The sequence below is a fragment of the Mycobacterium sp. E796 genome (assembly GCF_001672815.1).
Classification (GTDB): Bacteria; Actinomycetota; Actinomycetes; order Mycobacteriales; family Mycobacteriaceae; genus Mycobacterium.
The window spans coordinates 1-41537 of sequence record NZ_LZKK01000168.1; the positions used below are offsets into that span (position 1 = coordinate 1).

Genomic DNA, 41537 nt, shown 5'->3' on the forward strand with positions numbered 1-41537 from the left:
GAGGCGCGCACCGAGGTTCGCGCACCGCTGGACGCCTCAGAGCCCGACACCGTGCCGGGCGAGTTGCGGGACGTGGTGCTGGCCATCGTCCGGGAGCGCCCGCTCGTACCCGTCGCCCGGATCAGCACCGAACGCGAGACCCAGGTCCTCTACGGCGCGGACGGGGCGGCGCTGGCCGAGTTCAGCAACGACCACGTCCCGCAACTCGCCCGGCACGGTGTCGGGCTCTGAGGCGTCCAGCGGTGCGCGAACCTCGGTGCGCGCCTCCGGGCCGGACGGCAACTTGAGGTGCCAGCCCGCGTCGTGACCGCCGGTGCGGCGGCGCAGGGTGATCTTGTTGCGCGCCAGGTCCTGCCCCGGCGTGTCGAAGTACGTCGCGTCCAGCGATTCGACCGGCGACTTGTCGACGTGAGCGATCGCGGCGATGCCTTCGAACGACGGCGACACCGTGGACTCCACGACGTCGAATTTGCGCTCCACCTCCAGATGACGCGAGGTTTTCGGCGCTTTTACAGGCATTCTCGGCTCCATTGAGGCGGCGTGGTGGGCAACCCATAGGGTGCCATATCGCGGTGCTACTGGTTGAGATGCATCGCCCCGCCGGTCAGCTGACGAAACGTTTGGATTTCGCTTTCCTGAAACGGCCGCCCGTCGGGTTGCAACAGGTCGTGGAACCACACGTCGGGAATCGAGGCGTACGGGTGATCCCACGAGTCCCACGGGAAGTACGTCTGGGTCTTGCCCGCGACGAGCCCCCAATTGATCGCACCGACCTTGCGGCGCTTGGCAATTGGCAGGATGTCCGCGACGGTGCTGCCCAACGGCCGGGCCAGGTACTCGGTGCAGACGATCGGCCGGTCCTGCGAGGCGAGCTCGTCGATGCGGTTCTCGAAGCCGGCCGGCTCGCCGTAGGAGTGGAACGTCAGGAAGTCGGAGTTGCCCAGCTGAATGGCGGCGATCGCGCTGGTGCTTCCGGCGTCGGGCCATTCGCCCTGCCACACCGCGCTCGTCAGCGGCTGGACGGGATCGACCGATCGGGCCCACGCGAACACCTGCGGCAGCAGGTCCGCGACGAGCTGCTCCTTGTCCGGCCGCTCGACCGACGCGTAGTGGTGCGAGGGATTGTCGGGCTCGTTCCACAGGTCCCAACCCAAAATCCGGTCGTCGTTGCGGAATTGGGTCAGCACCCCTGTCACATAGGCGCGCATGGTGTCGAGGTAGCCGCGGTCGCCGAGGCGTTCGGCGCCCGGGCCCTGCACCCAGCCCGAGTTGTGGACGCCGGGCGTCGGGGGCCGCTGCGGCCCGAGCCTGGGGAAGGGGTCCCAGCAGGAGTCGAACAAGACGAACAGCGGCTTGATGCCGCGGTCGGCGGCGATAGCGACGAACTGGGCGAGGCGAGCCTGGAAGCCGCGCTGATCCTGGGTCCACAGCTGGTCGTGCAGGAACACCCGCACGGCGTTGAATCCGGCGGAGCGGGCCCAGCCCAGCTCGACGTGGATGCGCAGCGGGTCGAAGGTGTCGGGCTGGAACATCTCCAGCTGGTTGATCGCGTTCGACGTGACGTAGTTGGCGCCGACCAGCCACCCCTGCGCCCGGTACCAGCGGTCGGCGCGCTCGGTCGACCACCGGCTCGCTTCCGGTGGGACGGGGGGCGGTTGCGCCGCGGCGCGGGGCACCCGCGTCAGGGCGGCGCCTCCTGCCAGTAGCAGCGGCAACTTCAAGACCGTTCGGCGGTTCACGAAGCCACCACAAGTGCCGATGTGTTCAACCCCCCGCCAAGGAGTCGCGATCATTTACAGAAGAAATCGTACTCTCTGTCACGCAACGGATTTCAGCAAAAACTTGTCTGGACAGGGTCGACTCTTCAACCGGGGGAAAGGGCGGGTTGCGTGCCCTTCGGCTAAGCGGCCGTCAGAAGCAGTGCTCCTCGGCGGGGAAGGAGCCCGCGGCCACCTCTTGCGCGTATTGCGTTGCAGCCTTTCGCAATTCGGCCCCGACATCGGCGAACCGCTTGACGAACCGCGGCGGCTTGCCGCCGCTCAGGCCGGCCATGTCCTGCCAGACCAGGACCTGGGCGTCGCAGTTGGGACCGGCCCCGATCCCGATGGTCGGGATGGTGAGCTTGCCGGTGATCTGGGTGGCCAGCTCGGCGGGCACCATCTCCATCACGACGGAGAACGCGCCGGCCTCGGCGACGGCGATCGCGTCGTGCACGGTCTGCTCCGCGGCGTCGCCGCGGCCCTGCACCTTGAAGCCGCCCAGGCTGTTCACGCTTTGCGGCGTGAAGCCGATGTGGGCCATCACCGGGATGCCCGCCGCGGTCAGGCAGGCGATCTGGTCGGCCACCCGCTCGCCGCCCTCGAGCTTGACGGCGTGCGCGCCGCCCTCCTTCATGAACCGGGTCGCGGCGGCCAGCGCCGCGGCCGGGCCGGCCTCGTAGCTGCCGAACGGCAGGTCGGCGACGACCATCGCCTGCTGGGCGCCGCGCGCAACGCCGCGCACCAGCGGGATGAGTTCGTCGATCGAGACCGGAACCGTGGTGTCGTAGCCGTACACCACGTTGGCGGCCGAGTCACCGACCAGCAGCACCGGGATGCCGGCGTCGTCGAAGATCCGGGCGGTCGAATAGTCGTAGGCCGTGAGCATCGCCCACTTGTGGCCTTCGGCCTTCATTTTCTGCAGGTGGTGGGTGCGAATCCGCGTCGGCGGCTTGGGTTGCGCAGCCGGATTGGCACCATAAGGATTTTGCTCAGACATCATTGTCCCTGGTAGTGGTCGGATCGACCCTCGTGGCCATTGCGGTCCCCGGGTTCGCTGACTCCCGCCATTCTGCCATCTCGGGTGCGCGGTTGCACCGCCCGTGTGGTGTGAGTCATACCATTCTCCGCATGCAGCGGCTCAGCGGACTCGACGCCAGTTTCCTTTACCTCGAGACCGCCGCGCAGCCCATGCATGTTTGCTCGATCATCGAAGTGGACACGTCGACGATGCCGGGCGGCTACACCTTCGACCGGCTGCGCGACGCGCTGACGCTGCGCCTGAAGGCGATGCCGCAGTTCCGCGAGAAGCTCGCCGACAGCGCGCTGAACCTCGATCACCCGGTGTGGGTGGAGGACGAGAGCTTCGACGTGGACCGCCACCTGCACCGCATCGGGTTGCCGCCGCCGGGCGGCCGCAGCGAGTTGTCGGAAATCTGCGGGCACATCGCGTCGCTGCCGCTGGACCGGAGCCGTCCGCTGTGGGAGATGTGGGTCATCGAAGGCGTGGCGGGCGCCGATTCGGATCGGCTGGCAGTGATGACCAAGGTGCACCACTGCGGGGTGGACGGGGTGACGGGCGCGAATCTGATGTCGCAGCTGTGCGCCACCGAGGCCGACGCGCCCGCACCCGATCCGGTGGACGGCGTCGGCGGCGGCAGCGGATGGCAGATCGCCGCGGGCGGGTTGGTCCGGTTCGCCAGCCGGCCGCTGCGGCTGGCCAACGTGGTGCCCCAGACCGTGTCCTCGGTGGTCGCGACTGTGCGCAAGGCCGTCGAGGGCCAGGCGATGGCGCGTCCGTTCGCCGCGCCGCGGACGGCGTTCAACGCCTCCATCACCGGCCGCCGCAACATCGCGTACGCCCAGCTGGACCTCGAGGACGTCAAGACTGTCAAGAACCACTTCGGCGTCAAGGTCAACGACGTGGTGATGGCCCTGGTGTCCGGGGTGCTGCGCCAGTACCTGGCCGAGCGCGACGCGTTGCCCGACGCGTCGCTGGTGGCCTCCGTTCCGGTGTCGGTGCACGGAAAGTCGGATCGTCCGGGCCGCAACCAGGTTTCGGCCATGTTCTCCAGCCTGCACACCGAGATCGCCGATCCGGTCGAGCGGCTGGCGGCCATCGCCGAGGCGAATTCGCTTGCCAAGGAACACAGTTCGGCCATCGGCGCCTCACTGCTGCAGGACTGGACACAGTTCGCCGCGCCGGCCGTCTTTGGCGTCGCGATGCGGCTGTACGCCCGGACCCGGCTGACCGAGACCATGCCGGTGCACAACCTGGTGGTGTCCAACGTCCCGGGTCCGCAGGAGCCGCTGTACTTCCTGGGCTGCGAGGTCAAGGCGATGTATCCGCTGGGCCCGATCTTCCACGGCTCGGGGCTCAACATCACCGTGATGTCGCTGAACGGGACGTTGGACGTCGGGCTGATCTCATGCCCGGAGTTGCTGCCGGACCTGTGGGAGATGGCCGACGACTTCGCGGTGGCGATGGAAGAACTGCTCGCGGCCGTCGGCTAGTTCGCCGCCGGAGGCGCTCATCAGAATCTCAGGTTGGCTCTGGCAGCATATGTGGGCATGGGGTTGTCTCGCCGCGACAAGGTCGCGCGCACGCTGCTGATCTGGATGGCGCTCGCCGCCGTGGCGATGCTGCTCGGCGGCTGTCTCCGCGTCGTCGGCGGGCGCGCCGTCATGGCGGGGCCCAAGCTGGGCCAGCCGATCGAATGGACGCCGTGCCGCTCGTCCAACCCCAAGGCCAAGATCCCCAGCGGCGCGATGTGCGGCCGGCTGGCGGTGCCCGTCGACTACGACCACCTCGACGGCGACGTGGCGACGCTGGCGATGGTTCGGTTTCCGGCGACGGGGGACAAGATCGGCTCGCTGGTGATCAATCCCGGCGGCCCCGGCGAGTCGGGCATCGACGCCGCGTTGAGCGTCGTGCAGACGTTGCCCAAGCGCATCCGCGAACGCTTCGACCTGGTCGGCTTCGACCCGCGCGGGGTGGGCAACTCGCGGCCGGCGATCTGGTGCAATTCCGATGCCGACAACGACCGGCTGCGCACCGAGCCGAACGTCGACTACAGCCCGGCCGGCGTGGCCCACATGGAGGACGAGACCAAGGAGTTCGTCGGCCGCTGCGTCGACAAGATGGGCAAGGACTTCCTCGCGAACGTGGGGACGGTCAACGTCGCCCGCGACCTGGACGCCATCCGCGCGGCGCTGGGCGACGACAAGCTGACCTATCTCGGCTACTCCTACGGCACCCGGATCGGCTCGGCCTACGCGGAGGCCTATCCCACCAAGGTGCGCGCGATGATCCTCGACGGCGCGGTCGACCCCAACGCCGACCAGATCGAGGCGGATCTGCGCCAGGCCAAGGGATTTCAGGACGCTTTCAACGACTTCGCCACCGATTGCGCCAAGCAGCCGACCTGCCCGCTGGGCACCGACCCGGCCAAGGCGGTCACCGTCTATCACAGCCTGGTCGACCCGATGGTGGACCCGAACAACGAGATGGTCGGCCGGCCGATACCCACCAAGGACCCGCGCGGGTTGAGTTATGCCGACGCCATCGTGGGGACCATCATGGCGCTGTATTCGCCGTCGCTGTGGCACCACCTGACCGACGGCCTGTCCGAGCTGGCCGACCACCGCGGCGACACGATGCTGGCGTTGGCCGACATGTACATGCGCCGCGACCCGCACGGCCACTACACCAATGCCACCGACGCCCGGGTCGCGATCAATTGCGTTGACCAGCCGGCGATTACGGACCGCGCCAAGGTGATCGACGAAGATCGCCGGTCCCGCGAGATCGCCCCGTTCATGAGCTACGGGCAGTTCACCGGCGACGCGCCGCTGGGCACCTGCGCGTTCTGGCCGGTGCCGCCGACGAGCAAGCCGCACGCCATCACGGCGCCCGGCCTGGCGCCGACGGTGGTGGTGTCGACCACGCACGACCCGGCGACCCCCTACAAGGCCGGCGTCGACTTGGCGCAGGAGCTGCGCGGCTCGTTGCTGACCTTCGATGGCACCCAGCACACGGTGGTCTTCCAGGGCGACAGCTGCATTGACGACTACGTGACGCAGTACCTGATCGGCGGCGACACGCCGCCGAGCGGCGCCAAGTGCTAGGGGTATTGCGGCGATTAGGTGGTGACGCGCCGCACTGGACCTTGAATGTGAGCTGGCGGTTTTCGTTGTGCGCCTAGGGCGGGGTTTCGGCGATTTTCCCGCCCCGGGCTCACATGGAACGCCCACGATTCACACCCAACGCCCGAAGACGCGACCAGGTGGCGACGCGCCGAGGCGAGATCAAGCCGTGACCATTTCGCGTTCGGACGGGTACTCGGTGCTGCAAATATTGACAGCCATGTCGCGCCTGAGACCGCTGAGCTCGGCGCTGCTGTCGTTCGGGATTCTGGTTGCGGGACAGCCGGTGCTGCCGATGCCGGTGGCCGGTGCGACCCCGGAACCGGGTGCGGGCCAGACCCCTACCCCGGCTCCGCCGGCCGCCGCGGCGCGCCCGCAGAACTGGGGCAGCTGCAGCCAATTCCTGACCGACACCAGCGACGTCCCCACCGCCCAGTGCACCACCGTGTCGGTCCCCGTCGACTACGCGAATCCCGGCGGCGCGCAGGCCAAGCTGGCGGTGATCCGGGTGCCCGCGACGGGCCGACGGATGGGATCGCTGTTGATCAACCCGGGCGGGCCGGGCGCGTCCGCGGTCGACATGGTCGCCGGCATGGCATCGGACCTGGAGAACAGCGATATCACCCGCAACTTCGACCTGGTCGGGTTCGACCCTCGAGGGGTGGGCCACTCGACCCCGCCGTTGCGCTGCCGCAGCGATGCCGACTTCGATGCGTTCCGCCGCGAACCGATGGTCGATTACAGCCCGGCCGGCGTGGCGCACATCGAGCAGATCAACCAGCACCTGGCCCAGCAATGCGCCAGCCGGATGGGCAACGCGTTCCTGGCCAACGCCGGCACCGCATCCGTCGCGCGCGACATGGACACGGTGCGCCAGGCGCTGGGCGACGAACAGATCAACTACCTCGGCTACAGCTACGGCACCGAGCTGGGCACCGCATACCTCGAGGCGTTCGGCGACCACGTTCGGGCGATGGTGCTCGACGGCGCCATCGACCCGACCGTTGACCCGGTCACCGAGAACATCAACCAAATGGCCGGATTCCAAACGGCTTTCAACGACTACGCCACCGACTGCGCCCGCTCGGCCGGATGCCCGCTGGGCACCGATCCGGCTCAATTCGTCAACCGCTACCACGCCCTGGTCGACCCGCTGGTCGCCAAGCCGGGCCGGACGTCGGACCCGCGCGGGCTGAGCTACGCCGACGCGACCACCGGCACCATCAATGCGCTTTACACCCCGGCGCACTGGAAGTACCTGACCAGTGGCCTGCTCGGGCTGCAGCGCGGCACCGACGCCGGCGACCTGTTGATGCTGGCCGACGATTACGAAGGCCGCGACAAGGCCGGGCACTACAGCAACGACCAGGACGCGTTCAACGCCGTGCGCTGCGTCGACGCCCCGACGCCGACGGACTCGGCGACCTGGGTCGCCGCGGATCAGAAGATGCGCCAGGTCGCCCCGTTCCTGAGCTTCGGGCAGTTCACCGGAAACGCGCCGCGCGACCTGTGCGCGCTGTGGCCGGTGCCCGCCACCTCGAGGCCGCATGCCGCGGCGCCGGTCGCGCGCGGCAAGGCCGTCGTCGTCTCCACGACGCACGACCCGGCGACGCCGTACCAGGCCGGCGTCAACCTGGCCCGGCAGCTCGGCGCGCCGCTGATCAGCTACGACGGCACCCAGCACACCGCCGTGTTCAACGGCGACCAGTGCGTGGACACCGCGGTGGTGCGTTACTTCGTCGCGGGCGCACTGCCGCCGGCTTCACTTCGGTGCCGGCCCTGAGCCAGTGGCAGCGTCGCGGTCATAAGTGCCGGCAACGGCACCGCCATCGGCGGCCGCGGTGGCACGGGCCTCCAGCGCACCCGAATCAAGGGCGGAGCCCCGCAACGGTTCTGAGCGGGCGTCGGTAACACAAAATTAACAGCGGTTGCCTACTGTTCGAGTTATGGATCGACAGAAGGAATTCGTCCTCCGCACGTTGGAGGAGCGAGACATCCGCTTCGTTCGGCTCTGGTTCACCGATGTGCTCGGCTACCTGAAGTCCGTAGCCATCGCGCCGGCCGAACTCGAAGGCGCCTTCGAGGAGGGCATCGGCTTCGACGGATCCTCGATCGAGGGCTTCGCACGCGTCTCCGAATCCGACACCGTCGCCAACCCCGACCCGTCGACCTTCCAGGTGCTGCCCTGGGCGACCCCGTCCGGCCACCACCACTCCGCGCGGATGTTCTGCGACATCACCATGCCCGACGGCTCGCCGTCGTGGGCGGACCCCCGGCATGTGCTGCGCCGCCAACTGCAGAAGGCCAACGACCTCGGCTTTTCCTGCTACGTGCACCCCGAAATCGAATTCTTCCTGCTGGAGTCCGGCCCCAACGACGGGTCGAGGCCCATCCCCGTCGACAGCGCGGGCTACTTCGACCAGGCGGTGCACGACTCCGCCTCCAACTTCCGCCGGGACGCCATCGAGGCCCTCGAGTTCATGGGCATCTCGGTCGAGTTCAGCCATCACGAGGGCGCGCCCGGTCAGCAGGAGATCGACCTGCGCTTCGCCGACGCGCTGTCAATGGCCGACAACGTCATGACGTTCCGCTACGTCATCAAGGAAGTCGCGATCGAAAACGGCGCGCGGGCGTCGTTCATGCCCAAGCCCTTCGCCGAACACCCCGGCTCGGCCATGCACACCCACATGAGCCTGTTCGAGGGCGACGTCAACGCCTTCCACAGCACCGACGACCCGCTGCAACTCTCGGACGTGGGCAAGTCGTTCATCGCCGGGATCCTCGAGCACGCCTCGGAGATCAGCGCCGTCACCAACCAATGGGTCAACTCCTACAAGCGGCTGGTGCAGGGCGGCGAGGCGCCCACCAACGCCTCGTGGGGGGCGGCCAACCGGTCGGCCCTGGTGCGCGTCCCGATGTACACGCCGCACAAGACGTCGTCGCGGCGGATCGAGGTGCGCAGCCCCGACTCGGCGTGCAACCCGTACCTGGCGTTCGCCGTGCTGCTGGCCGCCGGATTGCGCGGCGTGGAGAAGGGCTACGTGCTGGGGCCGCAGGCCGAGGACAACGTGTGGGACCTGACGCCCGAGGAACGCCTCACGATGGGATATCGCGAGCTGCCCACCAGCCTCGACGCCGCCCTTCGATCGATGGAGGCCTCCGAGCTCGTCGCGGAAACCTTGGGGGAGCACGTGTTTGACTTCTTCCTGCGCAACAAGCGCACGGAATGGGCGAACTACCGCAGCCACGTCACGCCCTACGAGCTGCGCACCTACCTGTCGCTCTAGCTCACACCGTGCGCCGATCCGTCTGAGAGACCGGCGGCTTGCGCTACGGTCGTGGTCGTGACCAAACCCGCGACCGAACGACCCCGGCTGCCCAGCGTGGGCCGCCTCGGGTTGATCGACCCGCCCGCGGGTGATCGCCTGGCAGAGCTGGGTTGGTACGAGCGCGACGACCAGAATTACGTCGACCGGTTGTGGGCGTTGTCCCGCGCGCCCGATCCCGACGCCGCGCTGCGGGTGCTGGTGCGGCTGTGGGAGAACCCGGACAGCGATTGGGACGAACTGAGCGCCGCGCTGCTCACCGAACGCGGGCTGCGCGGGCGGCTGTTCGGGGTGCTCGGCTCGTCGCTGGCCCTCGGGGATCACCTCGCCGCCAACCCGCAGTCCTGGAAGTTGTTGCGGGGCAAGGCCAACCTGCCCTCGCGCGACGAATTGTGCGCGACGTTCCTCGAGTGCGTCGACGAGGCACTGAGCGCCCCCAGGTCGGCGTTGGAACGCCTGCGCATCCTGTACCGCGACCAGCTGCTGGTGTTGGCGGCCCTCGACCTGGCCGCCACGGTCGAGGACGAGCCGGTGCTCCCGTTCACCGTGGTGGGCGCCCAGCTGTCGGACCTCGCGGACGCCGCGCTGGCCGCCGCGCTGAGGGTGGCCGAGGTCAGCGTGTGCGGCGACGGCACGCCGCCGCGGCTGGCGGTCATCGCGATGGGCAAATGCGGTGCGCGCGAACTGAACTACGTCAGCGACGTCGACGTCATCTTCGTCGGCGAGCGCGCGGACGCGGTCACCACCCGGGTGGCCAGCGAGATGATGCGGGTGGCGTCGTCGGCCTTCTTCCAGGTCGACGCCGGGCTGCGCCCGGAGGGCCGCAGCGGCGAGTTGGTGCGCACCCTCGAATCGCACATCGCCTACTACCAGCGCTGGGCCAAGACGTGGGAGTTCCAGGCGCTGCTGAAAGCCCGGGCGGCCGTCGGCGACGCCGAGCTCGGCGAGCGCTACCTGGCCGCGTTGACGCCCATGGTCTGGGTCGCCTGCGAGCGTGAGGATTTCGTCGTCGAGGTCCAGGCCATGCGCCGCCGGGTGGAGCGGCTGGTGCCCGCCGAGGTCCGCGGCCGCGAGATCAAGCTCGGCAGCGGCGGGCTTCGGGACGTGGAGTTCGCGGTGCAGCTGCTGCAGCTGGTGCACGGCCGCAGCGACGAGTCGCTGCACGTGGCCTCGACGGTGGACGCGCTGGACGCGCTGGGCCAAGGCGGCTACATCGGACGCGAGGACGCGGCGAACCTGACCGCGTCCTACGAGTTCCTGCGGCTGCTCGAGCACCGGCTGCAACTGCAGCGGCTCAAGCGCACCCATCTGCTGCCGGAGGCCGATGACGAGGAGGCGGTGCGCTGGCTGGCGCGCGCGGCCCACATTCGCCCCGACGGCCGCCACGATGCGGCGGGGGTGCTGCGCGAGGAGCTCCGGCACCAGAACGTGCGGGTGTCAGGCCTGCACGCCAAGCTGTTCTATCAGCCGCTGCTGGAGTCGATCGGGCCGGCCGGTTTGGAGATCGCGCACGGCATCACCTCCGAGGGCGCCGAGCGCCAGCTGGCGGCGCTGGGCTATGAGGGCCCGCAGACCGCGCTGAAGCACATGTCGGCGCTGGTCAACCAGAGCGGGCGGCGCGGCCGGGTGCAGTCGGTGCTGCTGCCGAGGCTGCTCAACTGGATGTCGTATGCGCCCGATCCCGACGGCGGGCTGCTGGCGTACCGACGCCTGTCGGAGGCGCTGAGCGGGGAGAGGTGGTACCTGTCCACGCTGCGCGACAAGCCCGCGGTGGCCCGGCGGCTCATGCACGTGTTGGGAACGTCGGCCTACGTGCCGGACCTGCTGATGCGCGCGCCCCGGGTGATTCAGGATTACGGCGACGGCCCGGGCGGGCCCAAGCTGCTCGAGACCGACCCCGCCACGGTGGCCCGGGCGCTGATCGCGTCGGCGAGCCGCCACCCCGACCCGGTGCGGGCGATCGCGGCCGCGCGCGCGCTGCGGCGCCGCGAGCTGGCCCGCATCGGCTCGGCCGACCTGCTCGGTTTCCTCGAGGTCACCGACGTGTGCAAGGCGCTCACGTCGGTGTGGGTGGCCGTGCTGCAGGCCGCCCTGGACGCGATGATCCGGGCCAACCTGCCCGATGACAAAAGGGCGCCGGCGGCCATTGCGGTCATCGGCATGGGCAGGCTGGGCGGCGCCGAGCTGGGCTACGGGTCCGACGCCGACGTGATGTTCGTCTGCGAGCCGGCCCACGGCGTCGACGACTCGCAGGCGGTGCGGTGGTCGACGACGATCGCCGAGCAGGTGCGGGCGCTGCTGGGCACGCCCAGCGTCGACCCGCCGCTCGAGGTGGACGCGAACCTGCGGCCCGAGGGGCGCAGCGGCCCGCTGGTCCGCACGCTCAGTTCCTACACCGCCTATTACTCACAGTGGGCGCAGCCGTGGGAGATTCAGGCGCTGCTGCGCGCGCACGCGGTCGCCGGCGACGCCGAGTTGGGCCAGCGGTTCTTGGTGATGGCCGACCAGACGCGTTACCCACCCGACGGCGTGTCGGCGGAGGCGGTGCGCGAAATCCGCCGCATCAAGGCCCGCGTCGAGTCCGAGCGGCTGCCGCGGGGTGCGGACCCCAACACCCACACCAAGCTGGGGCGCGGCGGACTGGCCGACATCGAATGGACCGTGCAGCTCATGCAACTGCGGCACGCGCACGAGGTGCCCGCGCTGCACAACACGTCGACGCTGGAATCCCTGGACGCCATCGCCGCGGCAGGCCTGGTGCCCGCCGAGGACGTGGACCTGCTGCGGCAGGCCTGGCTGACCGCCACACGGGCGCGCAACGCGCTCGTGTTGGTTCGCGGCAAGCCCACCGACCAGCTGCCGGGGCCGGGCCGTCAGCTCAAGGCGGTCGCGGTGGCCGCGGGTTGGTCGTCCGACGACGGCGGCGAGTTCTTGGACAATTATCTGCGGGTAACGCGCCGGGCAAAAGCGGTGGTGCGCAAGGTGTTTGGAAGTTGAGTCAGGAGGCCGGCGCGTTGGACGCCACATTCGAGGTGCTCAGCGCGGCGGAAGCCCAACGCGTGACGGCCCTGTACACCCCGCTGGCCGATGCGGTCCGCGACCTCATCGACGCCACGATCCGGACCGAGGCCGACGAGGGCGTCGTCGCCGACGCGCGATCCGCGATCGAGGAAGTCACCAAGTCGCTGCGGCAACGGACGCGGCCGATGGGGGTGACCTACCGCGTCGACGGCGGTCGCCCGCTGACGCTCGGCAACGCCGCGATCGGCCTCGGCAACCCGATCGCCCCGCCGGTGATCGTCCACCACGACGGCGGCGGCCGCTGCTGGAGCGAGTTCGTCCTAGGGACGGCCTACGAGGGCCCGCCCAAGCTGGTGCACGGCGGGGTGAGCGCCCTGGTGCTCGACCACATGCTGGGCGAGGCGGCCAGCGAGGGGCTCTCCAAGCCGCGTTTCACCGGGACCATCACCGTGAAGTACCTGCGCGGCACCCCGCTGGGCGCGCTGCGCTCCGAGGCGTGGGTTGACCGCAAGGAGGGAGTCAAAGTCTTTGCGCGCGGGACTATTTCGGACGCGCACGGGGTCACCGTCGAGGCCGAGGGCGTCTTCATCGAGCCGTCGTGGGCGAGGGAAGCCGAATGAAGTTCTACGTCAGCAGCGCCTTCTTGAACACCCGGGAGATCGTCGAGATCGCCAAGGCGGCCGACGAACTCGGCTACGACGGAGTCGGCATCCCGGACCACGTCGTCAACCTGGAGACCCTGGACACCCCGTACCCGTACACCAGGGACGGCCAACGACGCTGGCAGCCCTTCACCGACTGGCCCGACCCGTGGGTCCTCGTCGGCGCGCTGGCCCAGGTCACCACCCGGCTGCGGTTCGTCACCACCGTCTACATTCCCGCCATGCGCAACCCGTACTCGGCGGCGAAAGCCATTGGCACTGCGGCGGTTTTGGCGTCCGGCCGGGTGGAGCTCGGGATCGGTGTCGGGTGGTGCCGCGAGGAGTTCGCCTTGATGGGTGAGCGGTTCGAGGCCCGCGGCAAACGCACCGACGAGATCATCGAGCTGATGCGGGCGCTGTGGCGACCGGGCTGGGCCGAGTTCGAGGGCGCGTTCTACCGGACACCGCGCCTGGAAATGGAGCCGACGCCGCCGCCGATACCCGTGTATGTCGGCGGGCTCAGCGACATCGCGCTGCGCCGCGCCGCCCGCAACGACGGCTGGATCGGCGACCTGATCAAGACCGATCGGGCCATCGAGGCCGTGGGCCGGCTGCGGGAACTGCGGGCCGAACTCGGCTTGTCCATGGACGATTTCACCATCCTGACCCCGCTCACCGACGCCTTCACCACGGCCGACTATCAGCACGCCGCGGACGCCGGCATCACCGGCATCATCACCATGCCGTGGATGTTCTACTCCGGCCCAGACGCCACCCTGGCCGACAAGATCGACGGCATGCAGCGCTTCCGCAAGGACCTGTCGCTCGACGGCTAGAATTTGCCGGTGGCTTTCACGGTCGTTTTCAGCAACGGTGAACCGCGCGATTACGGCGCCTTCGACAGCTACGAGGTCACCGACGCGGGAGTGCTGATCATCTCGATGCATCGCGAAGACGTCGAGCGGCATTACGTCGCGCCGGGCGGCTGGCTGGAGGTCGTCGAAATGGCCGAGGGGCAGCCGGTGCGGATGACCCGCGGAATCCTGGGCCGCCGCCCCGGCTGAGGTGGCGAGCAGACGTAAAAGCCCCCGCACGCTCGGCGTGTCGGGGGCTTTTACGTCTGGTCGTGGGGCTTACACGTCGAAGTAGAGCGAGAACTCGTAGGGGTGCGGCCGGATCTGGACCGGCAGGATCTCGTACTCGCGCTTGAAGTTGATCCACGTCTCGATCAGGTCGGGCGTGAAAACGCCGCCCTCAGTGAGGTATTCGTGGTCGGCCTCCAGCCGGTCGATCACCGCGGACAGCTGGGTCGGCGCCTGCGGGATGTTGGCGGCCTCCTCGGGCGGCAGCTCGTAGAGGTCCTTGTCGACCGGCGCCTGCGGCTCGATTTTGTTCTTGATGCCGTCCAAGCCGGCCATCAGCATGGCCGAGAACGCCAGGTACGGGTTGCCCGACGAGTCGGGGCAACGGAACTCCAGCCGCTTGGCCTTCGGGTTGCTGCCCGTGATCGGGATCCGCACGCACGCCGAACGGTTGCGCTGGCTGTACACCAGGTTGATCGGCGCCTCGAAGCCCGGCACCAGCCGCTTGTAGGAGTTCACCGTCGGGTTGGTGAACGCCAGCAGCGACGGGGCGTGGTGCAGCAGTCCGCCGATGTAGTGCCGCGCGATGTCCGACAGGCCGGCGTAGCCGGTCTCGTCATACATCAGCGGGCTGCCGTCCTTCCACAGCGACTGGTGGGTGTGCATCCCGGAGCCGTTGTCGCCGAACAGCGGCTTGGGCATGAAGGTGACGGTCTTGCCGGCCTGCCACGCGGTGTTCTTGACGATGTACTTGTACAGCTGCATGTCGTCGGCCGCGTGCAGCAGCGTGTTGAACTTGTAGTTGATCTCGGCCTGGCCGCCGCTGCCGACCTCGTGGTGGCCTTTCTCCAGGCTGAAGCCTGATTTGATGAGGTTCGACAACATGTCAGCGCGCAAGTCGACGTAGTGGTCGACCGGAGCGACCGGGAAATACCCGCCCTTCGGGCGGACCTTGTAGCCGCGGTTGGGGCTGCCGTCGCTTTCGTTGGGCTCACCCGTGTTCCACCAGCCGGAGATCGCGTCCACCTCGTAGAAGGAGCCGTTGGTGCGCGAGTCGAAGCTCACCGAGTCGAAGATGTAGAACTCGGCCTCGGCGCCGAAATACGCGGTGTCGGCGACCCCGGTGCTGATCAAGTAGTTCTCCGCCTTGCGCGCGATGTTGCGCGGGTCGCGCGAGTAGGGCTCGAGGGTGAACGGGTCGTGCACGAAGAAGTTCAGGTTCAGCGTCTTGTGCTCGGTGAACAGGTCGATCTGGGCCGTCGCGGGGTCGGGCAGGAGCAACATGTCGGACTCGTGGATCGACTGGAACCCGCGAATCGAGGAGCCGTCGAAGGCCAAGCCGTCCTCGAACACGCTCTCGTCGAAGAACGAAATCGGAATCGTGAAGTGCTGCATGATGCCTGGCAAGTCACAGAACCGGACGTCGACAAATTCGACGTTCTCGTCCTTGGCGAGTTTGAAGACGTCGTCGGGTGTCTTTTCCGTCACAGAATTGCTCCTTTACTTGGTGATCCGCGGCCTGACGCTATGGAGCTTGTGTTGCCCGTCAGTCAACCCGATGTTGCGCAGAGGTTACGTGACCACGCTTCCCCGCACCAGAATCCGGGTCGCCGGCGGGTTCTATTGTGGGGCCATGGACGGCAGCATCGTATCTGGTCCGCATGACGGACACACCGTCGCATCCCCGCCGGGTCGCGGGCGTACGCGGCGGTTCCACCGGGCCGTCGGAAGCCGCCCGTGACCGACGGTTTGCCGGGATCGCGGTCCGCTTATCCGGGTGAGAGCCTCGGCCTGCCGCAGACCGGTCCCGGATCCCTGGCGCCGATGGGCCGACGGCTGGTCGCGCTGATGATCGACTGGCTGATTTCCTACGGCTTGGGCGCGCTGGCCATGGCGTTCGGCCTGTTTTCCCAGCGGACGCTGGCGACCGCGGTGCTGGTGATCTGGTTCGTGCTCGGGGTGGTGGCGGTGCGGCTGTTCAGCTTCACGCCGGGGCAGTTGGCGCTGGGTCTGCAGGTGGCGTCGGTGGACGGCCGGGTGCCGGTCGGCCTCGGCCGGTTGGTGGCGCGCGGGCTGCTCATCGCGACGGTCATCCCGGCGCTGTTCACCGACTCCGACGGCCGCGGCCTGCACGATCGGCTGACAGGGACGGCCGTGCTGCGGCGGTGACGGTGACCCGTGTTACCTGCGGCGCACCGTGCGCTGCACGCCGCGCATCTTGCCGGCGTTCGGCAGCGGCCCCTTGGGCATGACGCCGGCGCCGGCGCGCGAGCCCAGGGCGGCCAGCCGCGACTCCAGCGTGTCCATCTGCTTGGCGGTGATGTTGGCCGGAAGCTTGGTGAGGTGGCGCTCCAGCTTGCCCAGCGGCACCTCGCCCTCGCCGTTACCGACGACGATGTCGTAGATCGGCACCTCGCCCACCAGCCTGGCGGTGCGCTTCTTCTCCTGGGCCAGCAGCGGTTTGACCCGGGCCGCCGATCCCTCGCCGACCAGGATCACGCCGGGCCGGCCGAGCACCCGGTGCACCGCGTCGAAGTGGCCGGTCGCGGCGACCCCGGGGGTCACCCGCCACTTGCCCCGCAGGTTGTCCAGCACCCACGCGGCCGCGCCGGTCTGACCTTCGGCTTTGCTGTAGACCGCGCGCTGGGCCCGGCGGCTGAAGATGATGAACGCCACCAGGGCGCCCAGCAGCACGCCGAACGGGATCATCGTGATCATGGTCAGCCCGCCGGCCCAGATGCCGACCGCCACCGCGGCGCCCACGATCAGCACAAAGGCGCCGATCATGTACGGCAGCAGGCGCTTGTCCTCCTTGCGCTGCATGTTGAACGCCTGCCACAACTGGCCGCGGCGCTCCTTCGCGGCGGCCTTGCGGGCGGCGGTTGCCTGAGCCCGGGCGGCCTTGTTCTCGGCGGCGGTGCGGGGTTTAGCCATAATCACCAAGGATACGTTCGGCCACCGAACGCCGGGAGACTCAGGCCGTCGAGGCGCGGCCGCGCACGGCTTGGTCGTAGAGCCGCCCGGCCCGATACGACGACCGCACCAGCGGCCCGGAGAGCACCCCGGAGAAGCCGAGGCCCTCGGCGTGCCGGGCGAACTCGTCGAACTCCTCGGGCGTCACCCAGCGCTCGACCGGGTGGTGGCGCGACGTCGGGCGCAGGTATTGGGTGATGGTGACGATGTCGCAGCCGGCGTCGCGCAGGTCGGCCAGCGCGCCGCGCACCTCGTCGGCGGTTTCGCCCAGCCCGAGGATGAGGTTGCTCTTGGTGATCAGGCCGATGTCGCGGGCCGCGGTGAGCACGTCCAGGCTGCGCCGGTAGGTGAAGGCGGGCCGGATCCGCTTGAAGATCCGCGGCACCGTTTCGACGTTGTGCGCCAACACTTCCGGGCGTGACTCGAACACCTCCGCGAGCCGCTCGGGGGCGCCGTTGAAGTCGGGGATCAACAGCTCGACGCCGGTCGACGGGTTGAGCTCCTTGATGGCCCGCACCGTCTCGGCGTAGAGCCAGGCGCCGCCGTCGGGCAGGTCGTCACGCGCGACGCCGGTGATGGTCGCGTAGCGCAGTCCCATCGTCTGCACGCTCTCGGCGACCCGCCGGGGCTCGTCGCGGTCCAGCGCCGCCGGTTTTCCGGTGTCGATCTGGCAGAAGTCGCAGCGACGGGTGCACTGGTCGCCGCCGATCAGGAAGGTGGCCTCCCGGTCCTCCCAGCATTCGAAGATGTTGGGGCAGCCGGCCTCCTCGCACACCGTGTGCAGGCCCTCCCGGCGGACCAGGCCCTTCAATTGGGTGTATTCCGGACCCATCCGGGCCCTGACCTTGATCCACGGCGGCTTGCGTTCGATCGGGGTCTGCGCGTTGCGCACCTCCAGGCGCAGCAGCTTGCGGCCTTCGGGAGCGACAGTCACATCGTTGATGCTACGCGGGCAACCGGGTGGTCACGCACCGGAAGCGCGCCGTCCAGGGCGTCGCAGACGGCGGCGGCGACCGCCGCCCGCACCTCGTCGACGGCGACGGTGCGCCGCAGTTCGGCGGACAGCGACGTCACTCCGGCGTCGCTGATGCCGCACGGGACGATCGAGTGGTAGGCGCCCAGGTCGCAGTCGCAGTTCAGGGCGAACCCGTGCAGCGTGGTCGCCCGCGACACCCGCACGCCGATGGCGGCGACCTTGCGGGCCGGCCGGCCGCCGCCGGCGGGCACCCAGACCCCGGAGCGGCCGTCGACCCGGGCGGTGTCCAGGCCCAGGTCGCCGCACACCTTGATGAGCGCTTCCTCAAGGCGCCGAACGTATTTGACGACGTCGAGCGGCTCGGCCAGCCCGATGATCGGGTAACCGACCAGCTGCCCGGGGCCGTGCCAGGTGATCTTGCCGCCGCGGTCGGTGTCGACCACCGGCGTCCCGTCAGCCGGTCGCTCGTGCGCCTCGGTCCGCCGCCCGGCGGTGTAGACCGCCGGGTGCTCCAGCAGCAGTAGGGTGTCGGGCCCGCCGGCGACCCGGGCGTCGGCCAGATCGCGCTGCAGCTGCCAGGCGGTGCGGTATTCGACCGTCCCGAGCTGGCGGACGTCGATCGCGGCCGAACTCGACCGGATGGAATCACTCACCCCGCCGACGCTACTCGGCCCGCCCTCGGCAGGCGACGCGACGCTACTAATCGTGATCGCGGCGGGCCGTGGCGTAGGCGAGCGCCTCGCCAATTGTGTTGTGGTGGAACTCGAAACCGGCGCGCTCCAGCGCGGACGGGATCGCGCGCTGACCGGTGAGCAGCCCCTCGTCGGCGAACTCCCCGAGCGCGGCCCGCACCGCGAAACCGGGCAGCATCAACGGGGTCGGGCGATTGAGCGCACGGCCGAACGCGGTGGTGAACTCCGCGTTGGTCACCGGCGCCGGTCCGGTCAGGTTCACCGGTCCCGACAGCGACGGGTGAGAGATGGCGAACAGCAGCGCCCGCACCTCGTCTTCCAGGGTGATCCATGACATGTATTGCCGGCCGCTGCCCAGCCGGGCGCCCAGGCCCGCCGCGAACAACGGCCGCAGCCGGCGCAGCGCACCACCCGACTTTGCCAACACCAGGCCGGTGCGGGCCAGCACCACCCGGGTGCCGGCGTATTGGGCGGGCAGCGTCGCGGCCTCCCAGTCCTCGCACAGCTGCGCGAGGAAACCGCTTCCCGCCCGGGCGTTTTCGTCGACCACCCGGTCCCTGGTGTTGCCGTAGTAGCCGACCGCGCTGGCGTTGATCAGCGTTTCGACGCCGGCGTCGGCGACTGCGTTGGCCAGCACCTCCGTGGGAGCGATGCGGCTGTCGCGCAGGCTCTGCTTGAAGGCGCCCGACCAACGGCGCTGCCCGACGTTGACGCCGCACAGGTTGACGACGGCGTCGACGTCGACCAGCGCGTCGGCGTCGAACTCGCCGCTCTCCGGATGCCAGTGCAGCTCTTCGGAATTCGTCGGCGTGCGGCGCACGATTCGCAGCACCGGGTGGTCGGCGGCGCGCAGCGCGGCGGCCAGGGCGGAGCCGATCAGGCCGGAGGAACCCGCTATCGCGATGACGGGCTTGGGCACCTCGTCAGAGCCCCAGATCAGCCTCGAAGGCTCCCTCTTCGAGCCGGTTCTTGATCGTGGTGAGGAAACGTCCGGCGTCGGCGCCGTCGATCAGCCGGTGGTCGTAGGTCAGCGGGAGATAGCAGATCGAGCGGACGCCGATCGACTCGTTGCCGAACTCGTCCACGATCACCCGCGGCCGCTTGACGATCGCGCCGGTGCCCAGCATGGCCGCCTGCGGCGGAACCAGGATCGGTGTGTCGAACAGGGCGCCCTGGCTGCCGATGTTGGTGATCGTGAAGGTGCCGCCGGACAGCTCGTCGGGCTTCAGGTTGCCCGACCGGGCGCGCTCGGCGATGTCGGCGATGGCCCGGGCCAGCCCGGCCAGCGACAGGTCGCCGGCGTTGTGGACGACGGGGGAGAGCAGGCCCTGCTCGGTGTCGACCGCGAAGCCGAGGTGCTCGGCGTCGTAGTAGGTGATCTCCTTGGTTTGCTCGTTGTAGCTGGCGTTGATGTTGGGGTGGATCTTGAGCGCGTCGATCACGGCGCGGGCGATGAACGGCAGGTAGGTCAGGTTCACCCCCTCACGCTCGGCGAACGACGACTTGGCCCGGGCCCGCAGCCCCACGATCTTGGTCATGTCGACCTCGTGGGTCTGGGTGAGCTGGGCCGTGGCCTGCAGCGATTCGCGCGTCTTGGCCGCCGTGAGCTGCCGGATCCGGCTGGCCTTCTGGGTGGTGCCGCGCAGGTGGGCCAGCGCGGGCGCCGGGGTGGGCGCGGCGGCGGGAGCCGCCTTGCCCTCCGAGGCCGGGGCGGCGGCGGGCGCCGCGGCCGGTGGGGGCGCCTGCTTCGCCTGCTCCTTCTTCTGTGCCGCCGCGAGCACGTCCTGCTTGCGGATGCGACCGCCGACGCCGGTGCCGGCAACCTCGGAGAGGTCGATGTTGTTCTCGTTGGCCAGCTTTCGCACCAGCGGGGTCACGTACGGCGCGCCGTCCGCGCTCGGGCCGCCGGCCTGCGCCGCGGCGGGTGGGGCCGGCGCGGATTCGGGTTGCGGCGCCGGTGCGGGTTTGGCCGCCGCGGGCTCCGGTTTGGGTTCGGGCTTGGGCTCCGGCTTTGGCTCGGGTTGGGGTGCGGGCGGCGCCGGGGGCGCCGAGGGTGCCGGCGCGGCGGCCTCCGTTCCGGCGCCGATCCGGGCCAGCTCGCCGCCGACCGGGACGGTCGCGTCCTCCTCGGCGGTGATGCTCACCAGGACGCCGGCCACCGGCGAAGGGATCTCGGTGTCCACCTTGTCGGTGGACACCTCCACCAGCGGCTCGTCGACCTGAACCGAATCGCCGACCTTCTTCAACCAGCGGGTCACGGTGCCCTCGGCCACCGACTCGCCGAGCTCGGGCATCAGCACCGGCTTGGAGTCGCCGGAACCGCCGCCCGACGCGGCCGGCTGGGCGGCCGGGGCCGGGGCCGGCGGCTCGGGTTCGGGCTGGGCCTGGGCCTGCGGTTCGGGCTGGGGCTCCGGCTCCGGCTGCGGTTCCGGTTGGCTGGGCTCCTGGGGTTGGGCCTGGGGTTGCTCTCCCGCGTCGCCGATCACCGCCAATTCGCCGCCGACCTCGACCGTGTCGTCCTCCTGGGCGACGATCTTGGTCAGCACGCCGGCGGCCGGTGACGGTATCTCGGTGTCCACCTTGTCGGTCGACACCTCGACGAGGGGCTCGTCGAGTTCGACCGTGTCGCCCTCCTGCTTGAGCCAGCGGGTGACCGTCCCCTCGGTGACGCTCTCACCGAGTGCCGGCATCTGGACGGAGAAGGCCATCTTTTCTGACTCCTCGATCGCTCGTGGGTCGGGGCGGGTCGACTATCAAAACTATCCTGTCACTGCGCATTCGTCGGCACACATCCAGGGCGACCGCGTTCGGGTACCGGGTCGGCGCCGACGCGCTTGCTACCGTGTGGCCACTGGCCTCAGGGGCCAGTCACAGCGGGAGGTTCGATGCCGGAGCTACAGCAGGTACCCCAGCGATTCGTCGACAGCACCGACGGCGTGCGCATCGCCGTATACGAGGAGGGCCACCGCGAGGGCCCGACGGTCGTGCTGGTGCACGGCTTCCCCGACTCGCACGTGCTGTGGGACGGCGTCGTCCCGCAGCTGGCCGAGCGGTTCCGCGTCATCCGCTACGACAACCGTGGCGTCGGCATGACGTCGGCGCCGAAGGCGGTCTCCGCCTACACCATGGCCCGTTTCGCCGACGACTTCGCCGCGGTGATCGGCGAGCTGAGCGCCGGCCAGCCGGTGCACGTGCTGGCCCACGACTGGGGTTCGGTGGGCATTTGGGAGTACCTGAAGCGGCCGGGCGCGAGCGACCGGGTCGCCTCGTTCACGTCGGTGTCCGGCCCCAGCCATGAGCAGCTGGTCGACTACATGTTCAGCGGGCTGCGCCAGCCCTGGCGCCCGCGCAGGTTCCTGCGCTCGATCACCCAGGCGCTGCGGCTGACCTACATGGTGTTCTTCTCGATCCCGGTGCTGGCGCCCCTGGGCCTGCGGCTGGCGCTGTCGGTCCCGGCCCTGCGGCGCAACGCCGTCGACAACATCCCCGCCGATAAGATCCATCATTCGGACAAACTGGCCTCCGACGCCGCCCGTTCGGTGAAGACCTACCCGGCCAACTACTTTCGCTCGTTCTCCATGCGTGGCCGGCCGCAGACCGTGGACGTGCCGGTGCAGCTCATCGTCAACACCCGCGACAAGTACGTGCGGCCCTACTCGTTCGACGAAACCGCGCGCTGGGTGCCGCGGTTGTGGCGCCGCGACATCCGCGCCGGCCACTTCTCGCCGATGTCGCACCCGCAGGTGATGGCGGCCGCGGTGCACGACTTCGCCGACCTGGTCGAGGGCAAACCGCCGAGCCGGGCCATGCTGCGCGCGCAGGTCGGGCGTCCCCGCGAGTACTTCGGCGACACCCTGGTGTCGGTCACCGGCGCGGGCAGCGGCATCGGGCGGGAGACCGCGTTCGCCTTCGCGCGCGAGGGCGCCGAGCTGGTCGTCAGCGACATCGACGAGGCGACCGTCAAGGAGACCGCCGCCGAGATCGTCGCGCGCGGCGGCGTCGCGCACGCGTACGTGCTCGACGTCTCCGACGCCGACGCCGTCGAGGCGTTCGCCGAGCGCGTCAGCGCAGAGCACGGCGTCCCCGACATCGTGGTCAACAACGCCGGCATCGGTGCGGCCGGGGGATTCCTGGACACCCCCGCCGAGCAGTTCGACCGGGTCCTCGACATCAACCTGGGCGGTGTGGTCAACGGTTGCCGGTCCTTCGGCAGGCGCCTCGTCGAGCGCGGCACCGGCGGCTACATCGTCAACGTGGCGTCCATGGCCGCCTTTTCGCCGTTGGGGTCGCTGAGCGCCTACTGCACCTCCAAGGCGGCGACCTACATGTTCTCCGACTGTCTGCGGGCCGAACTCGACGTGGCCGGCGTGGGGCTGACCACCATCTGTCCCGGTGTCATCAACACCAACATCATCAGCACCACCCGCTTCACCGCGCCGGGGGACAAGGACAAGCTCATCGACGAGCGGCGCGGCCAGATCGCCCGGATGTTCGCGCTGCGCCACTACGGGCCGGACAAGGTCGCCAAGGCGATCCTGTCGTCGGTGAAGAAAAAGAAGCCGATTCGGCCCGTCGCTCCGGAGGCCTACGCCCTCTATGGCCTGTCCCGCGTGGCGCCGCAGGCGTTGCGCAACGCCGCGCGGGTGCGGGTGATCTAGTTCAATGGTGGCGACCCGCTTCGCCCGGCTACGCCGCGCTCGCGATCGCCACTAAACCCCCGTCTGTCGGGCGCCTTGGCGCCCCATCGCCACCCCACCGCCGACGGCGAGGAGCCCGACGACGGCCAGCGGGATGGTCCAGCTGCGCCGGGTGTTGACCGCCGACTGGCATTGCGCCACGTAGTCGGTGTGGGGGAGGACCTGGTTCAGGATCGGGATGTTGGCGCCGTTCTTGTCGTTGGCATTCCGGGCGCTGGACAAATCGGTGGCGATTCCGTTCCCGCATGACACGGAATTGCCGCTGCCGTCCGACACGGACACCGGCACCAGCAACCCGATTATGCCGGCCAATAAAAGCACCGCGCCCACCGCGATGATCAACCGTCGCACAGTCACAATTGGCCTCCCGTCACCCGCGAGTTTGGTAACGGCGTAGTAACCGCTGGCCGCGGCCCCTAAACGTTTTGCCGCCGCCCGATCCCGCGCATGGTTTCCGCCGACCGGGGTATCCGGACGCCATGACATTGGCTGCAACCCGCGAGGTAAGGGCTTCCCGCCAGCAGATCTGGGACACGATGACCGACGGCTGGACGTACGCGCAGTGGGTGGTGGGCAACAGCCGGACCCGCGCGGTCGACCCGAATTGGCCGCAGCCCGGCACCGCGATCAAGCACTCGGTGGGGGTCTGGCCGCTGGTCATCAGCGATGCGACCGTGTCCGAAAGCTGCACGCCGGGTGAGGAACTCGTCCTGCGCGCCGGGCTCGGGCGATTGGGGTCCGCGCGAATAACGCTGCGGCTCAGCGACACTCCGGACGGCGGCTGCCGGATCGAAATGATCGAGGTGCCCGCGTCCGGCCCGATGCGGATCGTCCCCGACCGACTGGCCCTGGCCGCCGTCTATCCGCGCAACCGTGAGTGCTTGCTGCGGTTGACCGCGCTCGCCGAACGGCTCGAGCCGAGCCAGGTCAAATAGGCGCATGGCCGACCAGACGGCCGACGCCGTCGTCATCGGGGCCGGGCACCACGGGCTGGTGGCCGCGTCGATGCTGGCCGACGCGGGGTGGGACGTGCTGGTGCTCGAGGCCCAACCCGAGCCCGGCGGCGCCGTGCGCAGCGCCGAGCTGACACCGGGATACATCACCGATCTGTTCAGCTCGTTCTACCCGATGACGGTGGCTTCGCCGGCGATGGCGGCGCTGCGGCTGGAAGACCACGGGCTGCGGTGGTCACACGCCCCCGCGGTGGTGGGCCATCCACGCAGCGCGGCCGACGACGACCCGCCCGTCATCTACCGCGACCCGGCCCGCACCGCAACGGAATTGGCGCGCCGCGAGCCGAAGGACGGAGACAATTGGTGGCGCGCGGTGGAATTGTGGCGGAAGATCTCCGCGCCGCTGCTGGACGCCATGCTGGCGCCGTTTCCGCCGGTGCGCCCGATGCTCCGGCTGCTGCTGAAACTGGGCACGGCCGACGCCGTCCGGTTGGCCCGCTTGTTGATCCAGCCGGCCAACACCATGGTTGACGAGTTGTTCGACGGCGAGGCGCCGCGAATCCTGTTGCTGGGCAACGCGATGCACGCCGACGTTCCGCCGGACGCGCCCGTCAGCGGCGCCATGGGCTTTCTGATGACGATGCTCGCCCAGGACGGCGGCTGGCCGGTGCCCGTCGGCGGGTCGGGAGAGCTGACGGCCGCGTTGGTGAAGCGGGCCACTTCGGCCGGCGCGCGAATCGAATGCGGTCAGAACGTTTCTCGCATCGAGGTGCGCGGCGGCAGGGCGGTCGCGGTGACCACCGCCGGCGGGCGGAAAGTGCGGGCGCGGCGGGCGATCGTGGCCGACGTGACGGCGCCGCGGCTGTTTTGCGACATGTTGCCCGCCGATGCGGTCCCGGCCGGGCTGCGCCGCGAGCTCGAGCATTACGTGTGGGATCCGCCGGTGGTGAAGGTCAACTACGCGCTGAACGGGCCCATCCCGTGGCGATCGAAAAGCCTGCGGGGCGTGGGCACCGTCCACCTGGGGGCCGACGCCGACGGGCTGGTGCGCTGGATGGCCGACCTGAACACCCGGGTGGTGCCCGAGCACCCGTTCATGCTGTTGGGCCAGACCACCACCGCGGACCCGAGCCGGTCGCCGGCGGGCACCGAAAGTGTCTGGGCCTACACGCATTTGCCGCGCAACGTGGCTGACGACGCCGCGGCCGAGCGGCTGGCCAAGTCGATGGATCACGTGATCGAAGAGCATGCCCCCGGTTTCGGCGCGGCGGTGATCGACCGGTTCGTCCAGCGCCCGTCGGACCTGGAGGCCAGCGACGCCAACCTGCATTTGGGTGCCCTCAACGGGGGAACCGCGCAGCTGCAACAGATGGCGATCTTTCGCCCCGCGCCGGGCATGGGCCGCGCCGAAACCCCGGTCGAGGGGCTCTATTTGGGCAGCGCGTCGGCCACCCCGGGCGGCTCCGTGCACGGCGCCTGCGGGCGCAACGCCGCCAACGCCGCGCTGGCCGCCGCCCGCGTGACGGGCTGGCCGCGCCGCAAGCTGGGCCGGGCGGTCCTCAGGCGGCTGACGGCGTAGCCCGGCGCATCGCGAGCGTCACGGTGGCGCGCCGTTCGGCGTCCAGAGCCACGCCAGCGTGGCGCTCGGCGGGCGGTGAGCGCTCAGCCGTTCTCGGCTATGTCCTCCAGCACCGCGAACATGGTGCGGGTCGGCACGCCGGTGCCGCCCTTGGGCGTGTAGCCCCATGGGCTGCCGGTGTTGTAGGCCGGCCCGGCGACGTCGATGTGCGCCCAGCCCACGCCGTCGGCGACGAACTCGCGCAGGAACACCCCGGCCACCAGCATCCCGGCGAAGCGCTGGCCGCTGATGTTGGACAGGTCAGCCACGGTGGACTTCAAGTCGTCCTTGAGCTCGTCGGGCAGCGGCATCGGCCAGCCGTTCTCGCCCACCCGCTGCGAGATCGCGGCCACCCGATCGCGGAACTCGTCGCTGCCCATCACCCCGGGGATCCGGGCGCCGAGCGCCACCGTCTGCGCGCCGGTCAGCGTGGACGTCTCGATGAGGTAGTCCGGGTTGTCCTCGCACGCCCGCACGATCGCGTCGGCCAGGATGAGCCGGCCCTCGGCGTCGGTGTTCTGCACCTCGACGGTGATCCCGCCGTACTGCGTCAGCACGTCGCCCGGGCGCTGCGCGGTGGCCGACGGCATGTTCTCGGCCATCGGGACCGTGGCGATCACGTCGATGGGCAGCTGCTGCTGCGCGGCCAGCGCGACCGTCGCGATGACGGCGGCCGCGCCGCCCATGTCCGAGGTCATGTAGTGCATCGACGCCGCCGGCTTGATCGAGATGCCGCCGGTGTCGAACGTGATGCCCTTGCCGACGAGCGCGACCCGCTTGGCCTGTTTTGATTTCTTGGCCAGCTTGGAGCCGCGATGGATGAGCCGCACCAGCCGTGGTGGCCGCGACGAGCCCTGCCCGACGCCGATCACCCCGCCGTAGCCGCCCTTCTGCAGCGCCTTGTCGTCGAGCACCTCCACCTCGAGGCCGACCGATTCGCCCAAAGCCTTTGCACGCTTGGCGAATTCGGCGGGGAACAGGTGACTGGGCGGGGTGTTGACCAGGTCCCGGGCCGTGGCGACCGCGGTCGCGACGGCCGCGCCGTGCGCCGCCTGCTTCCTGGCGTCCTTGCCGGTCGCCAGGACCGTGATCTTGCGCAGCCCCTTGTCCTTCGGGGCGGTCTTCTCGCTGCGAAACTCGGTGAACCGGTAGCTGCCCAAGACCAGCCCCTCCACGGCCGCGGAGCAGACGTCGTCACCGGGCAGCTCACCCAGCGTGGTGATCACCGCCTCGGCGGTGCCCAGCGATCGCGCGGCCACGCCGGCGGCGCGCCGGATCGTGTCGGCCGGCCACTCGTCACGCGGCTTGCCCAGCCCGATCGTCAGCACGCTGGACACCGGCAGCGACGGCACCACCAGCCGGTGCACCTGCTCACTGCCGCCGGTGGCCTCCAGCGCCCGCAGGCCGTCCTGGATCTCGGCCACGGCGTCGTCGGACAGGAACGGCTCGGCGGCGGTGACGACCGCGCCCGGCCTGTCCTCGTCGCCGGTCGAAACGACCGGCACCAGCAATACCGCGGAGCCCGCACTGCGTTTGGGCAAGGATGTGGCGACGTTGACGGAGGGGGCCTGGTAGCCCGGTTCGGTGGTCACGGCAAACCACCCTAATCACAAGCGCTGGGGTTTTCCCCGTCAGCGTGCCCGCCGTGCAGGTCGAAGGCCATCACCGGGCCGTCAAAGCCCTTGAGCAGCAACGGGCCGTGGGGGACCGCGGGCCAGTCGGGCAACTTCTCGTGCAGCTCGGCCGCGGCCAGGATTTGCCCCGGCGCCGCGGCCGCCACCAGCCGGGCGGCCAGGTTGACCGGGAGGCCGAAGTAGTCGCCGTTGATCGCCAGCACCGCGCCGTACGCCAGGCCCGCGCGCACCTGCAGGTCGGCCTCCCGGGCCCGCGGGTGGTCGACCAGGTCCAGCGCCGCCCTGACCAGCCCCTCGGGCGACGAGCACACCCACATCACCGCGTCGCCGATGAACTTCACCACCCGCCCGCCGTCGGCGTGCACCACGTCGGCGACCGTGGCGCCGAACTCGGTGAGCAGATCGGATAGCTGCGCTGGCGTCAGCGCCTGCGTCAGCGCGGTGAAGCTGGACAAATCGGCAAACCCGACGCCGCACACCACGCTCGCCGACGTGTCGAGAAGGACGCGCTCGAAGTAGGTCCGGGCGCTGGTCAGGTGATGCCGGTGAACCACGTCGATCAGGGCCCCGATGCGGGGGATGAACTCGGCGACCGAGCGGTACGCCTGCGCCGTGGCCAGCTCGTCGTGGGTTTAGTTCATCTGGATGTCGGGGGTTCCGGCGCGGATCATCGTTCCCTCGGCCTCCGCCAGACGGGCCATCGCGGCGCCCAGCACCCGCAGCAGGCCGAACGCGCCGTCCTCGCCGACCACCGCCTTGAGCGCGAGCCAGGTCGACAGGGCGTCGACGTCGGCCTGGCTCAGCACGGGAACATCGGGGCCGGCGACCGTCAGCCCGAGCAAAGCCCACGCGTGCGCCACGTCGTCGGCCGAGATGCCGAGCTCGTCGGCCGCGGTTTGCAGCGTGTAGATCGGGCGTCCCGACCACGCCAGGACGTCGCCGGCAAGCCCGAACAACCGCCCGCGGCGCTCGGCCTCGGCCATCTCGTCGGCGGTGAAGCCCAGGTCGCCCAGGTACTTGATCAGGTCCGCCCGCTCCCGCGGGTTGGCAATTCCCGCGGCCTCGAGCTCGGAAAAGTCGAGCGGATCGGACACCTGCCCAAGTGTGCCAGTACCCGAGCGCATTAGGGTGGGACGCCGTGAGCCGCGCCGGCGACGATGCAGAGCGAAGCGATGAGGAGGAGTGGCGCATGACCGATGCGCCGGAATTGCAAAAGGGACCGCTTCAGGAGCGCCATCGCGAACTGGGTGCAAACTTCGCGGAGTTCGGCGGCTGGCTGATGCCGGTGTCCTATGCGGGCACCGTCAGCGAACACAACGCCACCCGCAACGCGGTGGGCCTGTTCGACGTGAGCCACCTGGGCAAGGCGTTGGTCCGCGGGCCGGGTGCCGCCGCGTTCGTCAACTCCGCGCTCACCAACGATCTGGGCCGCATCGGGCCGGGCAAAGCGCAATACACCTTGTGCTGCACCGAATCCGGTGGCGTGATCGACGACCTGATCGCCTACTACGTCGACGACGACGAAATCTTTCTGGTGCCCAACGCCGCCAACACCGCCGCGGTGGTCGACGCGCTGCGGGCGGTTGCCCCGGACGGTCTGACCATCACCAACGAGCATCGCTCCTACGCGGTGCTGGCCGTGCAGGGCCCGCGATCGGCAGACGTCCTCGGAGAGCTGGGCCTGCCGACCGACATGGATTACATGGGCTACGCCGACGCCGCGTACTCGGGGGTGCCGGTGCGCGTCTGCCGCACCGGATACACCGGGGAGCACGGCTACGAGCTGCTGCCGCCGTGGGACTCCGCCGGTGTGGTGTTCGACGGGCTGATCGCGGCGGTGCGCGCCGCCGGGGGAGAGCCCGCCGGCCTGGGCGCCCGCGACACGCTGCGCACCGAGATGGGCTATCCGCTGCACGGGCACGAACTTTCGCTTGACATCTCGCCGCTGCAGGCCCGCTGCGGCTGGGCGATCGGGTGGAAGAAGGATGCGTTCTTCGGCCGCGAAGCCCTGCTGGCCGAAAAAGAAGCGGGACCGCGGCGGCTGCTGCGCGGGCTGCGGATGGTCGGTCGCGGCGTGCTGCGTCCCGGCCTGACGGTCCTGGCGGGGGAGCGGCCGGTCGGGGTCACGACGTCCGGGACGTTTTCTCCGACACTGCAAGTCGGCATCGCGCTGGCGTTGATCGACACCGACGCCGGGATCGACGACGGTCAGCAGGTCACCGTCGACATCCGCGGCCGCGCCGCCGAATGCGAGGTCGTGCGGCCGCCGTTCGTCGCCGTGAAAACGCGTTAGCGCACGTTCGATGGCAAAAACCCGGTGGCGCGCGGATATAGAATCGGCCCCATGACCAGCGACTCGCCCGAGTTCACGGTTCAACGCGCGTCCAATCCGGCGACCGACGCCGAACGTGAATCAATCCTGGCCGACCCGGGTTTCGGCAAGTACTTCACCGACCACATGGTGTCGATCGACTACGCCGAGGGCCGCGGCTGGCACAACCCGCGCGTAATCCCGTACGGCCCGATCGAACTGGACCCGTCGGCGATCGTGCTGCACTACGCCCAGGAGGTCTTCGAGGGCCTCAAGGCCTACCGCTGGGCCGACGGCTCGATCGTGTCGTTTCGCGCCGAAGCCAACGCCGCCAGGCTGCGATCGTCGGCGCGGCGGCTGGCCATTCCCGAGCTGCCCGAAAACCTGTTCATCGAATCCCTTTGCCAGCTCGTCGCCGTCGACAAGGCCTGGGTGCCGCGGGCCGGCGGCGAGGAGGCGCTGTACCTGCGGCCGTTCATCTTCGCCACCGAACCGGGGCTGGGCGTGCGGCCGTCCAAGCTGTACCGCTACCTGCTGATCGCGTCGCCGGCCGGCGCCTACTTCAAGGGCGGCATCAGCCCCGTGACCGTGTGGCTGTCGACGGAATACGTGCGGGCCAGCCCGGGCGGCACCGGTGCCGCCAAGTTCGGCGGCAACTACGCCGCGTCGCTGCTGGCTCAGGCCGAGGCCGCCGAAAACGGTTGCGACCAGGTGGTCTGGCTGGACGGCGTCGAACGCCGCTTCATCGAAGAGATGGGCGGGATGAACCTCTTCTTCGTGTTCGGCAGCGGCGGGTCGGCGCGGCTGGTCACCCCGGAGCTGTCCGGGTCACTGCTGCCCGGCATCACGCGGGATTCGTTGCTGCAGTTGGCAATTGACGCCGGATTTGCCGTCGAGGAACGCAAGATCGACATCGACGAGTGGCAGAAGAAGGCCGCCGCCGGCGAGATCACCGAGGTGTTCGCGTGCGGCACCGCCGCCGTCATCACCCCGGTGTCGCGGGTGAAATACGGCGACAGCGAATTCACCATCGCCGACGGCCAACCCGGTGAGGTGACGATGGCGCTGCGCGACACGCTGACCGGGATCCAGCGCGGCACCTTCGCCGACACCCACGGCTGGATGGCCCGGCTGGCCTAGGGCCCGCTAGAAGCGCGAGCAGACGCAAAAGCCCCCTCGCGTGCGGCGTGTCGGGGGCTTTTGCGTCTGCTCGTCAGGGAAACCCTGCGAGCGCCACGGCGCTCACCGTGGTGGTGAGCTCGATCGCGGCGCCCAGCACGTCGCCGGTGATGCCGCCGAACCGGCGCACGCAGTGCGCCACCAGCGCCGCGCCGCAGGCCAGCGCCACCAGCACCGCCACCGGTCCCTGCCAGGGGCGCGAACCCGCCAGCACCGAGACCGCCAGCAGCGCCGCGACCCAGGTCGCCACCGCCGGCGCCGGCTGACTGCCGGCCACCCGCGCGCCCAGCGCACTGCCGTCGGCCGCCGGCACCGACCGGCGGCAGGCCAGCACCGCCGCGACGCGGCCGGAAAACACCGCCAGCACAATGGCCGACGGCCTCAGCGTCGAGAAGGCCAACCCCTGCAACAGGATCACCAGCACGACGGCCGCCACACCGAACGGACCCGTCGACCCGTCGCGCATCACCGCCAGCGCGCGCTGCGGTGGGCCGTAACAGCCCAGCCCGTCGGCGGTGTCGGCGACGCCGTCGATGTGCAGCCCCCGGGTCGCCAGCAGCAGCGCCGCCACGGCCAGCAGCCCGGCCAAGGGGCTGGACGGGCCGAAAACCGCGGCGCCGCACCACGTGACGCCCGCGGCCAACGCCCCCAGCGCGGCGCCGACCACGGGCAGCGCGGTCATGGCGCCGCGGCCCATCGGCGCGTTGCGCGAACCGGGGACGGGCAGCACCGTGCCGAACGCGAAAGCGGTTGCCAGGGAACGCATCACTGAGCCAGCGGGCCGGACGGACCGGCCACCCCGGCCTGCGCGAACGTCGCCATCGACGACAGCGCGGCCACCGCCGCGCGCAGCACCGGCAGGGCTACCGCCGCGCCGGTTCCCTCGCCCAGCCGCATCCGTAGGTCCAGGATCGGGTCCAATTCCAGGGCGGTCAGCGCCAACTGGTGGCCCGGCTCGGTGGACCGATGACCGGCCTGCCACCAGTGCCGGGCGCCCGGTGCCAGACGCTCGGCGACCAGTGCGGCCGCGGTCACGGCCATGCCGTCGAGCAGCAGCGGGGTGCGCCGCACCGCGGCCTGCGCGCAAAACCCGGCCATCGCGGCCAAATCCGCGCCGCCGCAGCAGCGCAGCAGCCCGACCGGGTCGGGCAGCACGCGACACGCCCGGAACAGGGCGTCGCGCACCGCGGCCGTCTTGCGCGCCCATCCCGCGTCGTCGATCCCGGTCCCGAAGCCGACCGCGACCACCGGCTCGGCGTTCGTCAGAGCCGCCACCAAAACCGCCGCCGCCGTGGTGTTTCCGATCCCCATGTCGCCGGCGATGAGCAGGTCGGCGCCGGCGTCGACCTCCTCGTCGGCGATGGCCCGGCCCGCGGCGATCGCGGCGAGGGTCTCGGTGTCGGACAGCGCATCCTGTGTGGTGATGTCGCCGCTGCCGCGCCGAACCTTGTGGGCGCCGATGCGATCCGAGGCCGCCTCGGCGTCGACCGCCAGGTCCGCCAGCCGAACCGTCGCACCGGCGATGCCGGCCAGCGCGTTGATCGCCGCGCCGCCGGCGTCGATGTTGGCGACCATCTGGGCGGTCACCTCCGGCGGGTACGCGGACACGCCTGAGCGCGCGACGCCGTGGTCACCCGCGAAGACGACCACCCGTGCGCGCTCGAATTGCCGTGGCGGACAGTGCCCTTGGCAGGAGGCGACCCAGACCGACAGGTCCTCGAGGCGGCCCAGGGCTCCGCGCGGCTTGGTCAGCGTGTCCTGCCGGGCGCGAGCGGCGGCGGCGACGTCCGCGTCGGGCGGTGAAACGGGGGAGAATTCCATCAGGTTCCCGACGGCTTGAGTTGCACCGCCTGCCCGGCCACCACCAGCACCACGCGGTCGCACAGCTCGGCGATGCGCTGGTTCAGGCTGCCCAATTCGTCGGCGAACCGGCGCCCGGCCGCGGTCGCCGGTACCACCGTCAGCCCGACCTCCGGGCTGACGAGCACCAGCGTCGAGCCGAATTCGCCCGCGGCGGAAAGCAATTCGTCGACGGGACCGGCCACCGACCCGCCGTCCCACGCATTGTTGCGGTCCAGCGTTCCGGTGAGCCAGCCGCCGAGGTCGTCGACGAGCGTCGGGCTGCCGGGCGACTGGCGCAATTGCCCCGTGACGTCGTCGGTTTCGACCGTCGACCAATGCGCGGGCCGGCGGTCACGGTGTCGTGCGATGCGGTCCGCCCAGTCGGCGTCGGACTGGCCCGTCGCGCGGGGGGCCAGGTAGCGGACGGGCTGTCCCGGTGGCAGTGACGTGGCGATGGCTTCCTCGGCCCAGCGGGACTTGCCCGACCTGATCCCGCCGAGCACCAGGGTGCGCACCGCGGTCAGACGGCTTTCGGGCGCCGGTCAGTCGACACTGCTGCCGCGCTCGACTTGGGGCCGGGGCGTGCGCATGCGGCGCAGCTGGGAAGCCCGGCCGGCGGCGTAAATGCCCAGCTTCCAACGGCTTTCGGTGTTGTCTGGGAACTTCGCATCGACCATCTTGCTGACCTTGCGACCCAGCAGCACCCCGTCGACGCCCATCACGACCATCAGCACCAGCATCGCCGGGGAGGCGTACAGCTGCACCTGCGGGACGCCGAACGAGGCGAACAGCAAGACCAGCGTCGCCGGCATGAACAGACCGAGGGCGTTGCGCCGGGAGTCCACCACGTCGCGCACGTAGCGCTTGATGGGTCCCTGATCGCGGGGCAACAGGTAGGCCTCTTCGCCGGCCATCATGCGCTCGCGGCGATCCGTCATCCGCGCGCGGCTGGCCGTTCTCTCGGCTCGGCGCTCCTCGCGGCTGAGTTTGGGGCCGGCCAGCGTCTTGCGGCGGGCGCGCGCCTCGGAGGCCGTCATGGGCGCCGGTGCGATCGGGCCCTTCCTCGCGTTGCGCCGCGCCTCGCTGCGCTTGGGCGTGGGCCGGCCCTTGGGGCCGGTCCGACGCGGGACGGCGTCCCCGGAGGCGTCGGCCTTGACTACGGCGACTTCGAGGTCGTCATTCTGGCCCTTTTTGCGGCCCATTAGCTTCACAATGGCCAGGTTACTTCGCGGGGGGGCTCGCCCGTAACGCACCTGGAATGCGTTGTTATTGGCCATGCGCCAGCGCAACGCGTGACGCTTAGGCTTGACTGTGATGAATGGCTACCTGTGATGGACGACGGCACGATGGCCTCGGATGACGCTGCCGCTGGCCTCGCACCGGGCCGTCTGCGCCTGCCCGCCATGCAGGTCTTGGTCGCACCCGATTGCTATGGGGACAGCCTGTCCGCGGTGGAGGCCGCCGCCGCCATCGCAACCGGCTGGACCCGATCGCGTCCGGGCGATCGCTTCACCGTCGCGCCCATGTCCGACGGTGGCCCCGGATTTGTCGAGGTGCTCGGCCGGCGGCTGGGGCAGACGCGGCGCGTCCGGGTGTTCGGGCCGCTGGACACCACGGTGGAGGCGGCCTGGGTGTTCGACCGCATCTCGCGGACCGCGTACCTGGAGTGTGCGCAGGCCTGCGGCCTGGCCCTGCTCGGCGGTCCGCCCACCCCGGAAACCGCGGTGACGGCCGACAGCAGCGGCGTCGGGCAGCTCCTCGACGAGGCGCTGCGGGCCGGCGCGACGCGGATCGTCGTCGGGTTGGGCGGCAGCGCGTGCACCGACGGCGGCAAGGGGATGATCACGCAGCTCGGCGGCCTGGCCGAGGCCCGCCAGCGGATGACCAACGTGGACCTGATCGCCGCATCGGACACCGAATACCCCATGGTGGGCCCGTGGGGGGCGGCCAGGGTGTTCGGGCCGCAGAAGGGCGCGGACACGGCCGCCGTCGCCGCCCTGGAAGTCCGCCTCGAGGAGTGGGCGCTGCAACTGGAGGTGGCGGCCGGGCGGGACGTGAGCTCGGAGCCGGGCGCGGGGGCCGCCGGCGGCATCGGGGCCGGGCTGATGGCGCTCGGCGGCCGTTGCGAGCTGGGCGCGGCGATCATCGCCGAGCACACCAACCTGGCCGACGACCTCGAGGCCGCGGACATGATCGTCACCGGGGAGGGCCGGTTCGACGAGCAGTCCCTGTTCGGAAAAGTGGTCGGTTACCTCGCCGAATCGGCCCGACCGCTGGGTATTCCCGTGATCGTGCTGGCCGGCCAGGTCGACTTGGAGAATTCCGCGGTGCGCTCGTCGGGCATCATGTCGGCGCTGTCCATCGCCGATTACGCCGGTTCGGTGCGATTGGCGCAGGCCGACGCCGCCAATCAGCTGATGGGTTTGGCCTCCGAGGTCGCGGCGCGACTCGGGAATAGCGGTCCCGCAAGGTACCGTTGATGCAGTGGGCTTTTTCCGGAGCGCATCGCCCGGATCTTCGAGCCAACCAGGACCACTAGGAAAAGTGCCAACTAGGAGATGCAATGACGGTGCAAAACGAGTCAACCGCCAAGACCCACGGCGTGATCCTGACCGATGCCGCCGCTGCCAAGGCGAAGTCCCTGCTGGACCAGGAGGGCCGCGACGACCTGGCGCTGCGCATCGCGGTCCAGCCGGGCGGGTGCGCCGGGCTGCGGTACAACCTGTTCTTCGACGACCGGTCGCTGGACGGCGACCTGACCGCGGACTTCGGCGGCGTGACGCTGACGGTCGACCGGATGAGCGCGCCCTACGTCGAAGGCGCGTCCATCGACTTCGTCGACACCATCGAGAAGCAGGGCTTCACCATCGACAACCCCAACGCCACCGGTTCGTGCGCCTGCGGGGACTCCTTCAACTGACCTGTTCGGCGGCTCAGTAGGAGCCGCCGGTGCGCAGCACATACGAGCAGACCTCGATCTGGCCCCGCTGAAATAGCAGCTGGGCGACTCCTTGCACGTCGTCGCGCGCCGGCCCGCCGGTCGCGGGCGTTACCCGCATCGTGAACAGCGCCTGCGCCTGATACTGCGACAGGTACACGATCTTGTCGACCGACGTCAGCTCCACCTCGGTGAACTGCTTGCGGAAGGCGTCGCTGCTCATCTTGGCCAGGGCCTGATCCGACCGCTTGTCGCGCACGCCGTCGTACATGCCGCACAGCGCGTTGCGGACGATGACATCGATGTCGCGGTGCTCGAGGGCGTCCAGGTACTGTTGGATCGCCGCTTTGGCGGCGCCGTCGGACAACGCGGCGCCGGTGTTGGCCCCGTTGGTGCGGACCCCGTAGGTGATCGCCAGCGTCAGCGCGGCCGCCAGCGCGACGGCCAGCAGCAGGCCAATGACCAAGCGCCGCTTGGATCGTCGCTGTGGATAGGGCACCGGCTGCCCGGCATAATTCGCCGGCGCGGCGTGGGGTTCGTTGGGGAAGTCAAGCGGCTGGGACTCGGGCGTTGGTCCGTCGGCGCCGACAGTCTGGTCCGGCCAGTGCGGACCTGCCATGTGGTTCTCCTACGCTGGTGGACGGGACCAGGAGCGGGTTGCGGCCAGGCGGGTCCCGGCGGCTGACTGAGTTGCTTGAGTCGTTTCTAGGCAGGCTAGCGCACGACTTTGCGCGGACCGTGACGCGACGACGCTCGATATGCCTGAGTAAGCTAGATAACCTTACTAACGAAGGAGATTTCGTGACGATCGCGGTAACGGGTTCGATTGCGACCGACCACCTGATGCGGTTCCCCAGCCGCTTTTCCGAGCAGCTGCTGCCCGAGCACCTGCAGAAGGTATCGCTCAGCTTCCTGGTCGACGACCTGGTCATCCATCGCGGCGGCGTTGCGGGCAACATCGCCTTCGCCATCGGTGTGCTGGGCGGCGACGTCGCGCTGGTCGGCGCGGCGGGCGACGACTTCGCCGACTACCGCGACTGGCTGGTGTCCCACAACGTCAACTGCGACAACGTCCTGATCTCCGAGACCGCGCACACCGCGCGGTTCACCTGCACCACCGACGTCGACATGGCCCAGATCGCGTCGTTCTACCCCGGCGCAATGTCGGAGGCCCGCAACATCAAGCTGGCCGACGTGGTGTCGTCCATCGGCACGCCGGAGCTGGTCATCGTCGGGGCCAACGACCCCGAGGCCATGCAGGTGCACACCGAGGAGTGCCGCAAGCTCGGGTTGCCCTTCGCCGCCGACCCGTCCCAGCAGCTGGCCCGGCTCTCCGGTGACGAGATCCGCACGCTCACCGACGGCGCCAAGTACTTGTTCACCAACGACTACGAGTGGGACCTGATGCTGTCCAAGACCGGCTGGACCGAGGCCGACGTGATGGCCCAGGTGGAGCTGCGGGTGACCACGCTGGGCCCTAAGGGCGTGGACCTGGTCGAGCCCGACGGCACGACTACCCACGTCGACGTGGTGCCCGAGACCAGCCAGGTCGACCCGACCGGCGTCGGCGACGCGTTCCGGGCCGGCTTCCTGACCGGCCGCAGCGCGGGCCTGAGCCTGGAGCGCTCGGCCCAGCTGGGCTCGCTGGTGGCCGTGCTGGTGCTGGAGTCGACCGGAACGCAGGAGTGGGCCTGGGACCACGAGGTCGCGAAGAGCAGGCTGGCCGGCGCGTACGGAGAGGACGCGGCCGCCGAGATCGCCGCGGTGCTCGCCTAATCCTCTGACAGTGTTCGCCGGGCCCTGCCCGGTCACCAGACGCAAAAGCCCCCGAAAACCGCGTGTTTTGGGGGCTTTTGCGTCTGCTCGCCGTTAAAGCTGGACGGGGTAGACCGGCTCGCTGATCTGCGGCACCACGCTGCGCTCGACGAAGATCGCGTGCCAGAGCATGAAGATCAACACCGTCCACAGCCGGCGGCTGTGATCGCTGGTGCCGCTTCGGTGTTCGTCGAGCATCCGGCGCACGGCGGCCGGGTCGACCAGGTGATCGGCCTGTGAGGAGTCCACCAGCGCATACGCCCACTCCAGCAGTTCGCCCGCGCGCAGCCAATGCCGGATCGGCACCGGGAAGCCCAGCTTGGGCCGATGCAGCACATGCGCGGGAACGATCGGCTCCAGCGCGCGCCGCAGCGCGTACTTGGTGGTGGTCCGGGTGATCTTGGCCTCGACGGGCAGCCGGGAGGCGACGGCAAACACCTCGGGATCCAGGAACGGCACCCGCAGCTCCAGCGAGTTGGCCATCGTCATCTTGTCCGCCTTGACCAGGATGTCGCCGCGCAACCAGGTGAACAGGTCGACGTGTTGCATGCGGGCCACCGGGTCCCAGCCGGCCGATTCGGCGTACACCGACGCGGTCACATCGGTGTGCGTCCACTCGTCGCGGAACCCCGGCAGCACGTCGCGCAGCTGCGCGTCGGAGAAGCTACGGGCGTTGCCGTAGTAGCGCTCCTCGAGGGTCAGCGAGCCGCGGTGCAACAGGCTCTTCCCACGCATGCCTTCCGGCAGCGGCTTGGACACCTTTCCCATCGACCGGCGCAGCGGGCGCGGCAGATAGTCGAAAGGCTTCAGCGACAACGGCTCCCGATAGATCGTGTAGCCGCCGAACAGCTCGTCGGCGCCCTCACCGGACAGCACCACCTTCACGTGCTTGCGGGCCTCGCGGGCGACGAAGAACAGCGGGACCAGCGCCGGGTCGGCGACGGGTTCGTCGAGGTACCAGACGATCTCGGGCAGGGCGGCGACGAACTCGTCGGGGCTGACCACCTTGGCGATGTGGCGCGCCCCGATGGCTTCCGCCGAGGCCACCGCGACGTCGATCTCGGAGAAACCCTCGCGCTCGAAGCCGGTGGTGAACGTGATCAGCCTGGGGTTGTGCCGGATGGCCAGTGCCGCAATGGCGGTGGAGTCGATGCCCCCGGACAGGAACGCCCCGACGGTGACGTCGGCGCGCATGTGCTTGGCCACCGAGTCCTCCAGCACCGCGGTGATCTCGTCGTAGCGGGCCTGCTCGGTGTCGGCGGTGATGGGGGTGGCCGCGAATCGCGGCACGAAATAGCGGGTGACCTCGGGCCGCTGCCCGGGCCGGATGCGCGCGTAGCAGCCCGACTCCAGGCGGCGCACCCCCCGGTGCAGCGTCTCGGGTTCTGGCACGTACTGCAGGACCGTGTAGTGCTGCACCGCGCGGTCGTCGATGCCGGTGTCGAACCCGACCAACTCGGCCAGGTCCATCAGGCATTTCTTCTCGCTGGCCAGCGCGGTGCCGCCGGTGCCGGTGGCCATGAACAGCGGCTTGATGCCGAAAGGGTCTCGGGCGCAGAACAATTCGCGGGTCGCGGTGTCCCACAGCGCGAACGCGAACATGCCGCGCAGCCGGTGCAGGACGTCGGTGCCCCAATGGTGGTATCCCGCGACGATCGCCTCGCCATCACCGTCGGTGGCGAACGCGGCGCCGTGCTTGACGGCCAGTTCGTCGCGCAGCTCGAGGTAGTTGTAGATCTCGCCGTTGAACACCAGCACGTAGCGGTCGGGCGCCTCGGGCGGGCCCCAGCGCAGCGGCTGATGCGAATGGGCGATGTCGATGATGGACAGCCGGTTGAAGCCGAACACCACCGAGCCGTCGGCGCCCGGGTCGGCCCACGTCCCCGGCTCGTCGGGCCCCCGGTGGCGCATCAGGTGCGACGCGGCGGAAATGGCGCCGTCGGCGCGGGTGGCGGCCGCCGCGGCGTCAGCTCTGCCGCCGCCAGGACCGGCCGGGGCCGCAACGAACGCCAGCAGACCACACACGGCGCCCCAGTATGCCCCACTTGGGCGGCGCTCGGGGCGCCGCACGCCCGTGACCGGCCGGGGTTTGCGCGACGGCGTAAGCGGCGTGGTCTACGCTGCGTAGTATTCGAATCCGAGCAGGAGGCGCCAACGTGACACCTCGCGAGCAGGTCCGTTCGCAACGTCTGTCGCAGCGCAGGTTCCAGCCCCGTTCCGGGGGCGCGGGGCGGGGTCGGTCGCGTCGTCTCCGGCCGTTGGCCCTGGCCGCGACGCTTGGCGTGCTGGCGGTCACCCTGAGCGGATGCAGCTGGTCGGAGGCGATCGGCATGGGCTGGCCGCAGGGCATCACCCCGGAGGCCCACCTCAACCGGGAGCTGTGGGTCGGGGCGGTGATCGCCTCGCTGGTCGTCGGCGTCATCGTGTGGGGGCTCATCTTCTGGTCGGTCACGTTCCACCGCAAGAAGGCGACCGACACCGACCTGCCCCGGCAGTTCGGCTACAACATGCCGCTGGAGCTGGTGCTCACCGTCACACCGTTCCTCATCATCTCGGTGCTGTTCTACTTCACCGTGGTGGTGCAGGAGAAGATGCTGCACCTGGCCAAGGACCCCGAGGTCGTCATCGACGTCACCTCGTTCCAGTGGAACTGGAAGTTCGGTTATCAGCGGGTCAACTTCAAGGACGGCACGCTGACCTATGACGGGGCGGACCCGGCGCGCAAGAACGCGATGGTCTCCAAGCCGGAAGGCAAGGACGAGCACGGCGAGGAGCGCGTCGGGGCGGTGCGCGGGCTCAACCCGGAGGACCGGACCTACCTGAATTTCGACAAGGTCGAGACCCTGGGAACCGCCACGGAGATCCCGGTGCTGGTGCTGCCGGCCGGCAAGCAGATCCAATTCCGGTTGGCCTCCGCGGACGTGGTGCACACGTTCTGGGTGCCGGAATTCCTGTTCAAGCGCGACGTGATGCCCAACCCCGAGGCGAACAACTCGGTCAACGTGTTCCAGGTCGACGAGATCCAGAAGACCGGGGCGTTCGTCGGCCACTGCGCCGAGTTCTGCGGCACCTATCACTCGATGATGAACTTTGAGGTGCGGGTCGTGCCGCCCAACGACTTCAAGGCCTACCTGCAGCAACGGATCGGCGGGAAGACCAACGCCGAGGCGCTGCAGGCGATCGCCCAAGCCCCGCTGGCCGTGACCACCCATCCGTTCGATACCCGTCGCGGTGAAGCGACCAAAAACCAGCCCGTAGGTTAGGACGCTCAATGAAGATCGAAGCCAGGCTGTTCGAATTCATCGCCGCATTCTTCGTTCTCTCGGCGGTGCTCTACGGGATCCTGACTGCGCTGTTCGCGACCGGCGGGGTGGAGTGGGCGGGGACCACCGCCCTGGCGCTGACCGGTGGCCTGGCCGTCATCACGGGAAGCTTTTTCTGGTTCATCTCGCGCCGGCTGGACACCCGGCCGGAGGACTATGAGGGCGCCGAGATCAGCGACGGTGCAGGAGAATTGGGCTTTTTCGCGCCGCACAGCTGGTGGCCCATCCTGGTGGCGCTGGCCGGATCGGTCGCGGCGGTCGGCATCGCGCTGTGGCTGCCCTGTCCAACTGCATCACCAGCGCGCGAGGCCCCGCGGCTGCATTGGTGCGCGCGCGCTTGGGAGTTTCTCATTGTGCCTGGGCAAACCCTACCGAACGGGATAGAGCAAAGAAGTCGTGGAAAAGGGGCCCGGATCAAGTGATGCCCTGATTGTGACCTTTGAGTCGCAAATCAGTGCTTCTCGGGGCCCGTGTAATACTCGAAGACCAGTCCGGCCGCCGTCGCGAGGATGAACACCACCCCGGCGACGATCAACCAGGGCAGCCACAGCGCGATGCCGACCGCCGCGACCGATCCGGCCAGCGCCACCAGGATGGGCCACCAGCTGTGCGG

36 protein-coding genes and 2 pseudogenes are annotated in these 41537 nt (G+C 69.7%); 19 read left to right on the forward strand and 19 right to left on the reverse strand.

Annotated elements, in window-relative coordinates; translation table 11 throughout:
- Positions 1-96 precede the first annotated feature (96 nt).
- The 3 genes and pseudogenes from A5706_RS12295 to panB form a co-directional block, all read right to left on the reverse strand.
- Positions 97-519 (reverse strand): annotated as a pseudogene (locus A5706_RS12295) (CYTH domain-containing protein); the annotation flags it as partial.
- Between the two features lie 56 nt (positions 520-575).
- Positions 576-1739, reverse strand: a complete 1164-nt coding sequence (locus tag A5706_RS12300) for a cellulase family glycosylhydrolase (protein WP_068130821.1) — start codon at positions 1737-1739, stop codon at positions 576-578.
- A 172-nt stretch (positions 1740-1911) separates the two neighbouring features.
- On the reverse strand, positions 1912-2757 hold the full coding sequence (gene panB, locus A5706_RS12305; protein WP_068130895.1) for a 3-methyl-2-oxobutanoate hydroxymethyltransferase: 846 nt from the start codon (positions 2755-2757) through the stop codon (positions 1912-1914).
- 131 nt (positions 2758-2888) lie between these two features.
- Here panB and A5706_RS12310 point away from each other — a divergent pair, with 131 nt between their 5' ends.
- The 8 genes from A5706_RS12310 (at position 2889) to A5706_RS12345 (ending at position 13955) form a co-directional block, all read left to right on the forward strand.
- Positions 2889-4271 carry a wax ester/triacylglycerol synthase family O-acyltransferase gene (locus tag A5706_RS12310; RefSeq protein ID WP_068130824.1) on the forward strand — a complete coding sequence of 461 codons (1383 nt, stop codon included), beginning with the start codon at positions 2889-2891 and terminating at the stop codon, positions 4269-4271.
- A gap of 51 nt (positions 4272-4322) precedes the next feature.
- A complete protein-coding gene (locus tag A5706_RS12315) occupies positions 4323-5885 on the forward strand; it encodes an alpha/beta hydrolase (protein WP_156767084.1) in 1563 nt (520 codons plus the stop codon).
- A gap of 229 nt (positions 5886-6114) precedes the next feature.
- Positions 6115-7686 carry an alpha/beta hydrolase gene (locus A5706_RS12320; RefSeq protein ID WP_156767085.1) on the forward strand — a complete coding sequence of 524 codons (1572 nt, stop codon included), beginning with the start codon at positions 6115-6117 and terminating at the stop codon, positions 7684-7686.
- 163 nt (positions 7687-7849) lie between these two features.
- Positions 7850-9190, forward strand: coding sequence for a type I glutamate--ammonia ligase (gene glnA / locus A5706_RS12325; RefSeq protein WP_068130833.1), 1341 nt, complete (start codon positions 7850-7852; stop codon positions 9188-9190).
- A 51-nt stretch (positions 9191-9241) separates the two neighbouring features.
- Positions 9242-12226, forward strand: coding sequence for a bifunctional [glutamine synthetase] adenylyltransferase/[glutamine synthetase]-adenylyl-L-tyrosine phosphorylase (locus tag A5706_RS12330; RefSeq protein WP_068130836.1), 2985 nt, complete (start codon positions 9242-9244; stop codon positions 12224-12226).
- Positions 12223-12870: a PaaI family thioesterase gene (locus A5706_RS12335; protein WP_082964327.1), complete on the forward strand. Its 648-nt coding sequence runs from the start codon at positions 12223-12225 to the stop codon at positions 12868-12870. Before A5706_RS12330 ends, A5706_RS12335 begins: the two co-directional genes overlap by 4 nt.
- Positions 12867-13727, forward strand: a complete 861-nt coding sequence (locus A5706_RS12340; RefSeq protein WP_068130839.1) for a TIGR03619 family F420-dependent LLM class oxidoreductase — start codon at positions 12867-12869, stop codon at positions 13725-13727. The genes A5706_RS12335 and A5706_RS12340 overlap by 4 nt, the downstream gene beginning before the upstream one ends.
- A gap of 9 nt (positions 13728-13736) precedes the next feature.
- On the forward strand, positions 13737-13955 hold the full coding sequence (locus A5706_RS12345; protein ID WP_066937719.1) for a hypothetical protein: 219 nt from the start codon (positions 13737-13739) through the stop codon (positions 13953-13955).
- Between the two features lie 69 nt (positions 13956-14024).
- On the opposite strand, the gene glnA (A5706_RS12350) is transcribed toward A5706_RS12345, so the two are convergent.
- Positions 14025-15461, reverse strand: coding sequence for a type I glutamate--ammonia ligase (glnA, locus tag A5706_RS12350; RefSeq protein WP_068130843.1), 1437 nt, complete (start codon positions 15459-15461; stop codon positions 14025-14027).
- Between the two features lie 261 nt (positions 15462-15722).
- Here glnA (A5706_RS12350) and A5706_RS12355 point away from each other — a divergent pair, with 261 nt between their 5' ends.
- Entirely contained in the window at positions 15723-16142 is a 420-nt protein-coding gene (locus tag A5706_RS12355; RefSeq protein WP_068130901.1) for an RDD family protein, read from the forward strand.
- A 12-nt stretch (positions 16143-16154) separates the two neighbouring features.
- Here the strand turns inward: A5706_RS12355 and A5706_RS12360 are convergent, their stop codons facing one another.
- From A5706_RS12360 to sucB, 5 genes are read right to left on the reverse strand one after another with little or no spacing between them, the layout of a single operon-like run.
- The gene (locus A5706_RS12360) at positions 16155-16907 is read right to left on the reverse strand and encodes a DUF4191 domain-containing protein (RefSeq protein WP_068130846.1); all 753 of its coding nucleotides are present in this window, start codon (positions 16905-16907) and stop codon (positions 16155-16157) included.
- Between the two features lie 40 nt (positions 16908-16947).
- Positions 16948-17880, reverse strand: a complete 933-nt coding sequence (gene lipA, locus A5706_RS12365) for a lipoyl synthase (RefSeq protein WP_068130849.1) — start codon at positions 17878-17880, stop codon at positions 16948-16950.
- Positions 17877-18575 carry a lipoyl(octanoyl) transferase LipB gene (lipB, locus tag A5706_RS12370; protein WP_068130852.1) on the reverse strand — a complete coding sequence of 233 codons (699 nt, stop codon included), beginning with the start codon at positions 18573-18575 and terminating at the stop codon, positions 17877-17879. Before lipB ends, lipA begins: the two co-directional genes overlap by 4 nt.
- Positions 18576-18621: 46 nt before the next feature.
- Positions 18622-19533, reverse strand: a complete 912-nt coding sequence (locus tag A5706_RS12375; RefSeq protein ID WP_068130855.1) for a TIGR01777 family oxidoreductase — start codon at positions 19531-19533, stop codon at positions 18622-18624.
- A 4-nt stretch (positions 19534-19537) separates the two neighbouring features.
- Complete coding sequence (sucB, locus tag A5706_RS12380; protein WP_068130859.1) at positions 19538-21322, reverse strand: 2-oxoglutarate dehydrogenase, E2 component, dihydrolipoamide succinyltransferase; 1785 nt, start codon at positions 21320-21322, stop codon at positions 19538-19540.
- A 177-nt stretch (positions 21323-21499) separates the two neighbouring features.
- On the opposite strand from sucB, the gene A5706_RS12385 reads away from it, so the two are divergent.
- Positions 21500-23272, forward strand: a complete 1773-nt coding sequence (locus A5706_RS12385; RefSeq protein ID WP_068130861.1) for an SDR family oxidoreductase — start codon at positions 21500-21502, stop codon at positions 23270-23272.
- A 51-nt stretch (positions 23273-23323) separates the two neighbouring features.
- Here the strand turns inward: A5706_RS12385 and A5706_RS12390 are convergent, their stop codons facing one another.
- The gene (locus A5706_RS12390) at positions 23324-23668 is read right to left on the reverse strand and encodes an aminopeptidase (RefSeq protein ID WP_068130864.1); all 345 of its coding nucleotides are present in this window, start codon (positions 23666-23668) and stop codon (positions 23324-23326) included.
- 122 nt (positions 23669-23790) lie between these two features.
- On the opposite strand from A5706_RS12390, the gene A5706_RS12395 reads away from it, so the two are divergent.
- Positions 23791-24246 (forward strand): SRPBCC family protein, encoded by a 456-nt coding sequence (locus A5706_RS12395; RefSeq protein ID WP_068130867.1) that lies wholly within the window; start codon positions 23791-23793, stop codon positions 24244-24246.
- A 4-nt stretch (positions 24247-24250) separates the two neighbouring features.
- Complete coding sequence (locus A5706_RS12400; RefSeq protein ID WP_068130869.1) at positions 24251-25843, forward strand: NAD(P)/FAD-dependent oxidoreductase; 1593 nt, start codon at positions 24251-24253, stop codon at positions 25841-25843.
- Positions 25844-25926: 83 nt separating this feature from the next.
- Here the strand turns inward: A5706_RS12400 and A5706_RS12405 are convergent, their stop codons facing one another.
- Positions 25927-27474 carry a leucyl aminopeptidase gene (locus A5706_RS12405; RefSeq protein ID WP_068130872.1) on the reverse strand — a complete coding sequence of 516 codons (1548 nt, stop codon included), beginning with the start codon at positions 27472-27474 and terminating at the stop codon, positions 25927-25929.
- Positions 27475-27485: 11 nt separating this feature from the next.
- Positions 27486-28610: pseudogene (locus A5706_RS12410) on the reverse strand (adenylate/guanylate cyclase domain-containing protein).
- Positions 28611-28705: 95 nt separating this feature from the next.
- On the opposite strand from A5706_RS12410, the gene gcvT reads away from it, so the two are divergent.
- Both gcvT and A5706_RS12420 read left to right on the forward strand, forming a co-directional pair.
- Positions 28706-29809, forward strand: a complete 1104-nt coding sequence (gene gcvT / locus A5706_RS12415) for a glycine cleavage system aminomethyltransferase GcvT (protein WP_068130903.1) — start codon at positions 28706-28708, stop codon at positions 29807-29809.
- Positions 29810-29860: 51 nt separating this feature from the next.
- The gene (locus A5706_RS12420) at positions 29861-30967 is read left to right on the forward strand and encodes a branched-chain amino acid aminotransferase (protein WP_068130874.1); all 1107 of its coding nucleotides are present in this window, start codon (positions 29861-29863) and stop codon (positions 30965-30967) included.
- Between the two features lie 73 nt (positions 30968-31040).
- On the opposite strand, the gene A5706_RS12425 is transcribed toward A5706_RS12420, so the two are convergent.
- Genes A5706_RS12425 through A5706_RS12440 form a run of 4 tightly spaced genes read right to left on the reverse strand, consistent with a single transcriptional unit; the run spans position 31041 to position 34059 of the window.
- Positions 31041-31775, reverse strand: a complete 735-nt coding sequence (locus A5706_RS12425; protein WP_068130877.1) for an adenosylcobinamide-GDP ribazoletransferase — start codon at positions 31773-31775, stop codon at positions 31041-31043.
- Positions 31772-32830, reverse strand: a complete 1059-nt coding sequence (gene cobT / locus A5706_RS12430; RefSeq protein ID WP_197517816.1) for a nicotinate-nucleotide--dimethylbenzimidazole phosphoribosyltransferase — start codon at positions 32828-32830, stop codon at positions 31772-31774. Before cobT ends, A5706_RS12425 begins: the two co-directional genes overlap by 4 nt.
- Entirely contained in the window at positions 32827-33363 is a 537-nt protein-coding gene (locus tag A5706_RS12435; RefSeq protein WP_068130883.1) for a bifunctional adenosylcobinamide kinase/adenosylcobinamide-phosphate guanylyltransferase, read from the reverse strand. Before A5706_RS12435 ends, cobT begins: the two co-directional genes overlap by 4 nt.
- Positions 33364-33390: 27 nt before the next feature.
- The gene (locus tag A5706_RS12440) at positions 33391-34059 is read right to left on the reverse strand and encodes a DUF3043 domain-containing protein (protein ID WP_068130908.1); all 669 of its coding nucleotides are present in this window, start codon (positions 34057-34059) and stop codon (positions 33391-33393) included.
- Between the two features lie 192 nt (positions 34060-34251).
- Between A5706_RS12440 and A5706_RS12445 the strand changes: the two genes are divergently transcribed.
- Positions 34252-35328 carry a glycerate kinase gene (locus tag A5706_RS12445; protein WP_068130906.1) on the forward strand — a complete coding sequence of 359 codons (1077 nt, stop codon included), beginning with the start codon at positions 34252-34254 and terminating at the stop codon, positions 35326-35328.
- A gap of 83 nt (positions 35329-35411) precedes the next feature.
- Positions 35412-35768, forward strand: coding sequence for an iron-sulfur cluster assembly accessory protein (locus A5706_RS12450; RefSeq protein WP_068106822.1), 357 nt, complete (start codon positions 35412-35414; stop codon positions 35766-35768).
- Positions 35769-35781: 13 nt separating this feature from the next.
- Here A5706_RS12450 and A5706_RS12455 read toward each other — a convergent pair whose 3' ends face one another.
- Positions 35782-36405: a hypothetical protein gene (locus A5706_RS12455; protein ID WP_068130886.1), complete on the reverse strand. Its 624-nt coding sequence runs from the start codon at positions 36403-36405 to the stop codon at positions 35782-35784.
- Positions 36406-36587: 182 nt separating this feature from the next.
- On the opposite strand from A5706_RS12455, the gene A5706_RS12460 reads away from it, so the two are divergent.
- On the forward strand, positions 36588-37562 hold the full coding sequence (locus A5706_RS12460; RefSeq protein ID WP_068130889.1) for a carbohydrate kinase family protein: 975 nt from the start codon (positions 36588-36590) through the stop codon (positions 37560-37562).
- A 93-nt stretch (positions 37563-37655) separates the two neighbouring features.
- Here A5706_RS12460 and asnB read toward each other — a convergent pair whose 3' ends face one another.
- On the reverse strand, positions 37656-39626 hold the full coding sequence (asnB, locus tag A5706_RS12465; RefSeq protein WP_068130892.1) for an asparagine synthase (glutamine-hydrolyzing): 1971 nt from the start codon (positions 39624-39626) through the stop codon (positions 37656-37658).
- A gap of 131 nt (positions 39627-39757) precedes the next feature.
- On the opposite strand from asnB, the gene A5706_RS12470 reads away from it, so the two are divergent.
- Both A5706_RS12470 and A5706_RS12475 read left to right on the forward strand, forming a co-directional pair.
- Complete coding sequence (locus tag A5706_RS12470) at positions 39758-40864, forward strand: cytochrome c oxidase subunit II (protein ID WP_082964329.1); 1107 nt, start codon at positions 39758-39760, stop codon at positions 40862-40864.
- A gap of 8 nt (positions 40865-40872) precedes the next feature.
- On the forward strand, positions 40873-41346 hold the full coding sequence (locus A5706_RS12475) for a cytochrome c oxidase subunit 4 (RefSeq protein WP_082964330.1): 474 nt from the start codon (positions 40873-40875) through the stop codon (positions 41344-41346).
- A gap of 29 nt (positions 41347-41375) precedes the next feature.
- On the opposite strand, the gene A5706_RS12480 is transcribed toward A5706_RS12475, so the two are convergent.
- Positions 41376-41537 (reverse strand): cytochrome c oxidase subunit 4 (locus A5706_RS12480; RefSeq protein WP_197517815.1); only part of this gene is annotated, 162 nt, incomplete at its 5' end.

Excerpts from the sequence above, each read along its gene's own strand:
- A5706_RS12450 (WP_068106822.1), top strand. The coding sequence starts at position 35,412 with ATGACGGTGCAAAACGAGTCAACCGCCAAGACCCACGGCGTGATCCTG.
- A5706_RS12475 (WP_082964330.1), top strand. The coding sequence starts at position 40,873 with ATGAAGATCGAAGCCAGGCTGTTCGAATTCATCGCCGCATTCTTCGTT.
- sucB (WP_068130859.1), bottom strand. The coding sequence starts at position 21,322 with ATGGCCTTCTCCGTCCAGATGCCGGCACTCGGTGAGAGCGTCACCGAG.
- A5706_RS12445 (WP_068130906.1), top strand. The coding sequence starts at position 34,252 with ATGCAGGTCTTGGTCGCACCCGATTGCTATGGGGACAGCCTGTCCGCG.
- glnA (WP_068130833.1), top strand. The coding sequence starts at position 7,850 with ATGGATCGACAGAAGGAATTCGTCCTCCGCACGTTGGAGGAGCGAGAC.
- A5706_RS12310 (WP_068130824.1), top strand. The coding sequence starts at position 2,889 with ATGCAGCGGCTCAGCGGACTCGACGCCAGTTTCCTTTACCTCGAGACC.
- A5706_RS12455 (WP_068130886.1), bottom strand. The coding sequence starts at position 36,405 with ATGGCAGGTCCGCACTGGCCGGACCAGACTGTCGGCGCCGACGGACCA.
- A5706_RS12360 (WP_068130846.1), bottom strand. The coding sequence starts at position 16,907 with ATGGCTAAACCCCGCACCGCCGCCGAGAACAAGGCCGCCCGGGCTCAG.
- gcvT (WP_068130903.1), top strand. The coding sequence starts at position 28,706 with ATGACCGATGCGCCGGAATTGCAAAAGGGACCGCTTCAGGAGCGCCAT.
- A5706_RS12395 (WP_068130867.1), top strand. The coding sequence starts at position 23,791 with ATGACATTGGCTGCAACCCGCGAGGTAAGGGCTTCCCGCCAGCAGATC.
- A5706_RS12400 (WP_068130869.1), top strand. The coding sequence starts at position 24,251 with ATGGCCGACCAGACGGCCGACGCCGTCGTCATCGGGGCCGGGCACCAC.
- A5706_RS12385 (WP_068130861.1), top strand. The coding sequence starts at position 21,500 with ATGCCGGAGCTACAGCAGGTACCCCAGCGATTCGTCGACAGCACCGAC.
- A5706_RS12420 (WP_068130874.1), top strand. The coding sequence starts at position 29,861 with ATGACCAGCGACTCGCCCGAGTTCACGGTTCAACGCGCGTCCAATCCG.
- A5706_RS12340 (WP_068130839.1), top strand. The coding sequence starts at position 12,867 with ATGAAGTTCTACGTCAGCAGCGCCTTCTTGAACACCCGGGAGATCGTC.
- panB (WP_068130895.1), bottom strand. The coding sequence starts at position 2,757 with ATGTCTGAGCAAAATCCTTATGGTGCCAATCCGGCTGCGCAACCCAAG.